The sequence below is a fragment of the Rhodobacter ferrooxidans genome, from assembly GCF_000176015.1.
Classification (GTDB): domain Bacteria; phylum Pseudomonadota; class Alphaproteobacteria; order Rhodobacterales; family Rhodobacteraceae; genus Pseudorhodobacter_B; species Pseudorhodobacter_B ferrooxidans.
This window is the reverse complement of the sequence record NZ_ACYY01000015.1, coordinates 54,820-97,591: the sequence shown is the minus strand read 5'-3', so window position 1 is coordinate 97,591 and position 42,772 is coordinate 54,820. Positions and strand designations below refer to the sequence as shown.

Below are 42,772 nucleotides of genomic sequence, written 5' to 3'. Positions count from 1 at the left end.
ATCGACTTCTTTTATTCTTTCATCTGTTCTTAAATAGGTCCCGGGGGTCCGGGGGCAGCCGCCCCCGGCTACCTGCGCAATCCCGGCGTCAGCTCATCAGCACCAGCGCATGACGCTTGCGCCCGGCGGTCAGTTTCACCGGCTCGGCCAGGGCGCTGGCGTGCAGCACCATGCCGGGATCGAGCACCAACTCGTCATTCAGCCGCGCGCCACCTTCGGCGATCAGCCGTTTCGCGTCCTTGCCGGATTTCGCCAGACCGGAGCGCACGAACAGTTGCGCCACGCTGATGCCGTCGCCCATATCCTCGGCGTTCAGCAGGAGTGTCGGCAGATCGTCGCCCACCCCACCTTTTTCAAACACTTCCCGCGCGGTGGCTTCGGCGGCAAGCGTCGCCTCGGCGCCGTGGCACAGCGTCGTCACCGCATTGGCCAGCACGATCTTGGCGGCGTTGATCTCTGATCCCGCCAGCGCCCCAAGCCGCTCACATTCCTCCAGCGGCAGTTCGGTGTAAAGCTTCAGGAATCGCCCGACATCGGCATCGGTGGTGTTGCGCCAGAACTGCCAGAACTCGTAAGGGGACAGCATGTCGGCATTCAGCCAGACCGCGCCGCTTTGCGATTTGCCCATCTTCTTGCCGTCCGATGTCGTCAGCAACGGCGAGGTCAGCCCGTAAATCTGCGTATCCAGCACCCGGCGCGTCAGATCAATGCCGTTGACGATATTGCCCCACTGATCGCTGCCGCCCATCTGCACGAGGCAACCATAGCGGCGGTTGAGTTCAAGAAAATCATAGGCTTGCAGGATCATGTAGTTGAATTCAAGAAAGCTCAGGCTCTGCTCGCGGTCCAGTCGCGACTTGACGCTTTCGAACGCCAGCATCCGGTTGATCGAGAAATGCCGCCCGATGTCGCGCAGGAAATCGAGGTAGTTGAGCGCATCCAGCCATTCGGCATTGTTCACCATAAGCGCGTCCTGCGGCCCGTTGCCGAAGGTCACGTAATTGGCAAACACCGCGCGGATACCGGCGATATTCTCGTCGATCTGGGCGGGCGACAGCAGCGGCCGTTCGTCGGCGCGAAAACTGGGGTCGCCCACCTTGGTGGTGCCGCCGCCCATCAGCACGATCGGCTTGTGGCCGGTCTTTTGCAGCCAGCGCAGCATCATGATCTGGATCAGGCTGCCGACATGCAGCGATTTCGCCGTGGCATCGAACCCGATGTAGCCCGGTACCACGCCCTTCACCAGCGCGTCATCGAAGCCCTGATAATCCGTGCAATCGGCCAGAAAGCCACGGCTCATCATCACATGCAGGAAATCGGATTTCGGATGGTAGGTCATCGGGGTCTCGTGCTTTAACGGTGCAGACCCGCTATAACGGCGGGGACGGGCAAGGGAAAGGCCATGTTGCAGCGGCAGGCGATCTGGGCCCTGGGGGCGATGTCGGGCACCTCGTTGGATGGGGTCGATGCCGCTTTGGTGCTGACCGACGGGCATCGGATCTTCGAGTTTGGCGATACCGCCTACCGGCCCTACACGGCGGCGGAACAGGCGGTGATCCGGGCGGCGTTCGGCCTCTGGCCCGGCGATCCGGGGGTAGAGGCGGCAGCAGAGGTGGTGGAAACCGCGCATGCCGAGGTGCTGTCGCGCTTTGCCGGGGCCGAGATTGTCGGTTTTCACGGCCAGACCCTGGCGCATGACCCGCGCGGTCACGGCACGCATCAGGCCGGTTCGGGTGCTGTGCTGGCCGAGGTGCTGGGGCTGCCGGTGGTGTGGGATTTCCGCTCTGCCGATGTGCAGATGGGCGGGCAGGGCGCGCCGCTGGCACCGTTCTTCCACTTTGCCTGCGCCGAGTGGTTCGGTGCGCGCGAGCCTTTGGCGTTTCTGAACCTGGGTGGTGTCGGCAATCTGACCTGGATCGAGCCGGGGAAATCCTTGCCCGAAGAGCCGGGGGCCTGCCTTGCCTTCGATACCGGGCCGGCCAATGCGCCGGTGAATGACCTCATGCTGGCGCGGCGCGGTCTGGCTTGCGATGAAGCCGGGGCACTGGCGGCCATGGGTACGCCGGATCAGGCGATTCTCGACCAGTTTTTGCGGCACCAATATTTCTTCAAGATGCCGCCCAAATCCTTGGACCGAAACGCTTTTCACGATCTGTTGCCTGCGGTCGCACAGCTTTCCGATGCCGATGCCGCGGCCACCCTGACGGCGGCGGCGGCGTTGGCGGTGGCGCGGGGGGCCGAGCATTTCCCCTGCCCGGTGGCGCGGATTCTGGTGGCGGGCGGCGGGCGGCACAACGCCACGCTGATGCACATGCTGGCCGAAGCCTTGCCCTGCCGGGTGGAACCGGTCGAGGCGGTGGGGCTGAACGGCGACATGCTGGAGGCGCAGGCCTTCGCGCATCTGGCGGTGCGGGTGGCGCGCGGCCTGCCGACCTCGGGCCCGTCCACAACCGGCGTTGCCGCTGCGGTGGGCGGCGGCCAAATCAGCCGCCCGAACGCCTGAGGGCGGGCCAGCGCCTGCCGACCCTCCTCCCAATTTCATCTGTTCTCAAATATCCCGGGGGTCCGGGGGCAGCGCCCCCGGCTGTTGGTAGCGTCCCCGGCCTTCAGCCGCGCAGGATCGACCGCCCGGCGAATTCCGCCACCTCGCCCAGGGTTTCCTCGATGCGGATCAACTGGTTATACTTCGCCAGCCGGTCCGAGCGCGACAGCGAGCCGGTCTTGATCTGGCCGCAGTTGGTGGCCACCGCCAGATCGGCAATCGTCGAATCCTCGGTCTCGCCGGACCGGTGGCTCATCACGTTGGTATAACGCGCGCGGTGCGCCATATCGACCGCCGCCAGAGTTTCGGTCAGCGTGCCGATCTGGTTGACCTTCACCAGCATCGAGTTGGCGCAGCCCTTGGCGATGCCCTCGGCCAGCCGCAGCGGGTTGGTCACAAACAGATCGTCGCCCACCAGTTGCAGCTTGTTGCCCAGCGTCTCGGTCAGCAGCTTCCAGCCGGCCCAGTCATCCTCGGAACAGCCGTCCTCGATCGAGATGATCGGATAATCCGCCGCCAGCGCCGCCAGATAGGCGACGTTTTCTTCCGAGGTCAGGGTCTTGCCTTCACCCTTCATCACGTATTTGCCGTTCTTGTAATATTCCGTCGCCGCACAATCCATCGCCAGATAGATATCCTCACCGGGGCGATAGCCTGCGATCTCGATGGATTTCAGAATGATATCAAGTGCATCGCGGGTGGAGCTCAGGTTCGGGGCAAAGCCGCCCTCGTCGCCGATGCTGGTGGACAGCCCGGCCTTGGAAAGCTGTTTCTTCAGGGTGTGGAACACTTCCGATCCCATCCGCACCGCCTCGCGGATGTTGTCGGCGGCCACCGGCATGATCATGAATTCCTGGATGTCGATCGGGTTGTCGGCATGTTCGCCGCCGTTGATGATGTTCATCATCGGCACCGGCAGAACCCGGGCCGAGGTGCCGCCGACATAGCGGTAAAGCTCTTGCCCGGTCACTTGCGCCGCGGCCTTGGCCACCGCCAGGCTGATGCCCAGAATGGCATTGGCGCCCAGGCGGGATTTGTTGGGGGTGCCGTCCATCTCGATCATGGTGCGGTCGATGCCGACCTGTTCGGTGGCGTCAAATCCCACCAGCTCCTCGGCAAGCTCGCCGTTGACTGCCGCCACCGCCTCCAGCACGCCCTTGCCCATGTAGCGCGACGGGTCGCCATCGCGACGCTCGTGTGCTTCATGCGCGCCGGTCGAGGCGCCCGAGGGCACAGCGGCCCGGCCCATGGCGCCGCTTTCCAGCGTCACGTCCACTTCGATGGTGGGATTGCCGCGGCTGTCGAGTATCTCGCGGGCGTGGATGTCGATGATCGTGCTCATGGCAGAAGCCTCCTGAGGAATGTTGCCCCGCTTTACGCCGCGGCAGGGTTTTTGGAAAGGGCGCGTCGCTTGACCGCCCGCTCGCGTGCGAAAGTGTATAGTCCCGAGCCGATGATCAGTGCCGCCCCGGTCAGGGTGGCGGCATCCGGGCGTTCATTGAAAACCGTGGTGCCGATGATCAGCGCAAAGATCAGACGTGCGTAACGAAACGGCGTGATGACGGAAACTTCGCCCAGCCGCATCGCCTGGGTGATCGCCCAATAGGCGGCGATGCCGAAGGACAGCGCCCCCGCCATCAGGCCGGTTTGCCCAAGGCTCGGCACCACCGCGCCGCCCGACACCGCCAGCATGCCGCCCCCCAGCACGCCCACCGCGGCAAAGCCCCAGGCCGAGATCTGCATGGTGGAGATACGCGCAGGCACCCGCCGGGTGGCGAGATCCCGCACCGACAGGCCGATCACCGCCAGCACCGACCACAGCGAGGCCAGATCGAACCCCGCCAGCCCGGGGCGGATCACCAGCAGCACACCGCAAAAGCCCACCAGAATCGCTGACCAGCGCCGCCAGCCGACGGTTTCGCCAAGGAAAATCGCGGCGCCAAAGGTCACGGCCAGCGGCGTGGCCTGAAAGATCGCGGTGACGGTGGTCAAGGGGGTCAGCGCAATGCCGGTGATGAAGCCCAGCGTGCCGACCATCTCGCCGCCGTTGCGCCACAGCAGCGCCGGGTGCAACGCCGCGCGGTCAAAAAACCGCTGGCCCTGCGCTTTCGCGATCCCCGCGAACACCAGCGTGCCGACCACCGACAGCATCACCAGTATCTCGCCGGTCGGCAGGTCTGCCGCCGCCCATTTGACGAACATATCCTCCAGCGCGAAGCCCGCCATCGCGGCTGTCATCAGCAGGATGCCCCGCAGATTTTCCATGTATTTCAGGCCTTTCGCGGGCGTTCAGCCCTTTTTCGCGGGCACGGCATACAGTTCCAGCCGGTGCCCGATCAGCCGGTAGCCCAGCCGTTCGGCAATCCGCACCTGCAACGCCTCGATATCGGGATCGACGAATTCCAGCACCGCGCCCGAGTTCATGTCGATCAGGTGGTCGTGGTGGTCGCGCTCGGCGTCTTCATAGCGCGCGCGGCCATCGGCAAAATCAAGCCGCTCAAGTATACCCGATTCCTCGAACAGTTTCACCGTGCGATAGACCGTGGCGATCGAGATGCGGGGGTCCAGCTTGATGCAGCGGAAATACAGCTCTTCCACATCCGGGTGGTCTGCCGAGGCACCGATGACCTGCGCCACGATGCGGCGCTGATCGGTCATCCGCAGGCCCTTGGCTTCGCAACGGGCGATGATGTGGTCGGTCATGGCATGCTCCGGTCGGCGGTTTGGCGCCATTTATGCCATGGGCGGCGGTTGGGCCAGCGGTTTTCGTCGGCTTGACAGTCGGCGTGGCGGCAGAAAGGTTGCAGCCACAGCGAAGGGGCGGAAAATGGCGCGCAAGGACAGGCTCGACGGCTTCGGGGCCATCGGGCTGCTACTGATCACGGCGTTTTTCGCCTTCAACCAGGTGATCATCAAGATCACCAATGTGGGGTTGCAGCCGGTGTTCCTGGCGGGCCTGCGCTCGGTGCTGGCGGTGGTGTTCGTGCTGGGCTGGATGGCGCTTAAGGACAAGCCGGTGCGGATCGCCCCCGGCACGGCCCGGGCGGGGCTGGCCATCGGCGTGGTGTTCGCGGCCGAGTTTCTGTGCCTGTTCATGGCGCTCGATCTGACCACGGTCAGCCGCGCTGCGATCATCTTCTATTCGATGCCGGTCTGGCTGGCGCTGATGGCGCATTTCGGTCTGCCGGGCGAGCGGTTGAGCAAGCTGCGGCTGCTGGGGCTGGGGCTGGCCTTTGCCGGCACCGCCTGGGCCATTCTGGATCGCGGGCCGGGGCAGGGGCATGGCAGCCTTGCGGGCGATCTGTTCGCGCTGGGCGGCGCGCTGGGCTGGGCGGGCACCGCCTTCATTGCGCGCAGGCCGTCGATGACGCGGGTCGGGCCGGAGATGCAGCTTTTGTGGATGGTGGTGGTGTCGGGCCCGATCCTGCTGCTGGCATCGCCGCTGTTCGGGCCGCTTTTCCGCGACCTGCATCTTTTGCACCTGTGGTTGTTGCTGTTTCAGGCCGCGGTGGTGGTGGCGGGCGGCTTCATCTTCTGGCTGTGGCTGCTGTCGGTCTATCCCGCCTCGACCGTCGCCAGCTTTTCGTTTCTGACGCCGGTGTTCGGTCTTGGCCTGGGCTGGCTGTTGCTGGACGAGCCGATCAGCCTTGGCGTGCTGGGGGCGGCGTCGCTGGTGGCGGTGGGAATCATCCTGATCAATCGCCGCGGCTGAGGCGGCGCTGCCACAGCGGGTGGCAGGTCGTCGCCGCGACCGGCTGTGGGGCTGCTGCGCCGAGCCACAACCTGTGGCTGATTCTGGAAGTTCACACCGGTTCTGAAGGCCGGGCGGCAACCCTGCCGCTTGCTTGGGAAATTGGCGATAATCCGCCGATTCCCCCCCCCAAGTTGTCCCCCCGGAAATCCACAGGCGGGCGTTGAGCAGCAGACTCGCGGCCGGTTGCCGGACGGCGCATCCGCCGGGATGGTCAAGCCAAAAATCCGCCACCAAATGTAAAAAATTCGTTGAAACGCCGCGAGTATTACGACAGTTTGTAACGGTGACGCGGCGAGCCACTAGATATGGTGTTTGCCGGGAGGGACAACCAAACCGTCCAGATGCACCGGTGGAAGGTGCTGGTGGCAGGGCAACCGCGATGCTCCTGCCAAATGGGCTTGTGCGGAAATCCCGGCACGGGTGCGACAGTGAAATCAGTTCGGACAGGGCAAAAGCCCTACCGCTACAAAAGGGACGACGGGGCAGATGAAGATCGAGCGCAAGTTTACCAAGGTCGAAACCGGCGCCTATGGCGCGATGGATTTCAACACCACGGTGTCCGAGATCCGCAATCCCGATGGCACCATCGTGTTCCGCAACGAGGCCGTCGAGGTGCCGCAGGGCTGGAGCCAGGTCGCCTCGGACGTGCTGGCGCAGAAGTATTTCCGCAAGGCGGGCGTTCCGGCAGTGGCCAAACGGGTCAAGGAAAAGGGCGTGCCGGAATTCCTGTGGCGCTCGGTCCCCGATGACGCGGCCTTGGCCAAACTGCCGCAAGCCGAGCGGTTTGTTGGCGAAACCAGCGCCAAGCAGGTGTTCGACCGCATGGCCGGCGCCTGGTGCTACTGGGGCTGGAAGGGCGGCTATTTCACCACCGAAGCCGACGCCCGCGCCTATTATGACGAGATGCGCTACATGCTGGCCCGGCAGATGGCCGCGCCGAACTCGCCGCAATGGTTCAACACCGGGCTGCATTGGGCCTACGGCATCGACGGGCCAAGCCAGGGGCACTATTATGTCGATTACAAATCGGGCGAGCTGACCAAATCGGCCAGCGCCTACGAACACCCGCAGCCGCATGCCTGCTTCATCCAGTCGGTCAAGGACGATCTGGTGGGCGATGGCGGCATCATGGACCTGTGGGTGCGCGAAGCGCGGCTTTTCAAATACGGCTCGGGCACCGGCACCAACTTCTCCAGCCTGCGGGGCGAGGGCGAGCGGCTGTCGGGCGGCGGCAAATCCTCGGGCCTGATGGGGTTTTTGAAGATCGGTGACCGCGCGGCGGGGGCGATCAAGTCGGGTGGCACCACGCGGCGCGCCGCCAAGATGGTGATCTGCGATGTCGATCACCCCGATGTCGAGGCCTTCATCAACTGGAAGGTGATCGAGGAACAGAAGGTCGCCAGTCTGGTGGCCGGTTCCAAGATGCACGAGCAGAAGCTGAACGAGATTTTCACCGCCATCGGTGGCTGGGACGGCAGCATTGCCGACGCCACTGATCCTGCGAAGAACGAGGCGCTGAAAGCGGCGATCCGTGGCGCCAAGCGGGTGATGATCCCGGAAACCTACATCAACCGGGTGCTGCAATATGCCCGCCAAGGCTTTTCCAGCATCGAATTCCCGACCTATGACACCGATTGGGATTCGGAAGCCTATATCTCGGTCTCCGGCCAGAACTCCAACAACTCGGTGCGGGTGACCGACGCCTTCCTGCAAGCGGTGAAGGATGATGCCGACTGGGCGCTGATCCGCCGCACCGACGGCAAGGTGTCGAAAACCATCAAGGCCAAGGAGTTGTGGGACCAGATCGGTCACGCCGCCTGGGCCTGCGCCGACCCCGGCATCCAGTTCCACGATACCGTCAACGCCTGGCACACCTGCCCGGAAGATGGCGCCATTCGCGCATCGAACCCCTGTTCGGAATACATGTTCCTCGACGACACCGCCTGCAATCTGGCGTCGATGAACCTGCTGACCTTCTTTGCGAACGGCCAGTTCGATGCGGAAAGCTATATCCACGCCTGCCGGTTGTGGACGGTGACGCTGGAAATCTCGGTGATGATGGCGCAGTTCCCGTCCAAGGAAATCGCGCAGCTTTCCTATGATTTCCGCACCCTTGGCCTTGGCTATGCCAACATCGGCGGCCTCTTGATGAACATGGGGCTGGGCTACGATTCTGCCGAAGGCCGGGCGATGTGCGGCGCGCTGACGGCGCTGATGACCGGGGTTGCCTATGCCACCTCGGCCGAGATGGCGGGCGAGTTGGGGGCTTTCGCGGGCTATGCGCGCAACAGCGCCCACATGCTGCGGGTGATCCGCAACCACCGCACCGCCGCTTATGGCCGGACCTCGGGCTATGAGGCGCTGAACGTCGCCCCGGTGCCGCTGGATCAGGTGAATTGTCCCGACCAAACCCTTGTCACCCTTGCGAAATCCGCCTGGGACGAGGCGCTGGTGCTGGGCGAGAAACACGGCTTCCGCAACGCCCAGACCACGGTGATTGCCCCGACCGGCACCATCGGTCTGGTGATGGATTGCGACACCACCGGCATCGAGCCGGACTTCGCGCTGGTGAAGTTCAAGAAGCTGGCCGGTGGCGGCTATTTCAAGATCATCAACCAGTCGGTGCCCGCGGCGCTGGAAAAGCTGGGGTATGGTTCGGCGCAGATTGCCGAGATCATCGCCCATGCGGTCGGCCACGGCAGCATCGGCAATTGCCCCGGCATCAACACGACCTCGCTGGTCGGCCACGGTTTCGGCGCCCGCGAGCTGGAGAAGATCGAGGCGGCGCTGCCTTCCGCTTTCGACATTCGTTTCGTGTTCAACCAATGGACGCTGGGCGAGGATTTCTGCAAGAAAACCCTCGGCATCCCTGCCGAAAAGCTGGCCGATCCGACTTTCGACCTGCTGCGCCAACTCGGGTTCACCAAGGCGCAGATCGACGCCGCCAACGACCACGTTTGCGGCACCATGACGCTGGAAGCCGCGCCCTTCCTGAAGCCCGCGCACTACAGCGTGTTCGATTGCGCCAACCCCTGCGGCAAGACCGGCAAGCGGTATCTGTCGGTGGAAGCCCACATTCACATGATGGCGGCGGCGCAGTCGTTCATCTCGGGTGCGATTTCCAAGACCATCAACATGGCCAATTCGGCCAGTATCGGCGAGACGCTGGCGGCTTATGAACTGTCGTGGTCGCTGGGCATCAAGGCCAACGCTCTGTATCGCGACGGCTCCAAACTCAGCCAGCCGCTCGCATCGGCGCTGGTGGAAGACGACGACGAGGCCGCCGACATCCTGGCCAGCGGCAACATCCACGAAAAGGCGATGGTTCTGGCCGAAAAGATCGTCGAGAAGGTGATCGTCAAGGAAATCGTCCGCAGCCACCGCGAAAAACTGCCCGAGCGTCGCAAGGGCTACACGCAAAAGGCCATCGTCGGCGGCCACAAGGTCTATCTGCGCACCGGCGAATACCGCGACGGCACCCTGGGCGAGATTTTCATCGACATGCACAAGGAAGGTGCGGGCTTTCGCGCCATGATGAACAACTTTGCCATCGCGGTGTCGGTGGGGCTGCAATACGGCGTGCCGCTGGAGGAGTTTGTCGAGGCTTTCACCTTCACCAAGTTCGAACCGGCGGGCATGGTGCAGGGCAACGAGACCATCAAGAACGCCACCTCGATCCTGGATTACATCTTCCGCGAACTGGCGGTCAGCTATCTGGACCGCACCGATCTGGCCCATGTCAAACCGCAGGGCGCCAGCTTCGACGATCTGGGCGGCGGCAATGACGAGGGCAAGCGCAACATCGCGGAAGTGACCGAAACCGCCGCCTCGCGGTCGCTGGAGGTGCTGCGGCAGATTAGCTCCACCGGCTATCTGCGCAAGCGGTTGCCGCAGGAACTGGTGGTGCTGCAAGGCGGCATGGCGCAGGCGGCCGGCATGGATACGGTGGCGGCGCTGAACATGCTGATCCCCGAGGTCGGCGCGCGGGGCGCCACGGCGCTGTCGAGCGGCACCGTCACCATCGACGCCCGTCTGAAGGCGCGGATGCAGGGCTACGAGGGCGAAGCCTGCGGCGAATGTGGCAACTACACGCTGGTCAGGAACGGCACCTGCATGAAGTGCAACACCTGCGGCGGCACCAGCGGCTGTAGCTGAGACCGGTCGCGCCGCGGGCCGCCCCTGATCGGGCCGCCCGCGGCGGCTGCCCCGGCCCCAATCCGAAGGGCAAAGCCATGATCCCCGCCCCGCCGGCAAAGTTTCTGCGCGCGCTGTTTGATCGCGCGGTGGCGGTGGCCGACCCGATGCGCAGCCTGGCGCAGCACCTGCCGCCACGCCCCGCAGGTCGGGTGGTGGTGGTGGGGGCGGGCAAGGCCAGCGCGCGGATGGCCGAAGCGGTCGAGGCGGCCTGGGGCCCCTGCGACGGGCTGGTGATCACCCGCTATGGCCATGCGCGGCCCTGCAAGGGCATCGAAATTGCCTGCGCGGCGCATCCGGTGCCGGATGCCGCGGGGGCTGCTGCCACGGCGCGGCTGCTGGACCTGGTGCAGGGTCTGACGGCCGAGGACTTCGTGCTGGCGCTGATCTCGGGCGGCGCCTCGGCCTTGCTGGTGGCCCCGGCTGCGGGGGTGACGCTGGCCGACAAGCAGGCGGTGAACGCAGGCTTGCTGGCCTCTGGCGCGCCGATTGCCGCGATGAACACGGTGCGCAAGCACCTCAGCCGGGTCAAAGGCGGGCAACTGGCGGCGGCGGCCTGGCCTGCGCGGATGCTGGCGCTGCTGATCTCGGATGTGCCGGGGGATGACCCGGCCTTCATCGGATCCGGGCCGACGGTGGGCGAGGCATCGCGCCCCGCCGATGCGCTGGCCGTGCTGGAGCGCTGGCAGGTGCCGGTGCCCGCGACGGTGCGCGCGGCGCTGGCGCTTGGCTCGACGGTGGTTGCGCCGCAGGATGTGCGGCTGGACCGGGTGGAAAACGTCATCTGTGCCGCCCCGGCGCAGTCGCTGGCCGCCGCCGCCACGCTGGCGCGGGAAGCGGGCTGCGAGGTGCGGCTGCTGGGCGACGCGCTGGAGGGCGAGGCGCGCGAAGTGGCGGCCGGGCAGGCGGCACAGGCGTTGCGGCTGCAAGCGGCGCTGCGGCCCGGGGCTGCGCCGGTGCTGCTGCTGTCGGGCGGCGAGTTGACGGTAACGCGGCGCGGCAGCGGCATTGGCGGCCCCAATGCCGAATTCTGTCTGGCGCTGGCGATTGCGCTGAAGGGGGCTGCGGGCGTTCATGCGCTGGCCTGCGATACCGATGGCATCGACGGTGCCGCCGAAGTCGCCGGTGCCTGGATCGAGCCTGCGACGCTTGATCTGGCGCGGCAGGCCGGGCTTTCGCCCGCGGCCAGCCTTGCGGACAACGATTCCCACAGCTTCTTTGCCGCGATCCGCCAGCAGGTCGTGACCGGGCCGACCCTGACAAATGTCAACGATTTCCGCGCGATCCTGATCCTGCCGCCAAGCGGCTGACGGCCTGAATCCGTTCGCCTGGCGCGCCGCGCTGGCCGCCTTCGGGCTGCGGCATCGGCTTACTGTGCGGCGATATCCGTCAGCGCATCGGCCAGATGCGCCTCGTTCCAGACCAGATCGTTCAGGCCTTCGCTCGGGGTATAGTCGATCGGCGTGTGCAGCAGAATCTGGCGCACCGCCGCAACCGACCGGCTGTCGCAGGCGGCACGCAACTGCTCCAGCACCGGCGCCAGATTGTCCCAGTCCATGGCGATTTCGGTGGCGGTCATGATCCGGGGATGCGCCGTTGGCCGCGCATCCGTGCCGATCAGCAGCTCCTCATAAAGTTTCTCGCCTTCGCGCAACTTGGTGAAGGTGATGCGGATGGTCCCGGCGGCAGTGTCGCCCGCGCCATCCTCTGCCAGCACCGGTGTCAGGCCGCTGAGCCGGGCCATGCGTTTGGCCAGATCGACAATGCGCACCGGCTGGCCCATGTCCAGCACGAAGACATCGCCGCCCTGTGCCATCGCCCCGGCTTGCAGCACCAGTTGCGCGGCTTCGGGGATGGTCATGAAAAAGCGGGTGATCTCGGGGTGGGTGACAGTGATCGGACCGCCCTTGCTGATCTGGCTGTGAAACAGCGGAATGACCGAGCCGGAAGAGCCCAGAACATTGCCAAAGCGCACCATGCAGAACCGGGTGTGGGTCTGCTGGCGGGCCAGGGCCTGACAGACCAGTTCGGCCAGCCGCTTGGTTGCCCCCATCACGTTGGTCGGCCGCACCGCCTTGTCGGTCGAGACCAGAAGAAAGCTTTCCACCCCGGCGGCCACCGCGGCCTGCGCCATCGTCAAGGACCCGAACACGTTGTTGCGGATGCCTTCCAGCACGTTGAATTCCACCATCGGCACGTGTTTGTAGGCCGCCGCATGATAGACCGTCTGGACGCCGAACGCGGTCAGCACTGCGCACACCGCGGCCTGATCCTGCACCGACCCCAGCACCGGCATGATCCGCAGGTCCAGCTTTTCGTCCTTGGCGATCTGCCGCAACTCCTGGTCGATGGCGTAAAGCGCGAATTCCGAAAGCTCGAACAGCACCACGCAGCGCGGACCGACCCGGATGATCTGGCGGCACAGCTCCGACCCGATCGAGCCGCCGGCGCCGGTGATCATCACCACCTTGCCGCGGATATTGGCCCCCAGCAGTTCAGGGCGCACCGGCACCGGGTCGCGCCCCAGCAGGTCTTCGATCGCCACCTCGCGCAGTTCGCTGATCTTGGCTTGCCCCGAGACGATATCGCGGATGCCCGGGATGGTCTGCACATGCACCGGCAACGGCTCCAGCCGTTCCAGGATGCGCTTGCGTTCGGCCTGGCTGGCGCTGGGAATGGCCAGCAGCATGGTGCGGACATCGTATTTCTTCACCAGACCCGGCAGGGCCTGCGGCCCGAACACCCGGCACCCCTCGATCACGCCACCCTGCACATCAGGGTTGTCGTCGATCAACGCCACCGCCGCATATTCCGGCCCCTGCTTGAGCGACACCAGCAACTGTCGTCCTGATTGGCCGGCACCATAGATGATCACCGGCTTCTTGCTGACCATCTCGCTGCGGGCGTTCAGCGCGCGCATCACAAAGCGCACGCCGCCGACCGACAGGAAGGCCAATGCTGCATAGATCACCGGCACCGAGCGGGAGATGGGATAGCCGATGAACTGTGCCATCACGAAAAGCAGCACTGCTGAAGCCAGCACCCCGGCCGCCACGATGCGCAGTGCCTGAAACCCGATATAGCGGATCACCGCCCGGTAGAACCCAAGCACAATGAACAGCAGAATGGATGGCACCAGCACCAGCGCCAGCAACAGCCACACCTCCGGCGCGCGCAGAAACCCGTAGGTTTCCAGCCGCAGCAGCATGGCAAGAAAGAAGCTCATGGTAAGAAGGAAAACGTCCGCCGAGACCTGGACCAGGCGTTTGCGCGGGCGGCTCATGTGGAAGAGGTGATCAAGGATACCCAAAGCCATCCAACTGTCTTTCTGACGCTGCGACACATCGGTGTCGCATGGCGTCACACTCGATCTGCTGCCGCAGCGGCGCCAGATCATCGAAAAAAATCACACCGGCCCGAAAACCACGGCTGCTTATTCTATGCTTTTACACAATCGTCGCAATTTTTCCAGCCCCGGAAGGCATGCACAATTCGCCCGCGTACATATCAGCAACAAGACGCCACAACCTCAAGGTGCGTCGTGATGGATTGCGGGCGGTGGCGATGCTTCAGAAGGGGGCGTGGCAGGCGTGCTGCCACGGCAGGTGCCGCTGCGGGCCGTGTCGCGTTCGACCAGCGGCAGGATGTGTCAGACTTCGGCCAATGCCGGGGTGCAGGCCAGTTCCAGACCGCCCGCGTAGATCACCGCCGCCGTATCGAACTCCAGCACGAACAGCCGCTGTTCGCGCAGGGTGGTGGTGTAGATGTATTCGCCATCCACCAGATTTTCGGCGCGCACCAGGGCTTGATCGGCCCCCTTCAGCGCGCGGGCACGCCAGTCGCGGATCAGGATCGGCTGGTCGGGGGTGATCAACACATCGTCTTCCGGTTGCTCGATCCCCAGCGCCGAGGCCGAGATGCAGATCATCCGGGCGTCCTGCACCACGCGCACATGCACATCGCGCAGGGTGCGCGCACCATCGCGGGTGACAATGCGGTCGCCGGGGCAAAGGTATTCCACTGGCAGCACCCCCGCCAGCGTCAGCACCTTGGTGCCTGCGCTCAGGCCGGGAAGCTCCGGGCCGGGAAGGTCCGGGATCGGACGCATGTTGCAGGCTTCGCCCGCCGTGCGTCCCAGGGTCGAATTCGACATCTGGATACTCGCTCTTTGCTGCCTCGTTTTTTTGACCCACATTATGGCAAGATTACGTTAACGGCGAGCCTTTTTCGCGCCGCTTTTTTCGCTCGCATCCGGCGCGGGGCTTTGTTAGAAGGGCGCGGATTTTCAAGGCGGCACAGTCGGGCGGCAAGGGCCGGATCGACGGGGTCGTCTTGAACAGTTTGCGGGTGTGGCGAAATTGGCAGACGCACCAGATTTAGGTTCTGGCGCCGCGAGGCGTGGGGGTTCAAGTCCCTCCACCCGCACCAGAGGAACAGTGAAGGACGAAAACATGACGGTCACCCCGACCCTGAACGAAGGCCTGAAGCGCGGCTACACCATCACGGTGACGGCCGCCGAACTGGACGCAAAGGTCCAGGAAAAACTGATCGAGGCGCAGCCCGAGATCGAGATGAAGGGCTTCCGCAAGGGCAAGGTGCCGATGGCCATGCTGCGCAAGCAATACGGCGCGCGGATGATGGGCGATGCCATGCAGGACGCCATCGACAGCGCCATGAAGGCGCATTTCGAGGCCACCGGCGACCGCCCGGCGCTTCAGCCCGAGATCAAGATGGTCGGCGGCGACGAATGGCAGCAGGGCAAGGATGTCGTGGTCGAAGTGTCCTACGAGGCGCTGCCGGCGATTCCGGATGTGGACAGCTCCAAGATCACGCTGGACCGGCTGAACGTGAAGGCCGAGGCGGAAGCCATTGACGAAGCTTTGAAAAACCTGGCCGCGAGCGCGCAGAATTTCGAAGACAAGAAGAAGGGTTCCAAGGCCAAGGACGGCGATCAGGTGGTGATCGACTTCGCAGGCTCGGTCGATGGCGTGGCCTTTGAAGGCGGCACCGCCGAGGATTATCCGCTGGTGCTGGGCTCTGGCTCGTTCATTCCGGGTTTCGAGGAACAACTCACCGGCGCCAAGGCGGGCGACGAGGTTTCGGTGAAGGTCACCTTCCCGAAGGAATACGGTGCGGCGCATCTGGCCGGCAAGGACGCGGTGTTTGCCTGCACCGTGAAGGCCGTGAAGGCTGCCAAGCCGGCCGAGATCGACGACGAACTGGCCAAGAAATACGGCGCCGAGGATCTGGCCGCGCTGAAGGGTCAGATCGGCGAGCGGCTGGAGGCGGAATACAAGGGTGCTGCCCGCGCCATCATGAAGCGCAGCCTGCTGGACCAGCTGGACGCGCTGGTGTCGTTCGACCTGCCGGCCTCGCTGGTCGATGCCGAAGCCGCACAAATCGCGCATCAGCTGTGGCACGAGGAACACCCCGACGTGCACGACCACAACCACGGCGCCACCGAACCGAACGACGAGCACAAGGCTCTGGCGGTGCGCCGGGTGCGTCTGGGGCTGCTGCTGGCGGAAATCGGTCGCAAGGCCGAAGTGACGGTGACCGATGCCGAGATGACCCAGGCCGTTCTGGCGCAGGCCCGGCAGTATCCGGGGCAAGAGCGGCAGTTCTTCGAATTCGTGCAGAAGAACCCGCAGATGCAGCAGCAGTTGCGCGCGCCGATCTTCGAGGACAAGGTGGTCGATTTCATCGTGGCGGGCGCCGTGGTGACCGACAAGACCGTGACCAAGGAAGAGCTGACCAAGGCCATCGAGGCGCTGGACGAGATCTGACACCGGTTTCGGTTGGTCTGAACAAGGGGCCGCTGCCGGAAACGGTGGCGGCCCGCTGCATTGCGGGGCCGCGCGCCCCGCGCCGGAGGAACCATGCCCGATTTTCTGCCCGATCTGCCGGTGGAGGCGATCCTTGCCAGTCTGGCCCGCGCGCCGGGCAACGCCCTGAAATCCGGCAAGTTCGATGGCCCGGAATCCTCGCAGGCCTTGGTGGCCAATGCCTTTGGCTGGTTTCTGCACCGGCCCGAGGCGCTGCCGCCGCTGCCCGGCGTGCCCTCGAGCAGGGTGGAGCAGGTGAGTTTGCAGGCCGAGATGCGCTATCCGTGGAGCGGTGGGCGGCATCCGTGGCTGGATGTGGGGGTGATGACGCATACCACGCTGATCGGGGTGGTGGCCAAGCGGTATGAGCCGTTCCGCCCCGGCAAGCACAGCGATTTCGCCGAGATTCCGGCGCAGGCCGACTGGGGGCCGGGGATGGCGCGCTATCGCCAGTTGCAGCGCGATCTGCAGGCGGGGGCGGGGTTTGCCGCACTTGATGCGGTGCAACTGGTCAAGGCGGCTTACGGTCTGCGCACCCGGGCGGAAAAGGCGGCGCGGGGGGCGGTGCTGGTCTATCTTTACGCCGAGCCGCCCGCGTGGGCCTCGGGCAAGCCGGTCGATCCGGCGTTGATCGCGCGGCACAGGTTGGAGGTGGCGCGGTTCGGCAAGGCGGTGGCGGGGGATACGGTGGTGTTCGCAGGCTTGCGCTGGGGCGATCAGCTGGCGCAATGGGCGGGCGTGCCTGCGCTGGCCGCGCATGTGGCAGCGCTGCAAACCCGGTTCGGGCCATTGCAGCCCTGACAGCCGGTCACTTGCGGGCGTAATCGTCCTGATAGCGGATGATGTCATCCTCGCCCAGATAGGCGCCGGTCTGCACCTCGATCAGCACCATCGGCAGCTTGCCGGGGTTTTCCATCCGGTGATGCGCCCCCAGCGGGATATAGACCGACTGGTTTTCGCTGATCAGCCGCACCTGATCGTCGATGGTGATCTTGGCGGTGCCGGCCACCACGATCCAATGCTCGGACCGGTGCATGTGGCTTTGCAGCGACAGCGCGGCGCCGGGTTTGACCACGATGCGCTTGACCTGGAACCGCTCGCCCACAGCCAGGCTTTCAAACCAGCCCCAGGGCCGGTGATCCACTGCAAAGCTGGTGGCCTGCGCAGCACCGCGGGCTTTCAGCACTGCCACCGCCTCTTTCACCCGCTGGCTGTCGGATTTGCGCACGATCAGCACCGCATCGGGCATGGCGATGGCCACGATATCCTCGACGCCGATCGCCACCAGTTCCAGCCCTTCGGCCTCGGACCGCAGCAGCGTGTCGTGGCAGTCGATCGCCGTGGCATGGGCCGAGCAGACATTGCCCGCGCTGTCGGGGCCGGATTCCTGCCAGACCGCCTGCCAGCCGCCCAGGTCCGACCAGCCCGCACCATAGGGCATCACCACCAGATTGCTGGCCTTTTCCATGATCGCATAGTCGATGGAGATGTCGGGCACCCCGGCCCAGGCCTCGGGCAGCAGCCGGGTGAACCCCAGATCCGCCACCGCGCCCTGCACCGAACGCTGGACGGCGGCCAGCATGTCCGGGGCGTGCAGCCGGAAGGCCATTAGAATGGCTGGCACCGAAAACAGGAAGATCCCGGCATTCCACAGGAAATTCCCCGCCGCCAGCATCGCCGCCGCCCGCCCGGCGTCGGGCTTTTCGACAAACCGCGCCAGCGGTTGCGGCTCGGTCGCATCGGCCCGCGCGCCGGGGGCCAGCTCCAGCCAGCCATAGCCGGTTTCCGCCCGGACCGGCGCTATGCCGAAGGTCACCAGATCGCCCGCCCGCGCCCGGGGCAGGGCCGCCAGCACCGCCGCCCGGAACGCCGCCGCATCCGGCACCACATGGTCCGACGGGGCCACCAGCATCACCGCCTGCGGATCATGTGCCGCCAGCACCAGCGCCGCTGCCAGCACGGCAGGCGCGGTGTTGCGGCCCTCGGGTTCGATCACCACGGCACGCGGGGCCAGTTCGGTGGCGGCAAGCTGTTCGGTGACGACAAACCGGAACGGATCGCCGGTGATCACCAGCGGCGCGGCAAAGCCCTGGCCGGCAAACCGCCTGGCCGACGCCTGAAACAGGCTTTCGCTGCCGATCAGTTGGGCAAACTGCTTGGGATAGCTTTTGCGCGACAGCGGCCACAGCCGGGTTCCATTGCCGCCACACAGCAGAACCGGGGTGATGTCATCTGGCATCGGCATGGTCCGGGCAAAAGGGCAGAGGGTCGCAGGCAGAAACCGTTCCGTCGCGGTGCTGCGCGGTCTGCACCAAACCTACACGCGCAATGCGACATTCCGCAAGGCGCTTGCCGCAGGGGGGGCGCCCGGTATCACCGCGAGTGACCCGTCAGGTGCCGCAGAAGGTGCGATAGCGCCCGAAGCTTTCCGGCGCGGGTTGGGCATAGCCTTCCAGCCCGAGGCGGTCGGTGAAGGGATCGGTGATCACCGCCAGCAACGCCTCGAACGGGGCCATGTCGCCCGCTTCGGCGGCAGCAAGTGCCTGTTCCACCAGATGATTGCGCGGGATATAGGCCGGGTTCGCGGCTTGCATCCGCGCTGCGGCGTCCGGTGCCTGCCGCGCCTGCCAGCGGGTTTTCCAGGCCTCTGCCGCCGCGCCGGTCAGCGCCAGATGACCCCGCGCCAAGGCCCGGAAGGTGCCGGTCCAGTCCGCCCCCTGCGCCTGCATCAGTGCCAGCAGATCGTCGGCCAGCCGCTGGTCCGTGGCATCGGCCCCCGCCAGCCCCAGCTTGCCGCGCATCAACCCCAGCCAGTGCGCCCGGTAAAGCGGCGGCACCGCCTCCAGCGCCTCTGTCGCGCGCGCCACGGCGCTTTGCTCATCGGCCCCCAAGAGCGGCAGCAGGGCCTCGGCCAGCCGGGTCAGGTTCCAGATCAGGATGAAGGGCTGGTTGCCCCAGGAATAGCGGCCGGTCTGGTCGATCGAGCTGAAGACCGTATCGGGGTCGTAGGCCTCCATGAAGGCGCAGGGGCCATAGTCGATGGTCTCGCCCGACAGCGCCATGTTGTCGGTGTTCATCACCCCGTGCACGAAGCCCAGCGCCATCCATTGCGCGATCAATGCCGCCTGCCGCGCCGCCACGGCGTTGAAAAAGCTCAGGTAATCGGCGGCTGTCAGGTCGGGATAATGCCGCGCCATGGTATAGTCGGCCAACTGCCGCAGCTTGTCGGTCTCGCCCCGGGCGGCGAAGAACTGGAAAGTGCCGACGCGGATATGGCTGGCGGCGACCCGGGTCAGCACGGCGCCGGGCAGTTCCACCTGCCGCAGCACCGGCGCCCCGGTGGCCACCGCCGCCAGCGCCCGCGTTGTGGGCACCCCCAGCGCCTGCATCGCCTCGCCGATCAGATATTCGCGCAGCACCGGCCCCACCGCCGCCTTGCCATCCCCCCCGCGCGAGAATGGCGTGCGGCCAGAGCCTTTCAGCGCGATGTCGCGGCGCTGGCCATGGCGGTCGATCACCTCGCCCAGCAGCAGCGCGCGGCCGTCGCCAAGCTGTGGCGAGAAGCCACCGAACTGGTGGCCGGCATAAACCTGCGCGATCGGCTGGGCGCCGACGGGCAGCGCGTTGCCGGAAAACATCTCGGCGGTCAGCGTGGCGGGGTCCAGCCCGAGGTCCCGCGCCAGGGTTTCGTTCAGCCGCAGCAGGCGCGGCGCCGGGGCCCGGGCCGGGGCTTGGGCCACGTAGAACCCCGGCATGGTGGCGGCAAAGCTGTTGTCGAAGCGGAAGGCGGCGTCGGTCATTGCGGGCTTTCGTGTGCCTTGGCGGCATCCTGCGTGATATGGTGCAAACCGCAGCGGCGGCAAGGTTCGAGGTTGGCCGCAGGTCGGGCAATGCTGCCATGGGCCCGGTTTGCCAGACCGGAAAGGCAACAGCGCGCGTGCAGCGATTCGGTCGGGGCGCGGGTGTATGCCGCTACAGGATTTTTCGCAGATATTGTGGTTCGTTTCAGAATGAAACTCTATCCATGGGGGCAGGGCTGCGCGTTGCCCGCGAAGGTGGCGATGATGGCACTGCGGCCAGGCTGCGCAGACCTGGCTGATTCTGCTGTCAGGGTCGCGGCCGGGCGGAATGGCGCGCTGGGTGATTCTGCCCGCCTTTCGGCCTGCGGCACAGGAAAAACGCCGGTTCTTGGCCACGCCGCTTGCCGTTCCATGGCATCCTGCCGCAGGGTTTCGGCGCGGCCTTCGGCTGACCCCGCCGGAAAGTCGGAAACTTCCCGCCGCAGCGACGATTGTGGCGCGGGCCGAATTGAAATCGGCATCCAAAACCGCTAAGGGTCGATGCAATGTCGGGGGCGTGAAGAGGTCATGGTAATGCGAATTTGGCGAACTGTCGCCTTGGCCTTTCTGGCCCTGTCTGCCTGCGATACGGCTTTGACCGACTTCCCGGTGCGCAGCGAGAAAGCCCAGAAGGAGCTTTCCGAGCTGGGCACGAACGTCCATATCGTGCAACTGACCGCGGCGAACATTGCCCAGTTCGATATCCGCCGGCTTCCCAGCGCCGGACGCACCGACCTGCCCTCGGGCAACGGCTGGAACTACCGGGTGGGTGTTGGCGACATTCTTGATATTGTCGTCTGGGAGCATCCCGAGTTGACGATGCCGGCCGGCGAAGGCCGCAACCCGACCGAATCGGGGCTGCGGGTGCAGTCGGACGGCACCTTCTTTTACCCCTATGTCGGACAGATTGCCGCAAAGGGCCTGACGCCGGAAACCATTCGCGCCAATCTGAAACTGAAATTGGCCGAGTTCATTCCCGATCCGCAGATCGAAGTGCGGGTGGTGGGCTTCAATTCGCAAAGCGTGTCGGTCACCGGCGAGGTGGCGACGCCCAACCGCCAGCCGTTGAATGCACAGCAACTGACATTGCTGCAGGCGGTGGATGCAGCCGGCGGGCTGACCGAGGCCGCCAACCCGCGTGGCGTGACGATCCGGCGCGGGGATCGGGTGTTCAATGTCGATCTGCAGGCCTTCCTGGAACGCGGCGTCGGCAGCAACAACCCGACGCTGGTGAATGGCGATGTGGTCAACGTGCCGCGTGCCGCCCTGGCCGAGGCCTTCATGCTTGGACAGGTGGTCACGCCCTCGACGATCGACCTTACCCAAGAAGAGGTCAACCTCACTCAGGCGCTGACCCGGGTCGGCGGCCTGCAAGAGGGCAAGGCCGATGCCCGGGGGGTGTTCGTGTTCCGCGCCACTGATGGCGGCATCGTGGTCTATCAACTGGATGCCTCCAGCCCGGTCGCATTCCTGCTTGGCACCAAATTCTCGCTGTTGCCGCAGGATGTGGTTTATGTGACCACGGCACCGATCCAGAAATGGAACCAGGTGATCGACAGTGTCCTGCCATCGGTCACTGCGGTGCGGGCGACGCAAGTGGTTGCGGGGGGCTGAGGCGCGATGTTTTCCTCGGTCCTTGTGGTCTGCGTCGGCAATATCTGCCGCTCTCCGGCGGGTGAGCGGTTCTTGCGAGCGCGGTTGCCGGGGCTGACGATTTCTTCGGCCGGTATTGGTGCGCTTGTCGGACATGCCGCCGATCCGACGGCATCCGAAGCCGCGGCGGCGCGCGGTGTGTCGCTGGAGGGCCACGTGGCGCGCCAGTTCACGCCGGAACTGGGCGCCAGCCACGATCTGATCCTGGTGATGGAGCCGGGCCACCGGGCCGAGATCATCCGGTTGGCACCGCAGTTGTCGGGCAAGGTCATGCTGTTCGACCAGTGGACCGGCGCCAAGGGCATCGCAGACCCTTACCGGCTGTCGCGTGATTTCCATGACCGTGTGATCGACCAGATTGCCAGTGCCGCCGACGCATGGGCCGGCAAACTCGACAGGAAGACCAGATGAGCAAAGACCGCGCGGCCGTCGATGTCGTCAGCGACGAAATCGACATGGGCCAGATCGCCAGCCTGCTCTGGTTTGGCAAGTCACGGATAGTGCTGACAACCTTCCTTACCCTGGTGGCCGGGCTGATCTGGGTGATCATGTCGCCGCCGGTGTATCAGGCCGACGCCCTGTTGCAGATCGAATCCAAGAAAAGTGGCCTGTCGTTGCCAACGGGCATGCAAGATCTGCTGGGGGGCGAAGATCCGCGCACCTTGACGGAAATCGACATCCTGCGCTCGCGTCTGGTGCTGGGCAAGGTGGTGGACCAACTGGCGCTGGACGTTTCAGCCGCGCCGTTGCGCCTGCCGCTGATTGGCGAAACCATAAGCCGCCTCGATCTGCCGCATCCGTCGTGGTTGATCCCCGACCGCTTTGGCTGGAACACCGAGCGCATCGTCGTGGGCGAACTCGAAGTGCCCGACGACTGGATCGGAGAACCGATGATCGTCACGGCCACCGGCAACGATGGCTACACCGTCAGCTTGCCCGATGGCAGCGAGAGGACGGGGCAACTGCGCAAGCGGCTGGCCGACAACAGGCTTGGGCTTGCCCTGCGCATCGACGTGCTGGACGGTGCCGAGGGGCGCGGCTTCGAGGTGATGCGCCGGGCGCCGCAGGTGGCGGTAGAGGACCTGCGCAGCCAGTTTTCCGCGATGGAAACCGGCCGCCAATCGTCGGTGTTGCGGCTGATCCTGTCGGGCCATGACCCTGAGCAGGTCACCCGGGTGCTGGATGCGGTGGCGCAGACTTACCTTGCGCAAAACATCTCGCGCAGTTCCGCCGAGGCCGAACGCAGTCTGGCGTTCATTGACGAGCAACTGCCGCTGTCCGAACAGGCGGTTGCCGAAGCCCAGAACGCGTTGAACTCCTATCGGCAAAAACAACAGTCGGTCGATCTGACCTACGAAACCCAGGCGCTGCTGGAAACCGCCACCGAAATCGAGCGCAAGCTCAGCGAACTGGCCTTGCAGGAAGAAGAGCTGAAGCGCCAGTACACCATCAACCACCCGACCTATCAATCCTTGCTGGAAAACAAGGCGCAGTTGACCGACCAGCTGGCCAAGCTGCGCGACGAAAGCGGCAAGCTGCCTGAGACCCAGAAGGAAGTGTTCAACCTGACCCGCGATCTGGAAGTGGCGCAACAGGTCTATCTGCAACTGCTGAACCGGTCGCAGGAGTTGCAGGTCGTGCGTGCATCGAGCATCGGCAGCGTGCGTATTCTCGACTCGGCGCAGGCCGGGCTGAACCCGGTGTCGCCAAAGAAATCGCTGATCATGTCGTTGGCGATCATGATCGGGCTGATGATCGGCACGGGCTGGGTTCTGGGGCGGCATTTCCTGCGGCATGGCGTTCAGTCATCCGAAGAGCTGGAAAAGCTGGGTCTGGCGGTTTTTGCCACCATCGGCCATTCCCCCGATGCCGTGGGGCACCGCGACAGCAAGGGTTACCTGCCGATCCTGGCGGTTTCCAACCCGACGGATCTGGCGGTCGAGGCGTTCCGATCGCTGCGCACCTCGCTGCATTTCGGGATGCTGGATGCCAAGACCAATTCGGTGGTGATGACCTCGTCGGCCCCGGGTGCCGGCAAAAGTTTCAATTCGGTCAACCTGGCCGTGGTGGCGGCGCAAGCCGGGCAACGGGTCTGTCTGATCGACGCCGACCTGCGGCGCGGCTATCTGCGGCGCTATTTCCGTCTGGAACGCAACATTCCGGGTCTGGCCGAACTGCTGGCGGGCGACAAGACCCTGGCCGAGGTGTTGCACCGCGGCCCGGTGGACACGCTGGATTTCATGTCCTGCGGTCGCTATCCACCCAATCCGTCAGAACTGCTGATGCGCCCGACCTTTGAAAAGCTTCTGGAAACGCTGAACCAGACCTATGACCTTATTGTGCTGGACGCGCCGCCGACCCTGGCGGTGACGGACCCTGTGATCATGGCGCGCAGCGCCGGGGCCACCATCCTGGTGGTGCGCCACACCGAGACGGCGCTGGGCGAGGTTCAGGCGGTGCAGCGGGCGTTTGACACCGCGGGGGCCCGTATCACCGGCGCGCTGCTGAATGGCTACCGTGCCCAAAGCGGCGGACGGCCGGACTATCAGAACTACCGCTATGCCTATACGTCAGGCGAAAAGGACCACTAGGATCGGTGGGCCATTCGGCTGTGCCACCGCCTTGTGCGCAGCCGGAGGACGTTTTGCCTTTGGGTGCCGCATTTTCCCGAAGCGTCGCCAGAACCGACGCAGGACTTTGCCGGCAAAAGGCGTTCCGGAATTTTGGGTCGTTGCTCTAGTGCCCGGTCAGCCAGTTGCCCAAGCTGGCCAGGCGCGAGGCTTTGCCACTGCTGGCCTCGCGGCGGTCGGCGGCGTGCAGCAGGGCATACATGCCCGTCACTCCCAGCCAGCGCAGCGGTTCCGGCTCCCAGCGCCGCACCTGGCGGTTGACCCAGGGCAGGCGTGTCAGGTCGGTGTCGCGGTTCAAGGCCAGATCCGTCAGGGTGCGCCCGGCGAGGTTGGAGGTCGAGACGCCGACCCCGACATAGCCGCCGGCCCAGCCGATGCCGGTGGCCGGGTTGAAGCCGACCGAGGCGCACCAGTCGCGTGGCACGCCGAGGGTGCCACACCAGGCGTGGTCGATCCTGAAGGGGCGGGTATCGGGGAAATGCCGGTGCAGGATGGCGGTCAGGCGGCGGATGGTTTCGCGGTCGGGGGTGCCGTTCTGGTCGATAGCTGAGCCGAACTTGTAAGGCACGCCGCGGCCACCCACCACGATGCGCCCCTCGCGGGTGCGCTGGCAATAGCAATAGGCGTTGTTGAAATCGCCCATGATTTCATGGCCCTGCCAGCCGATCTTCGCCCAAACCTCCGCAGGCAGCGGCTCGGTCACGATCTGCGCCGAGTTCAGTGGCAGCCAGTCGCGCTTGTGTCCCGGCAGGGTGGCGGTGAAACCTTCGGTGGCGCGCAGGATGATCGGCGCGCGGATGCTGCCATGGGTGGTGGTGACAAGGCCGGGGGCGATGGTGGTGACGGCGGTGCCTTCGCATATCCGCACCCCCAGCCGCTCCACCGCCAGCGCCAGCCCGCGCACCAGTTTCGCCGGTTGGATGCGGGCCACGCCGCCGACCCGCATGGCACCCAGCAGGCCCGGCACGCTGATGCGGGCGCGGGCTTCGGCCTCGCTCAGCAGCGAAAGCCGGTCGGGGCCTTCGCCCCAACCTTGCCTATGCGCCACCTCGGCGCGGGCGCGGGCGAGTTGCGCGGGGTTGGTGGCCAGCATCAACTCGTCGGTGCGGCGGATGTCGGCGTCGATGCCGTGGGCCTTGGCCACCCGGATCACCTCGTCCACCGTGCCGCCCGTGGCGGTGACCATGGCGCGGACAGCTTGCGGCGTGCTGCTGGCGAGGTAGGTTGCGTGGTTCCAGGCGAAACCGCCGGTCAGCCAGCCGCCGTTGCGGCCCGAGGCGCCGAAGCCGGCGAACTCCTTTTCCACCACCAGCACATCAAGGCCTGGGTTGGCCTGTTTCAGGTAATAAGCGGTCCAGAGGCCAGTGTAGCCCGCGCCGATGATGCAGATATCGGCGCTGGCGTCGCCTTGCAGGGCGGGGCGGCGGGCGGGCAGGCCGCCGATATCGGCATACCAGAACGAGACTTGGCCGAGTGTGGCGGGGGGCATGGCGGGTCTTTCGGGGTGTCGGCCCAAGGCTGGCACGCGGTCAGCCGCGGCGCAACAGGTAGATGTCCATGATCCAGCCGTGCCGGGCGCGGGCCTCGGCGCGGGTTTGCAGGATTTGCGGGGTGATCTCGGCCAGCGGGCCGGTCAGGGTGATCTGCTCGGCCATGCCGACATAGGCGCCCCACCAGATCTGGATGCCTTCCGGGGCGAGGCTCTGGAACGCGCACTCGCCGTCCAGCATCACCACGCAGGTATCGACGCCTTGCGGAAAGCCCTCGTCGCGCAGGCGGCGGCCGGTGGTGATGGTGAAGGGGGCGCCGATTTCGTTCAGCGTCAGGGCATGGGCGGCGGTCAGCGCCTGGATCGAGGTGATGCCGGGGATGACCTCGATGTGGGGCGCGGGGGAAAGGCGGGCGGCGATGCGCAGGGTGCTGTCGTAAAGCGAGGGGTCGCCCCAGACCAGCAGCGCCACCTTGGTGGTGGGGCCTTGGTGCGCGGCGATGGCTTGCGTCCAGACCGCGGCGATGGCGTCGTGCCAGTCATCGACCCTTTGGCGGTAATCGGGGGTTGCGAGGTCGCGGGTCGGCAGGTCGAATTCGGCGATTGCGGTGGCGGGGTTGCTGATGACCTCGGCGCAGATCGTGCGGCGCAGGTCTGCCAGGTCTTCCTTGCCCTGCTTGCGCGGGATCAGGATCAGGTCGGCGGCGTTCAGCGCCTTGATGGCTTGCAGGGTCAGATGATCCGGGTTGCCGGTGCCGATGCCGATCAGGGTCAGGGTAAGCATGGCGGCTCCGGGTTTGTGGAGAAGCCGGGGGGCTGTCTGCCCCCCGGACCCCCCGAGGATATTTACGCAAAGGAGAAATGCAAACGCGGCCCCGGTGACAGGGCCGCGCTTTTGTCGATGAAGGTTGGATCAGGCGGCGTTCACCAGGCGCGGGGTGACCAGCGGCGAGCCGTTCAGGCCACGCAGGGTTTTCGCGGCGGCCAACACGGCCAGATCGACCAGCGGCTCGATCAGCACGACCAGCATGTAGGCGGCACCGAAGGTGGTGATGGCGGCGACGTTGGCGGCACCGAAGCCCGCGCCGTAAAGCGCCCAGAAGCCGACCCAGGCCACCACGCCGCCCTGATAGGCGGTGGAAAGTGCCAGGGCTTGGCCGTAGCTGAGGTCAACATAGGCGGTTTTCGGGGCGATGATCTTGGCGGCCAGAGCTTGCAGCGCGAACAGCGGCACCAAGAGGGTGGTGACGTTCATGCCGTATTGCGGCAGGTCGAACGGCGCGAAGAACATCCCCTGGATCAGCAGGCCAAGTGCCAGGCCGATGGCGGCAGGCGCGGCACCCAGCAGCAGGAACAGCGTCGAGCCGAGAATGAAGTGAACTTCCGACACGCCGACCGGGAAGTGCGGCATGATCTGGAAGAAGGTGAAGGTGGCGGCGGTGGCCATCGCGGCGCGGGCGGCCAGCGAGCCCAGGCCCTGCTCGCGCAGGCTGGTCCATGCCAGTTTGGCGGTATAGATCCCGGCAGTGGCGGCGGTGGCGGCGCCGAACAACAGCTTGGCGCCTGCAACGAGGCCCGGTTCGATATGCATGTGTCTCTCCTTGCCGTCACACCCGACGGCGGTTGTTTTTCGTCCTCTTGCAGGGCCGGTTTCCTGACTTGCGGGTCACGGCGACCTTCCGCCTTCCCAACCCCAAGGGGTCAGTGGCTGTTGAAAGGCCGCTCGCCGCATACAGTCGCGGGGGCGGTTGAGGCTTGGGGCGCCCTGTGTGGGTTCGCCCGTTCCCCATTCCCGATTGAGTCCGGGTGCTTTGCACCTGATGGACACCTTGCCAGTTCATTTGCCGCCAAAGCGGGGGCGGGGTCAAGTGTAAACCCGGCCTGTCAGGCGCGGCTTTCGACCTCGGGGGCCAGTGCGCCATAAAGGATCAGCGCCGGGGTCTGGCTTTGCGCGCCTTGCAGCAGGGTGGCAAGGGAATGGATGGTATGGCGTTCGAGGCTTTGCTCGGGGGTCGAGACCGCGTGGGCCAGCAGCGCCGGGGTGTCGGGCGGCATGCCGTGGGCGATGAGATTGCGGGCGAGGTCCGCGAAGGTGCGTTTGCCCATATAGACCACGGTGGTGGCGGCGGGGTCGGCCAGCGCCGCAAAGTTCAGCCCCTCGGGCAGCTCGCCGGTCACATCGGCGCCGGTGATGAACTGCACCCGGCGCGAGGTCAGGCGGCGGGTCAGCGGCAGGCCAGCAGCAGCGGCGGCGGCAGAGGCGGCGGTGACGCCGGGGATGATCTCGTAGCCGATCCCGGCGGCGGTCAGGGCGGTGATTTCCTCCTCCAGACGCCCGAAAATCCCGGCATCGCCGGATTTCAGCCGCACCACCCTGGCGCCGGTTTTCGCATAATCCACCAGCAGGCGGCTGACGTGATCCTGCTTGGGCGAGGGGCGACCGGCGCGTTTGCCGACCCCCACCAGATCGGCGCCGGGCCGTGCATGGGCCAGAATTGGCCCCGAGGACAGGTCGTCGAACAGCACCGCATCGGCGGCTTGCAGCCGGGCCACGGCCTTCAGCGTCAGCAGGTCCGGGTCGCCGGGGCCGGAGGAGACGAAGGATACAAAGCCGCTCATGTTGCTGGACCGATCAGGTGGAAATAGCTGCCGGTGGCATAGCCGCGATAGGAGCCGGTTTCCAGCACGGTTGTGCCGGTGGCGTCGGTGACCTGCGCCAAGGGGGCGTCGGGCTGGGTGACGATGGTGGAGTAATGGAACTCGTGGCCGCGCAGGGTGCTGCCGGTGGGCAGGCCGGGGATCGGGGCGTGAAGGGTGGCCAGGCGGTAGCCAAGGTGCATCTTGCGTTTTTCAAAGCTGCTGACGAGGCCCAGAAGCCCAGCCATTTCATGGGCTTGTCCCTGCGCGTCGATCAGCGCCGCGCCCATCGCCATGTAGCCGCCGCACTCGCCATGCACCGGGCGGGTTTGGGCGAAGGCTTGCAGGCCGGTGCGGAAATGGCTGGCCGCCGCCAAGGCACCGGCGTGCAGTTCCGGGTAGCCGCCGGGCAGCCAGCAGGCATCGGCGGTGGGGTCGGGTGCCTGATCGGCCAGCGGCGAGAACGGCAGAACCTCCGCCCCCTGCGCCCGCCAGTCGGTCCGCAGATGCGGGTAGATGAAGGAAAACGCCGCGTCCTGCGCCAAAGCGATGCGCTGGCCGGGTGGGGGGGTGCGGTGGGTGCTGGCGGGCGGCGCTTGCGTTGGACGGGCGGCGGCCAGCAGCGCGTCGAGGTCGATATGGGTCGTGATGAAAGCGCCCAAAGCCTCCAGCACGCCCACCAGATCGGGGTTTTCCTGCGCCTGCACCAGCCCCAGATGCCGCTCGGGCAGGCTGAGGGCGGCTTGCCGGGGCAGGGCGCCGAACACGGTGATGCCCGCTGCCGCCATGCCATGCCGCACCAGCGCCTCGTGCCGGGGCGAGGCGACCCGGTTCAGCACCACGCCCGCCACCGTCACCCCGGCCCGCATCGTGGCAAACCCCCGCGCCACCGCCGCCGCCGACTGCGCCTGACCCGAGACATCCAGCACCAGCACCACCGGCCAGCCAAGCAGCGCCGCCAGATCGGCACTCGCGCCGGTGCCGGTCTCGCCCGTCGCCGCCACGCCGTCAAAGAGGCCCATCGAGCCTTCGGCCAGCACCAGATCGGCCCCCTTTGCCGCCGCCAGCAACTGGCCAATCCGCCCCGCAGGCATCGCCCAGGTGTCCAGATTGACCGACACCCGCCCCGAGGCCGCCGTATGAAACGCCGGGTCGATATAGTCCGGCCCGCTCTTGAACGGCTGCACCACCAGCCCGCGCGCCCGCAGCGCCGCCAGCAGCCCCAGCGTCAGCGTGGTCTTGCCAATGCCCGAGGCAGGGGCGGAAATGATCAGGCCGGGCGGGATCATTTGGCCTCGGGAAAGCGCGGGGCGGTGCCGATGGGGCGATAGCGGCGGTCGTAATCGCCAGCGTAAAGGCGGCTTTCAGCGAAGTCCGAATCCCCCAGCGACGGGCCGACCAGGATCAGCGCCGTGCGCTCCATCTCGGCCCCGATGGCGGTCTGCAGCGTGCCAAGGGTGGCGCGCACGATGCGCTGATCGGGCCAGGAAGCGCGCCAGACCACCGCCACCGGGCAATCGGCGCCATAGTGCGGGGTCAGGTCCGCCACAACGTTTTCAAGCACATGCACCGACAGGTGGATCGCCAGCACCGCCCCGGTGGCCGCAAAGGCGGCAAGGTTCTCGCCCGGGGGCATCGCCGTCGCCCGCCCCGAGGTGCGGGTCAGGATCACCGATTGCGCCACGCCGGGCAGCGTCAGTTCGGCCCCCAAGGCGGCGGCGGCGGCGGCAAAGGACGGCACGCCGGGGGTCACGTCATAGGGGATGTTCAGCGCACGCAACCGGCGCAACTGCTCGCCCATCGCAGACCACACCGACAGGTCGCCCGAATGGAGCCGCGCCACATCCTGCCCCGCGGCATGGGCTGCGGCGATTTCGGCAATGATCTGGTCCAGCGACAAGGGCGCCGTGTTGACGATGCGCGCGGCGGGCGGGCAATGCGCCAGCAAGGCCTCGGGCACCAGCGAGCCTGCGTAAAGGCAGACCGGGCAGGCGGCGATCAGGTCGCGCCCGCGCAGGGTGATCAGGTCCGCCGCCCCCGGGCCCGCGCCAATGAAATGCACCGTCATTCGCCATTCCTTTCCGCAATCGCCGCCGTGGCCTGCCGGTCGCCCGACACCGCCCGCGGCCCGATCAGTCGCGCCCCTTTGCCAGCCGCCGCCAGCGCCGAAGCCTCGGCCACGCTGCCCGCACCATAACGCGCAGGCTGGCGCGGCACGCGGGTCAGCACCGGCTGATCCAGATCACCCAGCGCCACCGCCCGCAGTGGCAGGCCCAGTTCCACCGCAAGCGCCCGCAACGGCACCCCCAGCTTGTCCTCGGGCGCTGCGAGGGCCGCGAGGCCCGAGCCCCCCCGGCGGCAGCCAGCGCCGAGCGCAGCGAGGCCACCGTGGCGCGCGAGGTGAAACCGAAGCCCGCCACCCTCACCGCGTCACACTCCACTGCACCACCGGCCTTGCGGCCACCCAGCCGCGCATCCGGCCCAGCGGAGCGGCCCGCGACAACTCGATCCGCAACAGATCGCCGCCCTTTTCGGCGTGCCATGCCGCCAGCAAAGCCTCGGTCTCCAGCGTCACGCCGTTGACCACCAGCCGCGCGCCGGGCGCAAGCTGATCCCAAACCGCCGCCAGCAGTGCCGCATCCGCGCCGCCACCGATGAACACCGCATCCGGGGCGGGCAGGCCGGGCAGGGCGTCCTGCGAGGCCGCCTGCACCAGCACCAACCGATGCTCGACGCCGAACCTCAGGGCATTGGCGGCAATGTTGGCGCAGCGGTCAGCCCGCTGCTCCACCGCCACGGCCTTGCCCCCCGCCAGACACCATTCCACCGAGATCGAGCCGGACCCCGCCCCCAGATCCCACAGCAATTCCCCCGGACGCGGTGCCAAAGAGGCGAGGGTCAGCGCCCGCACCGGCGCCTTGGTGATCTGGCCGTCATGGGCAAAGCTGTCGTCGGCCAGGCCCGGCGTGCGCGGCAACCCGGTGCCGGAAGGCCGGATCGCCAGCGCCACCGGCGCGCGTACATCGGTCAGATCATAGCTGTCCGCGCGGGTCTGCCGGACACGTTCGTCCGGCCCGCCCAAAGCCTCCAGCACCCACAGCGTCGAGCCGCCAAAGCCTGCGCCGCACAGCCATGCCGCCAGTTCGCCCGCCGCCGCCCCGTCCCGCAGGGTGCAGATCACGCCCGCGCCATTCACCAACTCCGGCACCAGCCGCGCAAAGGGTGCTGCGTGCAACCCGATGCAGCGAGTCTCCTCCAGCTTCCAGCCCAGCCGGTTGGCGGCCAGCGCAAACACCGAAGGCGCGGGATGCGACAGCCATTCCCCCGCCGCCAGATGCGCCACCAACGACCCGCCCGCGCCATGCCAGAACGGGTCGCCCGAGGCCAGCACCACCACGGCCCGCCCGCGCAACGCCAGCACCGGGTCCACCGAGAACGGCACCGGCCATGCCTGCCCCCGGTCGCCCACCTGCGCCAGGCCAAGATGCCGCGGGCCGCCGAACACCACCTCGGCCCGGGCCAGCGCATCGCGGCTTGCATCCGACAAGCCCGCCAGTCCATCCTCGCCAATGCCGATCAGGGTCAACCAAGGCGAAACGGACTTACCCATGACACGCGTCCTTCTGTTGGGCGGCACCACCGAAGCCAGCAGCCTTGCCCGCGCGCTGGCACATCTGGGCACCAATGCGGTGTTCTCCTACGCCGGGCGCACGGCAGCACCAGTTGCCCAGCCCTTGCCCACCCGCATCGGCGGCTTTGGCGGGCCGGAGGGGCTGGCCGCCTGGCTGCGCGCCGAATCCATCAGCCATGTGATCGACGCCACCCACCCCTTTGCCGCCCAGATGAGCCGGAACGCCGTGCAAGCCTGCGCCGCCACCGGCACGCCGCTGCTGGCCTATCAGCGCAGCCCTTGGGTCGCCGGGCCGGGTGACGACTGGCGCGAGGTTGCCGGCATTGCCGAGGCGGTCGCCGCCTTGCCCGACGCCCCGGCGCGGGTGTTTCTGGCCATCGGCAAGCAGCACCTGACCGACTTTGCCGCCAAGCCGCAGCACCACTACCTGCTGCGACTGGTCGATGCGCCGCAAAGCCTGCCACTGCCCGATGCCGCGGCGCTGATCGCCCGCGGGCCGTTCACCCTGCACGATGACCTCGCGCTGCTGAAATCGCATGCCATCAGCCATATCGTCGCCAAGAACGCCGGTGGCAGCGGCGCGCGCGCCAAACTGGACGCCGCCCGGGCGCTGCACCTGCCGGTGATCCTGATCCGCCGCCCCGATCTGCCGGCACGGCAGGTGGCCGAGACGCTGGACGCGGTGCTGGCCTGGCTTCATGGCACCGACCTCGGGGTATAGACGTGGTCTGCCACGCGGCGGGTGGCGGAGTTGCCCAGCAAGACCACGGTGCGCATGTCGGCCATCTCCGGCGTGGCCTCGGCCAGCGTGACGGTCAGCAGCCGCTGTTCGGGGGTGGAAACCGCGCGGGCGAAGGTGATCAGGCGTTCGGGTTCACATTCTTCGCGCAGGATTTCCAGCACGCGGGCAAACTGATGCGGGCGGCTGGCCGAGCGCGGGTTGTAGAAGGCCATGGCGAAATCGGCCTGCGCCGCCAGCCGCAAGCGATGCTCCAGCACGGCGAAGGGCTTGAGGTTGTCGCTCAGGTTGATGCAGCAGAAATCATGCCCCAAGGGCGCCCCCGCCGCCGCCGCTGCCGCCAGCATCGCGGTGATGCCGGGCAGCACGCGGATATCAAGGCCCTGATATTGCGGCAGGGCTTCCAGCGCCTCGAACACCGCCGAGGCCATGGCAAACACCCCCGGATCGCCGGACGATACCACCACGACGCGGCGCCCCTCGGCGGCCATCTGCAAGGCATGGGACGCGCGGTCCAGTTCCACCCGGTTGTCGGAAGGGTGCAGGGTCAGTCCCGCACGCGGCGCGACGCGGGCAACATAGGGGGATATAGCCCACCACATCGGTCGCCTCGGCCAAGGCCTGAGAAACCTCGGGCGTCACCATGGCATCCGACCCCGGCCCGAGGCCCGCAATCACCAGCCAGCCGGTCATGGGGCCACCTCTGGCCCGAGTGCTTCAGGTCGGCGGCCATGGCCATGCACCAGCACGATGGCGAAATACGGGCAGTCCTCGCCTGCCACTTCCGCCAGCCGCCGCACCTTCTGCCCCGGCATGGTGCCGTTTTCCACCAGCCAGGCATCGGCCAGCCGCCCGGAGCGTTCCAGCGCGCGGCGCACCTTCGGCAGGTTGCGCCCGGTTTTCATCACCACCAGCGCCTCGGCCCGCGCCATGTGGTCCACCAGCGCCTCCTCGGGCAGGGTGCCCATCAGCACCGACAGCACATCGTCGCCCCAGGTGATCGGCGTGCCGGTGGCGTGCCAGCAGCCGGCCATGCCGGTGATGCCGGGCACCACCTGCACCTCGGTGCGGCCCTGCAGCCGGGTATAAAGGTGCATGAAACTGCCGTAGAAGAACGGATCGCCCTCGCACAGCACCACCACCTCGCCGGGCAGCGCCACCAGCCGGTCGGCCCAGCCGTCATAGAACCGCGCCAGCGCGTCGTTGTATTCCGGGCTGTCGAAGGGCAGTTCGGTGGTGACCGGGTATTCCATCGCATGTTCGACGGCTTGCGGCGCCAGCATCCCCTCGACGATCCGCCGCGCTTGCCCCGCCCGCCCGGCCTTGCGGAAATAGGCGATCTGGTCCGCCGCCCGGATCAGCCGATCCGAACGCACCGCCATCAGGTCGGGGTCGCCGGGGCCAAGGCCGGTGCAGATGACGCGGGCCATGGCTATTCCTTCCGGCTGGCAAGGGCGTTGACCGCCGCCACGGTGATGGCCGACCCACCCAGCCTGCCCTCGACGATCATTGACGGTGCCGGGGCATCCTGCATCAAGGCGGCCTTGGATTCGGCGGCCCCGACAAACCCCACCGGGCAGCCGATGATCGCCGCAGGCCGCGGGCAGGCCGGGTCTTGCAGCATGTTCAGCAGGTGGAACAGGGCCGTCGGCGCGTTGCCGATCGCCACCACCGCGCCTTGCAGATGCGGCCGCCACAGCTCCAGCGCCGCCGCCGACCGGGTGTTGCCCATCGCCTTGGCCATGTCCGGCACCCGCGGGTCTTGCAGCGTGCTGATGATCTGGTTGCCCGCAGGCAGCCGCGACCGGGTGATGCCTTCGGAGACCATCCGCACATCGCACAGGATCGGCGCCCCGGCCTCCAGCGCCGCCCGGGCGGCAATCGCCATGCCGGGGGTGAAGCGGACATGGGCCTCCAGCCCGACCATCCCCGCCGCATGGATCATCCGCACCACCACCACTTCCTCCTCGGGGGTGAAGCGCGCCAGATCGGCCTCGGCCCGGATCATGGCAAAGCTTTGCAGGTAGATGGCGGCGCCATCGGTTTCGTAGACATGCGGCATCACGGGGCCTCGAACAGGGTTTGCGGGCGCTCTAGCAGAGCCTTGGCGGAAAGGGCAGGGCCTGTGGCGCCATGGCGGAAACCGCCCGCTTCGGCCAGCAGCGTCACCGGGCCTTGCCCCGGATGGGCGCAGGCCTTGGCGCAGCCCGAGACATGCAGCATCTGCCCCGACGGCACATGCGCCGCCAGCGCCCGCGCGAGGGGCCTTGTGGGCTGCAAAGCCTGCGGGCAGCCCGGCGCGCCGGTGCAGGCAATCACCCGCAGCAGCGGGTCATGCGCGTCGGTGATCAGGCCGGGCAGGGCAGGCGTGCCCCGCAGCCCTTCAATCAGCAGCATCCGCCAAGGCGTGACCCGCAGCGGCCAGAGGCCCGCCAGCGCCGCAAGGGTTTCCGCCTGCATCTGGCCGAAGGCAAAGCCGACAAGCTGGCCCTGCGGAACGGTGCCCGGCGCAAACTGCGGGAGTTCCCCCGGCGGCAAAGCCTCGGCTTCCCGAAACACCCCCGGCAACACCGCCCCCCGCGCCAGGTGCGCCGCCATCCGGCCTCGGCTTTCGGAAATGCCACCACTTTCAACGAACCAGCGCGCCAGATGCAGGGCAGTCTCGGCGGCGGTTTCGGGTGTCACGTTGGCGCCGGTTGAAGCCCCATCCGCCCTCACCAGCAACCGCCCCTCCGCGCTACATTCCAGCCTTATATCCGCCGCCGTGCCGCGCAGCACCGGAGTGGCGCCGGTATCCACGGCAAAGCCGAACTTGCCGGGCAGGGCCGGGGCGTCCGGCGCCAACGCCTTTGCCAGCGCCTGCGCCAAGGCCTGCGTGCCATCCCCGGCGTCCCAGAAAGGCGTCACCACGATGTTGCGGCGGGTCTCGGCGGCAATGCTTTCGTCGAGCAACCCCAGCGCCCGCAACCCCTCGAGCAGCGGCCCATGGCTGGCCTCGGTCACACCGCGCAATTGCACATTGGCCCGCGCCGAAAGGTCGATCACCCCGTTGCCATGAGCGCGGGACAGCGCCGCAATCCCCGCCGCCTGCGCCGGTTCAAGCCGCCCGCCGCGGGGGCGCACCCGCACCACCAGCCCGTCGCCCGACGCCATCGGCCGCAACGCGCCGGGGCACCAGCCTTGGATCACCGGCGCGCTCATGCCCCCGCCTCCATCGCCGCGGCGATCGAGTTGCGCCGGGTGATCCACAGCCCGGCGTCGCGCAGGGCGGCAAACCGCGCCTGCATCGCCGCCAGCGCGCCGGGGTTTTCGGCTTCCATGAAATCCACCAGATCGGCCCGCCCCAGCGTGGCTTCGTGATAAAGATCAAACAGATGCGGCGGCACCGCGCGGGTCAGATGCGCGAAAGCCGCCAGATGGTCCAGCGTTGCCGCCAGTTCTGCCGCCCCACGGAAACCATGCCGCATCATGCCGTCGGCCCAGAGCGGATTGGCCGCCCGCGCCCGAACCACCCTTGCAATCTCCTCGGCCACGGTTCGGGCCTGCGGGGCGGATTTGCTGGTATCCAGATGGTAAAGCGCGGGTTCCGCCCCGCCCAGCCGCGCCACGGCAGCGGCAAAGCCGCCTTCATGGGCGGCATAGTCCGAGGCCAGCAGCAGATCGGTTTCCGCCAGATCCTGTACATGGGCAAAGCCGTCGGCGGTCCGCAGTCGCGCCTCCAAAGCCGCCCGCGCCGGGGTTGCCACGCCCTGCGCATCAATCGCCCATTCGCTGCCCTTCAACCAGGCCTCGCCCGCCGCCGCCCGGCCCTCGGCACTGTAATCCTCCAGCGATTCGCCCATGCCCAGCCCGTAAAGCCCCGGTTTCGGACCAAACACCCGGTTGATGCGCAGGGTATAGGGGTTGTCGTCGGCGGCTTCCTCGCGTTCCGCCAAAGCCGCCGCCCCGGCCTCGAACATCTGCGCCAGCCCCGGAAAGATGTCGCGGAACAGGCCGGAAACCCGCAGCGTCACGTCGATCCTTGGCCGCCCCAGCAAGGCCAGCGGTACGATTTCAAACCCCGACACCCGGTCCGACCCCGCATCCCAGACCGGCGCCAGCCCCGCCAGATGCAGCGCCATGGCAAATTCCTCGCCCGCCGTGCGCATCGACGCCGAGCCCCAAAGGTCGATCACCAGCCCGCGCGGCCAGTCGCCCTGATCCTGCAGATGCCGCCGCAGCAGCTCCTCGGCCAGCTTCACCCCCTGCGCATGCGCCCCGCGCGACGGCACCGCCCGCGGATCGACCGAATAGAGATTGCGCCCCGTGGGCAGCACGTCCGCCCGCCCGCGATAGGGCGAACCCGCCGGCCCCGCCGCCACCCGCTTGCCCGCCAAAGCCATGCTGAGGCCCTGCATTTCCCCGGCACCCTGACCATAGACATGCAACCCGTCGCCGAACTGGCTTTCCTTGATGTCGCAGACAAAGCGGTCGATGCGGGTGATCGCCTCGGCGGCACTGGCATTGGCGGGCAGGGCCAGATCGTCCTCCACCCCTGCCGCCTTCGCCTCATTGCGGATGTCGGCAATCAGACGGTCGCGGCGGCTGGGGTCAAGCCCATCGGCGGTGGAGTATTCGTCCAACAACCGCTCCAGCCGGTGCAGGCCTTCCGGCACCGCCGAGGCGGCCATGGCGGGCGGCAGATGCCCCAGCGTCACCGCCCCGATGCGCCGCTTGGCCTGCGCCGCCTCGCCGGGGTCGTTGACGATGAACGGGTAGATCACCGGCAAGGGGCCGCACAACACTTCCGGCCAGCAAACGTCTGACAACGCAACAGATTTCCCCGGCAGCCATTCCAGCGTGCCATGCGCGCCAATGTGAATCAGCGCATGGATGCCTTGCGCGCGCAGCCACAGGTAGAAGGCGACATAGGCATGGCGCGGCGTGCGCGACAGGTCGTGGTAGTCGCCGTCCCGGCTGGCCACCTCGCCGCGCTCGGGTTGCAGCGCCACCAGGGCGTTGCCCCGGCGCAGGGCGGCGAAATGGAAGGCGCCATCGCGGCAGGCAGGGTCGGTGGCAGGCGCACCCCAGGCGGCTTGCAGCGCCGCTTGCAGGGTTTCCGGCAGGGATTTCAGCGCAGCGAGATAGTCGGTCAGTGGCCAGCTTGATGTTTCAGTGAGAAGCAACTTACCCGCTTTATTGCAAGTGGTTACGGCATAATCCTCAGACTTCAGATGAAGCAGGATCGCCTCCAGCGAGGCCAGGGCATCCAGCCCCACGGCATGCGCCAGTTGATGCGCCTTGCCGGGATAGGTGGACAGCACCAGCGCCACCTGCCGCTGCGGCGCGGGCGTGCGGGCCAGGCGGTGCCAGCCCTCCACCCGGTCCAGAATGGTGGCAACCCGCCCGGCATCGGCGCGGTGGGCAAAGCGGGAAAACTGCAGGTCCGGGTCGCGCTTGCCGGGCGATTTGAAGCTGGCGACACCGGCGAAAATCCGGCCGTCCACCTCGGGCAGCACGACGTGCATCGCCAGATCGGCGGGTGACAAACCGCGATCCGCCGAGGCCCAGTCGCGCCTGCGGGCGGTTGACAGCGCCACCTGGAACACCGGGCAGCCGGGGCCATCCAGCGGGCTGCTGCCATCCGCGCCACGCCCCGAAAAAGCGGTAGCGTTGAGGATCGTCACTGGCGCGAGCGCAGCGAGCGCCCCTTTCAGCCATTCCCCGGCCCCCGCCGCCTTCAGCGAGGGCGCAAACAGCCCGATGGCGTTGAACCCCCGCGCCCGCAAGCCGTCGATCAGCGCATCCACCGGGCCGGTGTCGGCGGCGGTCAGATAGCTGCGGTAGAACACCACCGCTGCCGCCGGACCGTCGCCCGATGGCCCCGCAACCACGCCGCGCGCCGGATCATACCAGCCGCAATCGGTCACGGTCTTGTCGCCCGGCACCGGCCCGGCATACAGCCCCGCCGCCAGCGAAAGTTGCGCCAAAGCCGCCTGCGCCGCGACCGCCCCCCCGGCATCGCACAGCGCCGAAAGCCGCCGCAGGGTCGAAACCGGCAGGGTGGAAAGCTGATCCAGCCGCGCATCCTCGCGCCCGTCGGCAGGCAGCACCGCCAGCGCAATGCCCAGCCTGCGCGCCATATCCTGCACCTGCGCCAGCCCGTAAGCCCAATAACTTTCGCCGCCGATCAGCCGGATCAGGATGCCTTTCGCGCGGCAAAGCACTGATTCAGAATACGTATCCACCGAAAGCGGATGCCGCAGTGCCACCAGATTGGCCAACCGCAGGCTGGGAAGACTGTCGCGCCCGCGCTGCCAGCCCGCCGCAAAAGCCCCAAGGTCGCTGTCGGAAAACGACAGCACCACCAGATCGGCCGGGGTTTGCCCCAGGTCGAACGGCGTGTCGGTCTCCTCCAGCCCGTGGCTTTCGCGGTAGACGATGTGCAAGTTCAGCCCTCCAGCACAACCCGGATCGCGGAAATGTCGATGTCGGCCTGTTCAGCGATCACCACCAGCCGAGTTTGCCGCGCCTCGCTGCCCCAGGGCCGGTCGTATTGCACCCGCACCCGGGCGCCGACCGCCTGCACCAGCAGCCGCATCGGCTTGCCCGCCACCGCGACATAGCCCTTCACCCGCAAAATCTTCTGCTCCTGCGCCAGTCGCTGGATCGCCACCTGCAAGGCATCCACGTCAACAACCTCTGGCAATTCCATGACAACGCTCAGGAAATAGTCATGCTCATGGTCGTCGTGTCCGTCATGATGCGAGGGACGCGAAGCAATGTCATCCTCGGCCGCCGCGTTCAACCCCAGCACCAGCCGCGGGTCGATGATGCCATCGGTCATCGCCAGAATCGGCAGGCGGCGCGGGCTTTCCGCCTCGATCACCGCGCGGGCGGCGGCTACGCCGGCCTCGCCCGCGAGGTCAGCCTTGGACAGCAGCACGATATCGGCACAGGCGATCTGATCCTCGAACACCTCCGAAAGCGGGGTTTCATGGTCCAGACCGGGGTCGGCCAAACGCTGGGCATCCACCGCCGCCACGTCCGGCGCAAACCGTCCCGCCGCCACCGCCTCGGCATCGGCCAGCGCAATCACCCCGTCAACGGTGATCTGCGAGCGGATGGCGGGCCAGTCGAAGGCCTTCAGCAAGGGCTTCGGCAGCGCCAGACCAGAGGTTTCGATCAGGATGTGGTCGGGACGTGAAGGCAGCGCCATAAGCGCCTGAATTGTCGGGATGAACTCGTCCGCCACCGTGCAGCAGATGCAGCCGTTGGCAAGCTCCACAATGTTCTCGGCGGGGCAGTTGGCATCGGCGCAGGATTTAAGGATGTCGCCATCCACCCCCAGCGTGCCGAACTCGTTGACCAGCACCGCCAGCCGCTTGCCCTGCGGGTTGGCCATCAGGTGCCGGATCAGCGTAGTCTTGCCGGCACCAAGAAAGCCGGTGATCACCGTCACGGGGATTTTTGCAAGGTTGGTCATGGGCTTACTCCTGTGGCGGTATACGGGCGAGGCTTTGTTTGCGGAAAATTTCGGGGCGTTGCCGCCAGGGCACCAGCCCATCGGCGGCCTGCGCATAGGCGGCGGCACCCTCAAGAATGGCGGGGGCGTGCAACACGGGATCGAGGTTGCCATAGACATAGGACCACTTGCCCGCCGCCGAAAGCGCCACGGCGCAGCCATTCGAACAGGCCGACAGACACTCGACGCCGCGCAACTCCACCCCCTCGGGCAGGCCTTCCGCCTGCAATGCTGCCAGCAGCAGCGCACCGGGGCGCGGGGCGTCCTCTACGGGGTCGCCGCGGCGGCAGGTGGTGCAGACATGCAGAACGGCCCTTGGCATCGCGCAATCCGGCTGTGGCCGAACGGGGAAAGCGCCAGAGGCAACCATGGCTGCCACCCGGTCGCGGAACACCCCGTCCGCCCGTGAAACATCGGCGCTGGCAGGTCTCCCGGCTTGCAGAGCGGGTTTCCCCCCGGCCCCCGCCTTCCCAACCTTGCGGTCAGTGGCAACGGGGCCTCTCCGGTCACGGTCGCGGGGGCGGCTGCGCTTCGCGTTTCCGACCCGCATGGTCGCAAACCCTGTCGCATTCCCTCTTCGCCTGTCATACCACAGGCACCAGCGCCGCCTGTCCTGAGGCAGCTTGCCGCCCATGTCAAGGATGAGGAACGTCATATGCCAGACACCAGCGACACGCCCCCCGCCGCGATCAGCCTTGAGGCGCGTCACGCCAGCAAGATGGCCAAGAAAAAAGCCGCGCGCGACAAGATCATGGCGACTAAGGAGGGCGAAAAGGGCCTGGTGATCGTGCTGACCGGGGCGGGCAAGGGCAAGTCGTCCTCGGGCTTCGGGATGATTCTGCGCTGCATCGCGCATCAGATGCCCTGCGCCGTGGTGCAGTTCATCAAGGGCGCCTGGGACACCGGCGAGCGGCGGCTGATCGAGGCGCATTTCGCGGATCTGTGCCAGTTTCACGCCATGGGCGAGGGGTTTACCTGGGAAACCCAGGACCGCGCCCGCGATATCGCGGCGGCGCAGGCGGGGTGGGCGAAGGCCAAGGCGCTGATCCTGGACCCCACGATCCGCTTCGTGCTGCTGGACGAGATCAACATCGCCCTGCGCTATGACTATCTGGACGTGGCCGAGGTGGTGCGGTTCCTGCGCGAGGAGAAACCGCCGCTGACCCATGTGGTGCTGACCGGGCGCAATGCGCCCGAGGCGTTGATCGAACTGGCCGACCTTGCCACCGAGATGACGCTGCTGAAGCATCCGTTCCGATCGGGCATCAAGGCGCAGAAGGGGGTGGAGTTCTGATGCCCGGCGGCAAGGCGCTGATGATCCAGGGCGCCGGGTCGAATGTCGGAAAATCCTTGCTGGTGGCTGGGTTGTGCCGCGCAGCTAAGGTGCGTGGCTTGCAAGTGGCGCCGTTCAAGCCGCAGAACATGTCGAACAATGCCGCGGTGACGGCGGATGGTGGCGAGATCGGTCGGGCGCAGGCGTTGCAGGCTTTGGCCTGCGGGCTGGCGCCGCATACCGACATGAACCCGGTGCTGCTGAAGCCTGAATCCGAGATGGGCGCGCAGGTGGTGGTGCAGGGGCGGCGGTTGGCCACGGTGAAGGCGCGCGACTATGCGGCACTGAAGCCCAGCCTGATGGCGCCGGTGCTGGACAGTTTCGCGCGGCTGAAGGCGGGGGTGGATCTGGTGGTCGTTGAAGGCGCGGGGTCGCCTGCCGAGGTCAACCTGCGCGCCGGTGACATTGCCAACATGGGCTTTGCCCGCGCCGCCGATTGCCCGGTGATGCTGGTGGGCGACATCGACCGTGGCGGAGTGATCGCGCAGATGGTGGGCACCAAGGTAGTGCTGGACCCTTTGGATGCCGCGATGATTTCAGGCTTTCTGATCAACAAGTTCCGCGGAGATCCTCGTCTGTTTGATGAGGGCTATCGGCTGATCGCGGCGCAGACCGGCTGGCATGGTTTCGGCGTGCTGCCGTTCTTTGACGCCGCCTCGCGCCTGCCTGCCGAGGATGCGCTGGACCTGCCGAAGGGTGGTGGCAGCGGTGCTTTCAAGGTGGCCTGTCTGGCGCTGTCGCGGATTGCCAATTTCGACGATCTCGACCCGCTGGCGCAGGAACCGGGGGTCAGTTTGCGGATGATCGGCGCCGGGCAGGCGATTCCCGGCGATACCGATCTGGTGATCATTCCGGGCAGCAAATCCACTCGCGGCGATCTGGCCTACCTGCGGGCGCAGGGCTGGGACATTGATCTTGCAGCACACGTGCGGCGTGGCGGGCAGGTGCTGGGCATCTGTGGCGGCTACCAGATGCTGGGGCAGGTCATCCGCGACCCGCAAG

At 66.8% G+C, this 42,772-nt stretch carries 34 protein-coding genes, 1 tRNA gene, 1 pseudogene and 2 riboswitches (1 of these 38 cut by a window edge); of the genes and pseudogenes, 13 read left to right on the top strand and 23 right to left on the bottom strand.

Annotation, left to right across the window (positions count from 1 at the left end):
• Positions 1 to 88: 88 nt before the first annotated feature.
• Positions 89 to 1,339: a tyrosine--tRNA ligase gene (gene tyrS / locus RSW2DRAFT_RS11870; protein ID WP_008031268.1), complete on the bottom strand. Its 1,251-nt coding sequence runs from the start codon at positions 1,337 to 1,339 to the stop codon at positions 89 to 91.
• A gap of 63 nt (positions 1,340 to 1,402) precedes the next feature.
• On the opposite strand from tyrS, the gene RSW2DRAFT_RS11865 reads away from it, so the two are divergent.
• Complete coding sequence (locus RSW2DRAFT_RS11865) at positions 1,403 to 2,503, top strand: anhydro-N-acetylmuramic acid kinase (protein ID WP_008031266.1); 1,101 nt, start codon at positions 1,403 to 1,405, stop codon at positions 2,501 to 2,503.
• A 103-nt stretch (positions 2,504 to 2,606) separates the two neighbouring features.
• Here the strand turns inward: RSW2DRAFT_RS11865 and eno are convergent, their stop codons facing one another.
• Genes eno through RSW2DRAFT_RS11850 form a run of 3 tightly spaced genes read right to left on the bottom strand, consistent with a single transcriptional unit; the run spans position 2,607 to position 5,245 of the window.
• The gene (gene eno, locus RSW2DRAFT_RS11860) at positions 2,607 to 3,884 is read right to left on the bottom strand and encodes a phosphopyruvate hydratase (RefSeq protein WP_008031263.1); all 1,278 of its coding nucleotides are present in this window, start codon (positions 3,882 to 3,884) and stop codon (positions 2,607 to 2,609) included.
• 32 nt (positions 3,885 to 3,916) lie between these two features.
• The gene (locus RSW2DRAFT_RS11855) at positions 3,917 to 4,807 is read right to left on the bottom strand and encodes a DMT family transporter (protein ID WP_008031260.1); all 891 of its coding nucleotides are present in this window, start codon (positions 4,805 to 4,807) and stop codon (positions 3,917 to 3,919) included.
• Between the two features lie 24 nt (positions 4,808 to 4,831).
• A complete protein-coding gene (locus tag RSW2DRAFT_RS11850; protein ID WP_008031259.1) occupies positions 4,832 to 5,245 on the bottom strand; it encodes a Fur family transcriptional regulator in 414 nt (137 codons plus the stop codon).
• Between the two features lie 124 nt (positions 5,246 to 5,369).
• Between RSW2DRAFT_RS11850 and RSW2DRAFT_RS11845 the strand changes: the two genes are divergently transcribed.
• The 3 genes from RSW2DRAFT_RS11845 to RSW2DRAFT_RS11835 all read left to right on the top strand — a co-directional run bounded on the left by RSW2DRAFT_RS11845 (position 5,370) and on the right by RSW2DRAFT_RS11835 (position 11,800).
• On the top strand, positions 5,370 to 6,254 hold the full coding sequence (locus RSW2DRAFT_RS11845) for a DMT family transporter (protein ID WP_008031256.1): 885 nt from the start codon (positions 5,370 to 5,372) through the stop codon (positions 6,252 to 6,254).
• A gap of 528 nt (positions 6,255 to 6,782) precedes the next feature.
• Positions 6,783 to 10,451, top strand: coding sequence for a vitamin B12-dependent ribonucleotide reductase (locus RSW2DRAFT_RS11840; RefSeq protein ID WP_008031254.1), 3,669 nt, complete (start codon positions 6,783 to 6,785; stop codon positions 10,449 to 10,451).
• A 77-nt stretch (positions 10,452 to 10,528) separates the two neighbouring features.
• Positions 10,529 to 11,800: a glycerate kinase type-2 family protein gene (locus RSW2DRAFT_RS11835; protein WP_008031252.1), complete on the top strand. Its 1,272-nt coding sequence runs from the start codon at positions 10,529 to 10,531 to the stop codon at positions 11,798 to 11,800.
• A gap of 59 nt (positions 11,801 to 11,859) precedes the next feature.
• On the opposite strand, the gene RSW2DRAFT_RS11830 is transcribed toward RSW2DRAFT_RS11835, so the two are convergent.
• Positions 11,860 to 13,806, bottom strand: coding sequence for a polysaccharide biosynthesis protein (locus RSW2DRAFT_RS11830; protein ID WP_040672109.1), 1,947 nt, complete (start codon positions 13,804 to 13,806; stop codon positions 11,860 to 11,862).
• Positions 13,807 to 14,139: 333 nt separating this feature from the next.
• Entirely contained in the window at positions 14,140 to 14,643 is a 504-nt protein-coding gene (locus RSW2DRAFT_RS11825) for a Hint domain-containing protein (protein WP_008031248.1), read from the bottom strand.
• Between the two features lie 190 nt (positions 14,644 to 14,833).
• Here RSW2DRAFT_RS11825 and RSW2DRAFT_RS11820 point away from each other — a divergent pair.
• The 3 genes from RSW2DRAFT_RS11820 (at position 14,834) to RSW2DRAFT_RS11810 (ending at position 17,116) form a co-directional block, all read left to right on the top strand.
• Positions 14,834 to 14,918: transfer RNA gene (locus RSW2DRAFT_RS11820), tRNA-Leu, on the top strand.
• Between the two features lie 23 nt (positions 14,919 to 14,941).
• Positions 14,942 to 16,276: a trigger factor gene (gene tig / locus RSW2DRAFT_RS11815; RefSeq protein WP_008031246.1), complete on the top strand. Its 1,335-nt coding sequence runs from the start codon at positions 14,942 to 14,944 to the stop codon at positions 16,274 to 16,276.
• Positions 16,277 to 16,369: 93 nt separating this feature from the next.
• Entirely contained in the window at positions 16,370 to 17,116 is a 747-nt protein-coding gene (locus RSW2DRAFT_RS11810; protein ID WP_008031244.1) for a hypothetical protein, read from the top strand.
• Between the two features lie 7 nt (positions 17,117 to 17,123).
• Here the strand turns inward: RSW2DRAFT_RS11810 and RSW2DRAFT_RS11805 are convergent, their stop codons facing one another.
• Complete coding sequence (locus tag RSW2DRAFT_RS11805) at positions 17,124 to 18,554, bottom strand: mannose-1-phosphate guanylyltransferase/mannose-6-phosphate isomerase (RefSeq protein WP_008031242.1); 1,431 nt, start codon at positions 18,552 to 18,554, stop codon at positions 17,124 to 17,126.
• 151 nt (positions 18,555 to 18,705) lie between these two features.
• Positions 18,706 to 20,115 carry a protein adenylyltransferase SelO gene (locus RSW2DRAFT_RS11800; RefSeq protein ID WP_008031241.1) on the bottom strand — a complete coding sequence of 470 codons (1,410 nt, stop codon included), beginning with the start codon at positions 20,113 to 20,115 and terminating at the stop codon, positions 18,706 to 18,708.
• A 573-nt stretch (positions 20,116 to 20,688) separates the two neighbouring features.
• Here RSW2DRAFT_RS11800 and RSW2DRAFT_RS11795 point away from each other — a divergent pair.
• The 3 genes from RSW2DRAFT_RS11795 to RSW2DRAFT_RS11785 are packed head-to-tail and all read left to right on the top strand — an operon-like array spanning position 20,689 to position 24,398.
• A complete protein-coding gene (locus RSW2DRAFT_RS11795; RefSeq protein WP_008031240.1) occupies positions 20,689 to 21,768 on the top strand; it encodes a polysaccharide biosynthesis/export family protein in 1,080 nt (359 codons plus the stop codon).
• Between the two features lie 6 nt (positions 21,769 to 21,774).
• The gene (locus tag RSW2DRAFT_RS11790) at positions 21,775 to 22,218 is read left to right on the top strand and encodes an arsenate reductase/protein-tyrosine-phosphatase family protein (protein WP_008031236.1); all 444 of its coding nucleotides are present in this window, start codon (positions 21,775 to 21,777) and stop codon (positions 22,216 to 22,218) included.
• Complete coding sequence (locus RSW2DRAFT_RS11785) at positions 22,215 to 24,398, top strand: polysaccharide biosynthesis tyrosine autokinase (protein WP_008031234.1); 2,184 nt, start codon at positions 22,215 to 22,217, stop codon at positions 24,396 to 24,398. The genes RSW2DRAFT_RS11790 and RSW2DRAFT_RS11785 overlap by 4 nt, the downstream gene beginning before the upstream one ends.
• A gap of 145 nt (positions 24,399 to 24,543) precedes the next feature.
• Here RSW2DRAFT_RS11785 and RSW2DRAFT_RS11780 read toward each other — a convergent pair whose 3' ends face one another.
• From RSW2DRAFT_RS11780 to RSW2DRAFT_RS11745, 8 genes are all read right to left on the bottom strand, one after another.
• Positions 24,544 to 25,926: an NAD(P)/FAD-dependent oxidoreductase gene (locus tag RSW2DRAFT_RS11780; protein WP_008031232.1), complete on the bottom strand. Its 1,383-nt coding sequence runs from the start codon at positions 25,924 to 25,926 to the stop codon at positions 24,544 to 24,546.
• Positions 25,927 to 25,966: 40 nt separating this feature from the next.
• Entirely contained in the window at positions 25,967 to 26,710 is a 744-nt protein-coding gene (cobF, locus tag RSW2DRAFT_RS11775) for a precorrin-6A synthase (deacetylating) (RefSeq protein ID WP_008031230.1), read from the bottom strand.
• 129 nt (positions 26,711 to 26,839) lie between these two features.
• Complete coding sequence (locus RSW2DRAFT_RS11770; protein WP_008031227.1) at positions 26,840 to 27,517, bottom strand: energy-coupling factor ABC transporter permease; 678 nt, start codon at positions 27,515 to 27,517, stop codon at positions 26,840 to 26,842.
• Between the two features lie 36 nt (positions 27,518 to 27,553).
• Positions 27,554 to 27,773: riboswitch (cobalamin riboswitch) on the bottom strand.
• Positions 27,774 to 27,810: 37 nt separating this feature from the next.
• Entirely contained in the window at positions 27,811 to 28,545 is a 735-nt protein-coding gene (gene cobA / locus RSW2DRAFT_RS11765; RefSeq protein ID WP_008031225.1) for a uroporphyrinogen-III C-methyltransferase, read from the bottom strand.
• Entirely contained in the window at positions 28,542 to 29,852 is a 1,311-nt protein-coding gene (locus tag RSW2DRAFT_RS11760) for a cobyrinate a,c-diamide synthase (RefSeq protein ID WP_008031223.1), read from the bottom strand. Before RSW2DRAFT_RS11760 ends, cobA begins: the two co-directional genes overlap by 4 nt.
• On the bottom strand, positions 29,849 to 30,631 hold the full coding sequence (gene cobM, locus RSW2DRAFT_RS11755; protein WP_008031221.1) for a precorrin-4 C(11)-methyltransferase: 783 nt from the start codon (positions 30,629 to 30,631) through the stop codon (positions 29,849 to 29,851). Before cobM ends, RSW2DRAFT_RS11760 begins: the two co-directional genes overlap by 4 nt.
• Positions 30,628 to 30,861, bottom strand: a complete 234-nt coding sequence (locus RSW2DRAFT_RS18765; RefSeq protein WP_332250772.1) for a cobalamin biosynthesis protein — start codon at positions 30,859 to 30,861, stop codon at positions 30,628 to 30,630. The genes cobM and RSW2DRAFT_RS18765 overlap by 4 nt, the downstream gene beginning before the upstream one ends.
• A 124-nt stretch (positions 30,862 to 30,985) precedes the next feature.
• Positions 30,986 to 32,173, bottom strand: a complete 1,188-nt coding sequence (locus tag RSW2DRAFT_RS11745) for a bifunctional cobalt-precorrin-7 (C(5))-methyltransferase/cobalt-precorrin-6B (C(15))-methyltransferase (protein ID WP_008031218.1) — start codon at positions 32,171 to 32,173, stop codon at positions 30,986 to 30,988.
• Between RSW2DRAFT_RS11745 and RSW2DRAFT_RS11740 the strand changes: the two genes are divergently transcribed.
• The gene (locus tag RSW2DRAFT_RS11740) at positions 32,172 to 32,915 is read left to right on the top strand and encodes a cobalt-precorrin-6A reductase (protein WP_040672096.1); all 744 of its coding nucleotides are present in this window, start codon (positions 32,172 to 32,174) and stop codon (positions 32,913 to 32,915) included. The genes RSW2DRAFT_RS11745 and RSW2DRAFT_RS11740 overlap by 2 nt on opposite strands.
• Here the strand turns inward: RSW2DRAFT_RS11740 and cobJ are convergent.
• The 7 genes and pseudogenes from cobJ to RSW2DRAFT_RS11705 form a co-directional block, all read right to left on the bottom strand.
• A pseudogene (gene cobJ, locus RSW2DRAFT_RS11735) lies at positions 32,891 to 33,626 on the bottom strand (precorrin-3B C(17)-methyltransferase). The gene RSW2DRAFT_RS11740 and the pseudogene cobJ sit on opposite strands and share 25 nt — an antisense overlap.
• Positions 33,623 to 34,363 (bottom strand): precorrin-2 C(20)-methyltransferase, encoded by a 741-nt coding sequence (cobI, locus tag RSW2DRAFT_RS11730; RefSeq protein WP_008031212.1) that lies wholly within the window; start codon positions 34,361 to 34,363, stop codon positions 33,623 to 33,625. Before cobI ends, cobJ begins: the two are co-directional and overlap by 4 nt.
• Before the next feature lie 2 nt (positions 34,364 to 34,365).
• Positions 34,366 to 34,995, bottom strand: coding sequence for a precorrin-8X methylmutase (locus tag RSW2DRAFT_RS11725; protein WP_008031210.1), 630 nt, complete (start codon positions 34,993 to 34,995; stop codon positions 34,366 to 34,368).
• Positions 34,995 to 36,134, bottom strand: a complete 1,140-nt coding sequence (gene cobG / locus RSW2DRAFT_RS11720) for a precorrin-3B synthase (protein WP_008031209.1) — start codon at positions 36,132 to 36,134, stop codon at positions 34,995 to 34,997. The genes RSW2DRAFT_RS11725 and cobG overlap by 1 nt, the downstream gene beginning before the upstream one ends.
• On the bottom strand, positions 36,131 to 39,361 hold the full coding sequence (gene cobN / locus RSW2DRAFT_RS11715) for a cobaltochelatase subunit CobN (protein WP_008031206.1): 3,231 nt from the start codon (positions 39,359 to 39,361) through the stop codon (positions 36,131 to 36,133). The genes cobG and cobN overlap by 4 nt, the downstream gene beginning before the upstream one ends.
• Positions 39,362 to 39,363: 2 nt before the next feature.
• A complete protein-coding gene (gene cobW, locus RSW2DRAFT_RS11710) occupies positions 39,364 to 40,398 on the bottom strand; it encodes a cobalamin biosynthesis protein CobW (protein WP_008031203.1) in 1,035 nt (344 codons plus the stop codon).
• A gap of 4 nt (positions 40,399 to 40,402) precedes the next feature.
• Entirely contained in the window at positions 40,403 to 40,759 is a 357-nt protein-coding gene (locus RSW2DRAFT_RS11705; protein WP_008031202.1) for a DUF1636 family protein, read from the bottom strand.
• A gap of 82 nt (positions 40,760 to 40,841) precedes the next feature.
• A riboswitch (cobalamin riboswitch) is annotated at positions 40,842 to 41,055 on the bottom strand.
• A 37-nt stretch (positions 41,056 to 41,092) separates the two neighbouring features.
• Here RSW2DRAFT_RS11705 and cobO point away from each other — a divergent pair.
• Both cobO and RSW2DRAFT_RS11695 read left to right on the top strand, forming a co-directional pair.
• On the top strand, positions 41,093 to 41,731 hold the full coding sequence (gene cobO / locus RSW2DRAFT_RS11700; RefSeq protein ID WP_008031199.1) for a cob(I)yrinic acid a,c-diamide adenosyltransferase: 639 nt from the start codon (positions 41,093 to 41,095) through the stop codon (positions 41,729 to 41,731).
• Positions 41,731 to 42,772, top strand: the 5' portion of a protein-coding gene (locus RSW2DRAFT_RS11695) for a cobyric acid synthase (protein ID WP_008031198.1). It continues 413 nt past the right edge of the window; only the first 1,042 of its 1,455 coding nucleotides appear in the window; its start codon is at positions 41,731 to 41,733; its stop codon lies off the right edge, out of view. Before cobO ends, RSW2DRAFT_RS11695 begins: the two co-directional genes overlap by 1 nt.

What these genes read in the sequence shown, in the direction of transcription:
- tyrS (WP_008031268.1), bottom strand. Translation starts at nt 1,339, where the DNA reads ATGACCTACCATCCGAAATCCGATTTCCTGCATGTGATGATGAGCCGT.
- RSW2DRAFT_RS11865 (WP_008031266.1), top strand. Translation starts at nt 1,403, where the DNA reads ATGTTGCAGCGGCAGGCGATCTGGGCCCTGGGGGCGATGTCGGGCACC.
- eno (WP_008031263.1), bottom strand. Translation starts at nt 3,884, where the DNA reads ATGAGCACGATCATCGACATCCACGCCCGCGAGATACTCGACAGCCGC.
- RSW2DRAFT_RS11855 (WP_008031260.1), bottom strand. Translation starts at nt 4,807, where the DNA reads ATGGAAAATCTGCGGGGCATCCTGCTGATGACAGCCGCGATGGCGGGC.
- RSW2DRAFT_RS11850 (WP_008031259.1), bottom strand. Translation starts at nt 5,245, where the DNA reads ATGACCGACCACATCATCGCCCGTTGCGAAGCCAAGGGCCTGCGGATG.
- RSW2DRAFT_RS11845 (WP_008031256.1), top strand. Translation starts at nt 5,370, where the DNA reads ATGGCGCGCAAGGACAGGCTCGACGGCTTCGGGGCCATCGGGCTGCTA.
- RSW2DRAFT_RS11840 (WP_008031254.1), top strand. Translation starts at nt 6,783, where the DNA reads ATGAAGATCGAGCGCAAGTTTACCAAGGTCGAAACCGGCGCCTATGGC.
- RSW2DRAFT_RS11835 (WP_008031252.1), top strand. Translation starts at nt 10,529, where the DNA reads ATGATCCCCGCCCCGCCGGCAAAGTTTCTGCGCGCGCTGTTTGATCGC.
- RSW2DRAFT_RS11830 (WP_040672109.1), bottom strand. Translation starts at nt 13,806, where the DNA reads ATGGCTTTGGGTATCCTTGATCACCTCTTCCACATGAGCCGCCCGCGC.
- RSW2DRAFT_RS11825 (WP_008031248.1), bottom strand. Translation starts at nt 14,643, where the DNA reads ATGTCGAATTCGACCCTGGGACGCACGGCGGGCGAAGCCTGCAACATG.
- tig (WP_008031246.1), top strand. Translation starts at nt 14,942, where the DNA reads ATGACGGTCACCCCGACCCTGAACGAAGGCCTGAAGCGCGGCTACACC.
- RSW2DRAFT_RS11810 (WP_008031244.1), top strand. Translation starts at nt 16,370, where the DNA reads ATGCCCGATTTTCTGCCCGATCTGCCGGTGGAGGCGATCCTTGCCAGT.
- RSW2DRAFT_RS11805 (WP_008031242.1), bottom strand. Translation starts at nt 18,554, where the DNA reads ATGCCAGATGACATCACCCCGGTTCTGCTGTGTGGCGGCAATGGAACC.
- RSW2DRAFT_RS11800 (WP_008031241.1), bottom strand. Translation starts at nt 20,115, where the DNA reads ATGACCGACGCCGCCTTCCGCTTCGACAACAGCTTTGCCGCCACCATG.
- RSW2DRAFT_RS11795 (WP_008031240.1), top strand. Translation starts at nt 20,689, where the DNA reads ATGCGAATTTGGCGAACTGTCGCCTTGGCCTTTCTGGCCCTGTCTGCC.
- RSW2DRAFT_RS11790 (WP_008031236.1), top strand. Translation starts at nt 21,775, where the DNA reads ATGTTTTCCTCGGTCCTTGTGGTCTGCGTCGGCAATATCTGCCGCTCT.
- RSW2DRAFT_RS11785 (WP_008031234.1), top strand. Translation starts at nt 22,215, where the DNA reads ATGAGCAAAGACCGCGCGGCCGTCGATGTCGTCAGCGACGAAATCGAC.
- RSW2DRAFT_RS11780 (WP_008031232.1), bottom strand. Translation starts at nt 25,926, where the DNA reads ATGCCCCCCGCCACACTCGGCCAAGTCTCGTTCTGGTATGCCGATATC.
- cobF (WP_008031230.1), bottom strand. Translation starts at nt 26,710, where the DNA reads ATGCTTACCCTGACCCTGATCGGCATCGGCACCGGCAACCCGGATCAT.
- RSW2DRAFT_RS11770 (WP_008031227.1), bottom strand. Translation starts at nt 27,517, where the DNA reads ATGCATATCGAACCGGGCCTCGTTGCAGGCGCCAAGCTGTTGTTCGGC.
- cobA (WP_008031225.1), bottom strand. Translation starts at nt 28,545, where the DNA reads ATGAGCGGCTTTGTATCCTTCGTCTCCTCCGGCCCCGGCGACCCGGAC.
- RSW2DRAFT_RS11760 (WP_008031223.1), bottom strand. Translation starts at nt 29,852, where the DNA reads ATGATCCCGCCCGGCCTGATCATTTCCGCCCCTGCCTCGGGCATTGGC.
- cobM (WP_008031221.1), bottom strand. Translation starts at nt 30,631, where the DNA reads ATGACGGTGCATTTCATTGGCGCGGGCCCGGGGGCGGCGGACCTGATC.
- RSW2DRAFT_RS11740 (WP_040672096.1), top strand. Translation starts at nt 32,172, where the DNA reads ATGACACGCGTCCTTCTGTTGGGCGGCACCACCGAAGCCAGCAGCCTT.
- RSW2DRAFT_RS11745 (WP_008031218.1), bottom strand. Translation starts at nt 32,173, where the DNA reads ATGGGTAAGTCCGTTTCGCCTTGGTTGACCCTGATCGGCATTGGCGAG.
- cobI (WP_008031212.1), bottom strand. Translation starts at nt 34,363, where the DNA reads ATGGCCCGCGTCATCTGCACCGGCCTTGGCCCCGGCGACCCCGACCTG.
- RSW2DRAFT_RS11725 (WP_008031210.1), bottom strand. Translation starts at nt 34,995, where the DNA reads ATGCCGCATGTCTACGAAACCGATGGCGCCGCCATCTACCTGCAAAGC.
- cobG (WP_008031209.1), bottom strand. Translation starts at nt 36,134, where the DNA reads ATGAGCGCGCCGGTGATCCAAGGCTGGTGCCCCGGCGCGTTGCGGCCG.
- cobW (WP_008031203.1), bottom strand. Translation starts at nt 40,398, where the DNA reads ATGACCAACCTTGCAAAAATCCCCGTGACGGTGATCACCGGCTTTCTT.
- RSW2DRAFT_RS11705 (WP_008031202.1), bottom strand. Translation starts at nt 40,759, where the DNA reads ATGCCAAGGGCCGTTCTGCATGTCTGCACCACCTGCCGCCGCGGCGAC.
- cobO (WP_008031199.1), top strand. Translation starts at nt 41,093, where the DNA reads ATGCCAGACACCAGCGACACGCCCCCCGCCGCGATCAGCCTTGAGGCG.